Source organism: Kitasatospora sp. NPDC056651 (assembly GCF_042792155.1).
GTDB lineage: Bacteria > Actinomycetota > Actinomycetes > Streptomycetales > Streptomycetaceae > Kitasatospora.
Window position 1 is genome coordinate 1 of sequence record NZ_JBHTWX010000077.1, and the last position, 44,763, is coordinate 44,763.

Consider the following 44,763-nt stretch of genomic DNA (forward strand, 5'->3'; position numbering starts at 1 on the left):
CCCGCGAGGCTGCCCCGGCCCGGTGGAGGTACCGGGACCGGGTGCGGAGCGGCGACGGCGGTCGATCGGTGTCCGAACGGTTCCGCCGGTCGGCTGTCCGCACCGGCCTGAGAACTGTGCCCGACGATCACGTGAATGTTCGAGCACTTCCGGGGGTTGTGAGACACTTCCGTCCGTCTCAGCGCCATGACCTGGGGTTTGGGACGCCAGGCCGACGAGGGTGGAGACGCGCGGACGCCGAACGGCCGGGCCCGGACCCCGCCGTCCACCCGCCCCCCCATCCCCGTTTCGTGAGTTTGGAGCGCCGCAATGGGTTCCGCCTGGAAGCAGCTGCCCGAGGAGCTGTCCGAACCCGCCAGACGCCTGGCGGAGGAGCTGCGGACCATCAAGGACACCGCCGGACTGTCACTGTCCGAGCTGGCCGCCCGGACGCACTACAGCCGGGCCTCCTGGGAACGCTGGCTCAACGGCAAACGGGTCGTCACCGAGCAGGCGCTGGAGGCGCTGACCGGGGCGGTGGACTGCGACGGGGCCGCCCTGCGGGCGCTGTGGCGCCAGGCGGTCGCCGGGCCGGAGGCCGGGGCCGCGGAGCGGCCCGCCGCTGCCGTTGCCGTTGCCGTTACCCTTGCCGACGCCGACGCCGTCGAGGAGGCGGACCTGCGGGAGCCGGCCGGCGGCCGGGCCCTGACGACCGGGCGGGCCCCGGGGCGCGCTCCCGTCCTCTGGTGGCGGCGCCCGGCGGCGCTGCTGTCCGGCGCGGCCGTGCTGGCGCTGCTGCTGGTGCTGACGGGCCTGCGGATCAGCCGGCCCGACGCCCCCGCCGCGACGGTCGGGGTGGCGGCCGTCTCCGCGAGCGCCGACGCGAGCGCCAAGCCCGGCGCGTCCGGACCCGCCTGTCAGGCCGTCGGCTGCGCCCACAAGGACCCGAAGACCACCGGCTGCGGCCAGGACGCCCGCACCCTGCAGACCCAGGTGATCGGCAAGGTCGTCGTCTACCTCCGGTACAGCCAGGCCTGCCGGGCCGCCTGGGCGGCCATCACCGAGGGCGAGCCGAAGGACTACGCGACGATCACCGACAGCACCGGCGACAGCGAGACGGCGCTCATCCACTGGGGCTACGACAACTACTCGCCGATGCTGGCCGCGGCGGACCCGGCCGTCGTCTTCCAGGTCTGCGGCTACCAGCCGGCCGGCCACGACTGCACGGCGACGGTCGCCGACCTGGCCACGGTGGTGGCCTCCACCCCGATCCCGATCGGACGCGCCTCGCCGCCGCCCGGCGCCGGCGCGGGTGCCACCACCACCCCGGCCCCGGCCACCCCGGTCGCCCCCGCGCCCGCCGACCCGCCGGCGCCGACCGACCCGCCTGCCCCGACCGACCCGCCTGCCCCGAGCGACCCGCCGGCAGCGAGCGACCCGCCTGCTCCGAGCGACTCGGAGAGTCCCTCCTGAGCCCTCCGCCCGTCAGTCCAGGTAGCCGCGCAGCTGCTCGGCGTAGGCGTGGTCGCGGAGCTTGACCAGGGTCTTCGACTCGATCTGGCGGATCCGCTCCCGCGTCACGCCGAACAGCGCACCGATCTCCTCCAGCGTGCGCGGACGGCCGTCGTCCAGCCCGTAGCGGAGCTGGACGACCTGGCGCTCCCGCTCCCCCAGGGTGGCCAGGACGGCGTCCAGGTGCCGGCGCAGCAGCAGGAAGGCCGCGGACTCGGCGGGCGAGGCGGCGTCGGCGTCCTCGATCAGGTCCCCGAGCGCGACGTCCTCCTCGCCGACCGGGGTGTGCAGCGAGATCGGCTCCTGGGCCAGCCGCAGCAGCTCGCGCACCCGTTCCTCGGTCAGCTCCAGCACGGCGGCGATCTCGGCGGCCGTGGGCTCCAGGCCGCGCTCCTGGAGCAGCCCGCGCTGCGCCCGGACCACCCGGTTGATCAGCTCGACCACGTGCACCGGCACCCTGATCGTCCGGGCCTGGTCGGCCAGCGCCCGGCTCATCGCCTGCCGGATCCACCAGGTCGCGTACGTGGAGAACTTGAAACCCCGGGCGTAGTCGAACTTCTCCACCGCCCGGATCAGGCCCAGATTACCCTCCTGGACCAGGTCCAGCAGGGTCAGCCCGCGGCCGACGTAGCGCTTGGCCACGGAGACCACCAGGCGCAGGTTCGCCTCGATCAGCCGCCGCTTGGCGATCCGGCCCCGCACCACCAGGGTGTCCAGCTCGCCGGCCAGCGGGTCGGGCGGCGGCGGGTCGAGGTTCAGCCGCTCCTCGGCGAAGATGCCGGCCTCCACCCGGCGGGCCAGCTCGACCTCCTCCTCGGCGGTGAGCAGGTGGATCCGGCCGATCTCGCGCAGGTACTGGCGCAGCAGGTCGGCGGCGGGGCCGGTGTCCTCGGCGGGCGCCCGGCGCCGCCCGACCGGCTCCTCGGCCTCGCCGTCGCCGTCGCCGTCGGGCTCGGGCTCGGACTCGGACTCCAGGCTGTCGGGGTGGCCCTCCGGCCGACCCTGGGCGGGGACCCTGGCACCGCCGGGGGGTGCCGCCCCGGCCCGGCCGTGATGGGTGTCCCGCTCCTCGGCCTTCTGCCGGCCGCCCGGTCCGGCGGGATCCGTTCGCGTGCTGGTGGTGGTCGCTGCGACGAGGCCTTGCTCCACGGGCATCGCATCCCTCGGGGCGGGCGCGACTCTGGCGGACCCGCGCTGAACGGAGGTGGGCGCCATCCAGTGTGCGGTACGCCACACTCCGTGGCCGAGACTCGTGCGCCGACTTTCTGTTGAAGAAGGGGGCGCGGCCGGTGTCGCGGCGCGCGTTACAGCGCCGCCGCGCCCCGGCTGCGCAGCTGCTGCCCGTACTGCTGGAGCTGCCACAGCTCGGTCTGCACGGCGTGCAGCTGCTCGGCCTCGGCCCGCGGCCCGAGCCGCTGGAGGTACCCGCGGACCTCGGTGATCCGCCGGTCCACCGCCAGCATCCGCAGCTTGACCAGGAACTCCCCCGCGTAGACGGCGTCCGCCTTGCGGCGCGAGCGCACCGGCTCGACGGTCAGCTCGGTGACCAGCGAGCGCACCTGGTCGTCCGGGGACGCCTCGCGCACCGCGCTGGTGAAGTCGGGCAGGGCCGCCCCGTACGCGGCGCCGCCGGCCTTGGCGATGGCCTGCCGGACGGCGGCGTACGGCGGGGTCGGGAACTCGTCCTCGCCGTAGTGGTCGAAGGCCGGGCTGACCAGGTCCGGGTGCTGGAGCGCCAGCTTGAGCAGCTCGCGCTCGACGAACTGGGCCGGGTCGCGCGGGTCGAGCCGGAAGGAGGGCCGCTCGGGGCGCTGCGGCTGGAGCGGCTCGGGGCGGCGCTGGGCGGCCCCGCCGCGCGGGTTCTGCTGGCGTTCGCGGTCCCAGCGGGCCAGCTGGGAGATCCGGCGGACGACGAACTGCTCGTCCAGGATGCCGAGCATGCCGGCCAGCCGGACGGCGTACTCGTGCTGGATCGAGCGGTCCTTGATCTTGGCGACGATCGGGGCCGCCTCCTCCAGCGCCGCCGAACGCCCCTCCGGGGTGTCCACCCGGTGCCGGGCCACCGCCGAGGTCAGCGCGAACTCGAACAGCGGGACGGGGTTGTCGATCAGCTGCTTGACCGCCTCGTCACCCTGGGCCAGCCGCAGCTCACACGGGTCCATGCCGCCCGGGCTGATCGCGATGGAGGTCTTGGCGGCGAACTTCTGGTCGTCCTCGAAGGCACGCAGGGCGGCCTTCTGGCCGGCCGCGTCGCCGTCGAAGGTGAAGACGGTCTCGCCCCGGTACTGGGAGGTGTCCATCAGCAGCCGGCGGATGATCTTGATGTGGTCCTCGGCGAAGGCCGTGCCACAGGTGGCCACCGCCGAGGTGACCCCGGCCAGGTGGCAGGCCATCACGTCGGTGTAACCCTCGACCACCACCGCGCGGCCCGACTTGGCGATCTCCTTCTTCGCCAGGTCGATGCCGTACAGCACGTGGGACTTCTTGTAGATCGGCGTCTCGGGGGTGTTCAGGTACTTCGGACCGTTGTCGTCCTCGCGCAGTCGGCGGGCGCCGAAGCCGATCACCTCACCCGCGATGTCCCGGATCGGCCAGACCAGCCGGCCCCGGAAGCGGTCGATCAGGCCGCCGCGCTGGCCCTGCGAGGCCAGGCCGCCCTGGAGGATCTCCTTGTCGGTGAAGCCCTTGCCGCGCAGGTAGCGGACCAGGTGCTCCCACCCCGCGGGGGCGTAGCCGACGCCGAAGGTCTTCGCGGCCTCCTCGTCGAAACCGCGCTCGGCCAGGAAGCGGCGGCCGATCTCCGCCTCCGGCGAGGCCAGCTGCTCCTGGTAGTAGGCGGCCGCCACCTTGTGCGCCTCGACCAGCCGGGTGCGCTCGCCCTGCTGGTGGCGGGGGCTGTAGCCGCCCTCCTCGTAGCGCAGGGTGATGCCGGCCTGGGCGGCCATCCGCTCGACGGCCTCGGCGAAGGTGAAGTGCTCGATCTTCATCAGGAAGGCGATGGTGTCGCCGTTCTCCTGGCAGCCGAAGCAGTGGAAGACGCCCTTGGCGGGGTTCACGTAGAAGGAGGCGGACTTCTCGTCGTGGAAGGGGCAGACGCCCTTGTACTCGCCGCCGCCACCGTTGGTCAGCTGTACGTAGTCGCCGACCACCGCGTCGATCGGCAGTGCGCTGCGCACCGCCTGTACGTCTTCGTCCCTGATCCGCCCGGCCACCCCGGAAGTCTACTGGGGTGGCCGGGGTTTCCGGCCGCGCCGGGGAGGCGGGCCCGGTGGGCCGGGCCCGGCGGGATCCCGCCGGACGGGGCTCACGCCCAGGCGGCGCCGACCAGTCTGGCGTGCAGGGCCAGGGCCGAGGCGTCCGTCAGCGTGGCGATCTGGTCGATGACCGTGCGCAGGGCGGCGCGGTCGTCCTCGGCCTCCCGGTACATCGCGGCGAACACCGGGTCCAGCCCCTCGGGGGCGCGCTGGGTGAGGACGTACGCCAGCTCGGCGATCACGATCCGCTGGCGGGCCCGCAGCTGGGCCTGCTCGTCGCGCTGCATCACGTAGCGGACCGCGACCGCCTTGAGCACCGCGCACTCCAGCCGGACGTCCCGCGGCACCACCAGTTCGGCGGTGTAGCGGGTGAGCCGGCCGGGGCCGTAGCGGGCGCGGGTGGCCTGCTCGGCGGCCAGGCAGAAGCGGCCGATCAGCTGGCTGGTGAGGTCCTTGAGCCCGGCCCGGGCGCGCGCGGTGCCGTCGTAGGAGCGCGGCCACCACTCCTGGGCGAGCAGCCGGTCCAGGGCGTCGGACAGCTCCTGCGGCTCGGCGTCCCGGGCGTAGCGCTCGGCGACCTCGAAGAGCTCGGCGCGCTCGCTCGGGGCTCGTAGGGCGGCCGGGTCGATGTGGCCGGCCTGGAGGCCGTCCTCGACGTCGTGGGTGGAGTAGGCCACGTCGTCGGACCAGTCCATCACGGTGGCCTCGAAGCACTTGCGCCCGGCCGGGGAGCCGGCCCGCAGCCAGCGGAAGACCGGCAGGTCGTCGGCGTAGACGCCGTACTTGGGCGAGGCCGGGTCGGTGGGGTGGGCGCCCTTGGTCCACGGGTACTTGGTGGCGGCGTCGAGCGCGGCCCGGCTCAGGTTGAGGCCGACGCTGCGGCCCGGCCAGGGGGCGAGCCGGGCGGCGGGCTGGTCCTCCTCGGGCGCGAAGCGCTTGGGTTCGAGCCTGGTCAGGATGCGCAGCGACTGGGCGTTGCCCTCGAAGCCGCCGCAGGCCTCGGCGGCGTGGTCGAGGGCCTCCTCGCCGGTGTGGCCGAACGGCGGGTGGCCGATGTCGTGGGCCAGGCAGGCCGTCTCCACCAGGTCCGGGTCGCAGCCCAGGGCCGCACCCAACTCCCGCCCGACCTGAGCGCATTCCAGCGAGTGGGTGAGCCGGGTGCGCGGGAAGTCGCTGCGCATCGGGGCGACCACCTGGGTGGTGCCGGCCAGCCGCCGCAGCGCGGCCGAGTGCAGCACCCGGGCCCGGTCCCGCTGGAAGGCGGTGCGGCCGGGGCGTTTGTCGGGTTCGGGGACCCAGCGGGCCTCGGCGGCGTGGTCGTACGGGATCGGGTCGGCGAGGCGTTGCGTGGTGTCATCCATATGCGCCTCACCGTACGCCGCGCCCCCGACACGCGGGGTGTGCCGCGCACGAAGGGGCGGGGGCCGGGGCGTGAACGGCGCGCGGCGCGCGGGTGCCCGCCGGGCGGGGCCGGGCCGGGCGGCTCCGGCCCGGGGCTCAGCCCTTGACCACCTTGAGGACCACCCCGGCGGCCGCCTCCTGCCCCTGGGCGTTGGGGTGGATCGGCGTCATCCCCCGGCGCGGGAGCGGCGGCTCGACCCAGCGCCGGTCCTCCCCCGCGCACATGTCGTGCCCGGCCGAGGGCCCGGCGAGGTCCACGAACACCGCGCCGGCCGCCTCCGCGCGCCGCTTGAGCATGCCGTTGAGCTGCTGCTCCTTCTCCACCAGGAAGGCCAGGTCGGAGAGGGCCACGGTGTTGCCGAGCACCGGCAGGCAGCCCGCCGGGTCGGCCGGGAGCAGCCCCGGGTACCCGACCACGTAGACCTTGGCCTTCGGGGAGCGCTTCCCGATGTCCTGGAGCACCCGGCCGAGCCGGTCGCCGGCCGCGTCCACCTTGCGCTGGACCTCGTCGGTGCCGTTGCCGGCGGCGTAGTGGTCGCGGCAGGGCGACTTTCCGGACCGGTCGCCGCCGTCGGTGATCACGCCCTTGACGAGGTCCACCAGGTTCTCCTTGGCGCACTCCGTCACGACCTCCATGAAGCCGGCGTCGTTGCCGCCGATCCCCAGGGTGACCAGCCGGGTGTCCGCCGTCAGCGCGTCCAGCTGGGCCGGGTTGGTGCCGTCGGCGACCTTCTGCGGGGCGGTCAGGTCCCCGGTGCGGGCGCTGCTGCAGCTGACGTCCGTGAACTGCCCCGGGGCCAGCGAGAGCCCCTTCGCCACCAGCGAGGGGTAGTTGGCCCCGGAGCGGTAGCAGGCGCCGGGCGCGCCGATCTGCGGCGGGATGTTCATCCCGGCCGTGTACGAGTCGCCGAGCGCGACGTACGGGCCGGTGGGCGGCGGGGCCGGAGTCGGCGACGAGGTCGCGGCGCCCTGCGCGCGGTCGGGCACCGCACCCGCGAAGCCGCTCCCCCCACCGGCCGAGCCGCCTCCGCCACTGCAACCGGCGAGCAGCAGTGCGGCCAGTCCGGCGGTCAGGGCGAGCGTCGGGCGGGCGGTCGTCGGCATGGTCTTCCCCCGGGGATGCGAGTCACGGTCGGCTCCTGGCGGCGGCCCGTCCCCCGGGCACCTCACGGGCAACGAACGTCAAGGGCCCGATGACTCCCGGCCCGTCGCAACCGCCTCCGGACGGACCCGAACCGGCCCCGGGGCCGGCCCCGGGGGCGCCACCGCTCCCCCGCTACTCCGCGTCGCGCTCGTGCTCGGCCAGGAACTGCTCGAAGCGCCGCCCCAGTTCGTCCGCCGAGGGCAGGTCCACCGGCTCGGCCAGCAGGCTCTCCCGGCCCTCCGCGCCCGCCACCGCGTCGTACTGGCCCTCCATGCCGCGGATCGCCGAACGCAGCTCGCCGTCCCCCTGGGCCAGCTGCTCCTCGATGTCGGCGTAGACCTCGGGCACCCGCTCGCGCAGCCCGGTGCCGGGCAGCACCAGCCCGGTGGCGGACTGCGTCGCCTCCAGGACCAGCACGGCCGCGGCCGGGTAGGCGGAACGGGCCACGTAGTGCGGGACGTGCACGGCGAAGCCGAGGACGTCGTGCCCGGCCTCGGCCAGGCGGTACTCCACCAGCGCCTGGGCGCTGCCCGGGACCTGCGCCTGGTCGAACCACTGCGGGTAGCCCGGGGCGAGGTCCAGCCGGTTGCCGTGCGGTGTCAGGCCGACCGGGCGGGTGTGCGGCACGCCCATCGGGATGCCGTGGAAGTCGACCGAGAGCCGGACCTCGAAGCGCTCCACCAACTCGCGGACGGCGCGCGCGAAGCGCTCCCACTCGACGTCCGGCTCGGGGCCGGTGAGCAGCAGGAACGGCGCGCCGGCGGCGTCGTGGACGAGCTGGAGCAGGATCTCCGGCGGGTCGTAGGACGTCCAGCGGTCGTGGTCGAAGACCATCGGCGGGCGGCGGGCCCGGTAGTCCACCAGACGGTCGTGGTCGAAGCGGGCCACCACCTGCGGCGATCCCGTCTCCAGCAGGTGGGCGACCACCTGCCCGCCGGCCTCGCCGGCGTCCATGAAGCCCTCGTAGTGCTGGAGCAGCACCAGGCCGGCGCCGGTGTCGCGCAACTGCGCGTTGGCCGCGGCCACGGCGGCCACGCCCTGCTGATCCAGCTCGTACAGCGCCTGGAAGTCACGCACCGCGCACCCAACCCCGTTCTCTGCTCGTCCCGGTCGACCGGCTTCTCGTCCTGTGCAGCGTGCCGGGCGCCGCCGGAATTCCCGCTCCACCCGCCGTCCTGGCCCCGTCCCGCTCCGGCCCTGGTCGCGCACGGCGGACGGACCGGCGGACGGACCTGCGGGAACCGGCGGAGGACCCGCCCGAGGGCCGCTCGAGGACCGGTCCGGCGGCTCGCCGGAGGGCGTGTCCGACGGCCTCGGCCGACCACCGCGGACCATGATCGCACCCGGGGGCAGAGCCCCTGGTCACAGCCATGGTCACGCCCTCCGGAGGGACCCGTCCGGAGGGCCCGGAAACAGCCCGGGCGGCCATTCGCGTGCCGCGAAGTGACGCACCGCCTTCTGGCGGGTATCGTCCTCTCGCTGCCTCGCATCGTCGCGTCGTCGTCACGTCGTCCGTAACGCCGTCGACCACGTCCCGGTCCGGTGCTCGGCCAGTCACCCACGACGCATCTTGCCTTCACCTGGCCGCCTGCTTCCCTTCGCGCTCTCGTTTCCTCTTCGGCCATTTCGCGGACGCACACTGTCCCCCCGCACGTCCCGCCGGACCGGTCCGAGGACCCGTGTCCGTTCCGGCACCCCGCGCCGCCCGTTCCGGGCCGCCGCCCCCACCCCGTTCGACCGGACCTCCGGCGTGCGCGGGTACCCGGCCGGCGGACCCGGGCCCAGGCGTACCCACCCCAGCGCACCCCGTTCCGCACACCGGCGCGGGAGGCAACCCTCCGACCGATGAAGGACCAAGGTTCCGTGCCCGTACCTGTCATCCTCACCGGCCGCACCGTGCGGCTGGAGCCCCTTGCCGCGCACCATGCCGAGGCCATCGCCGAGGCCGGCGCCGAGGACCGTACGACCTACGCCTTCACGCCCGTCCCGCACGGCCTGGAAGCGGCCCGCGACTACGTCGCACGGGCGCTCGCCGACCAGGCCGCGGGCCGGTCGCTGCCGTTCGCCACCGTGAACCTCGCCGACGGCCGGGTCGTCGGCTCCACCCGGTTCCTGGAACTCGACTACTGGCAGGGCCCGCTGGTGTGGCCGCCCGTGCCCGGGGTCCCGTTCGGCGATCCGGCCACGGCCGTCCCCGACGCGGCCGAGATCGGCAACACCTGGCTCTCGCCGCGCGCCCAGGGCACCGGCATCAACACCGAGGCCAAGCTGCTGATGCTCCGCCACGCCTTCGAGACCTGGGGCGTGCAGCGGATCTCGATGCGCGCGGACGCCCGCAACCTGCGCTCGCGCGCCGCCATCGAGCGGCTCGGCGCGACGTCCGAGGGCGTCCGCCGGGCTCACTCGCGCGGGCTGGACGGGGTGGTGCGCTCCACCGCGTTCTACTCGATCCTCGACGACGAGTGGCCGGCCGTCCGGGACATCATCGAGCTGCGGATCGCCGCCGCCACCTCGCCGAGCGCTCCGGATCCGGCGATCAACCAGGAGTGCCTTAGACAGGGCGGCAGCGGCACCGGGCAGCTGATGATCACGGCCTGAGGCGGGCTCCCGGCCTCAGGGCCGCCGCAGGCCCAGGAGGGCCGGCAGGACCGAGTGGTCGTCCCAGGCCCGGTGGCGGCCGGGGTCCGCCTCGACCAGGGCCTCGGCCGGCCGCCAGCCGCCCCGCACCCGGGTCACCCGGACGCGGTAGATCTCCGCGCCGTCCGCAGCGCGGTGCAGGTGCAGGACGCCCTCGGAGACGACGGCGGTCCAGTGCCCGTCCGTGTCCCGGGCCCGCAGGCCGCGCCTGATCCGCTCCCAGTCGCCGTCCGACCAGCTCAGGGGCGGCACCGGGTGCGGGCGGGGCAGGCTCATCGGCTTCGGGTGCGGTTCGCCGGCCGCGCGGACGCCGCCCGGTTCGGGGAACGCCCAGGCGGGCAGCGGCTCGCAGGCGTCCAGCCAGGCGCGCGGGATGCCCGCGGTGCCGGTGTGCGCGGCGACCACTCCCCCGGTGATGGCGGCGACGGTGTCCATGTCGCCGCCGGCCGCGATCGCCTCCCGGACGGCGGCGCGGTAGTCGGCCTGGTGCCGGGCGGCGCACCACAGCGCGTACGGGACGGTGTCGGCCGCGGACGTCCGGCTGCCGTTGCCGAGCAGCCGCGCGGCGACCCGGAGGTCCGGCTGGCCGAGCAGCCCGCGGGCCTCCAGGAGGCCGTCCTTGACGGCCCCGTTCGGGGTGAGGCCGGCCACCGACTCCAGGAAGCGGTCCGGCGTCATCGGCCGGGTGCGCGACCGCGCGGCGTACGCGGCCGCCACCGCGACCGCGATCGCGCCGTCCACCGCCTGCGGATGGGTGTGGGTGATCAGGGCGGTGTCGGCGGCGGGGCGCACCACGGCCGCCGGGTCCTCGGCGTACGCGGCCCCGAGCGGGGCGACCCGCATCGCGGCGCCGTTGCCGTACGAGCCCTGGCCGTCGAAGAGTCCGGCGGCCAGCGCCTTGGCGTCGCCGCCCTCGCGGATCAGCCGGAGCAGCCGGTTGGCGGCCGGGCCGTAGCCGCGGTCGAAGTCGTGCCGCAGGGCGAAGGCGTAGGTGAGGTCGAAGGTGTCGACGGTGCCGCGCTCGCGCTGGGCGGCGTACACCGAGCAGGCCATCTCGGTGTCATCGGTCCACGGCCAGGGGCCGGGCGGTTCGGTGCGGGCGGCGAGATGGGCCCGGGCGGTCTCCGGGACGAAGAACTGGGCGCCGAGGGCGTCGCCGACGCAGAGGCCGAGGAGCGAGTCCAGCGCGGGGCCGGCATGGCCGGATGGAATGGTCATATGGCCTCCAGCAGAGCGGTTCGACCGGCGGCCCGTCAACACCCGTGGCCTTCGACCCCACCGACGGGGGATGTTTCGCATACCGCCGATCCCGGCGGGCAGGCACCCGGGTATGACCCGCGCGAACCCCCTCGACCCGGTCGCCCTGCTCGGCGCCGACCAGCAGCACATCGCCACCCGGGCGCAGCTGCGCCGGCTCGGCGTGCCCTCCGGCACCATCGCCCACCGGCTGCGGCCGGGCGGCCCCTGGCAGCAGGTGCTGCCCCGGGTGATCTGTCTCCAGAACGGACGGCTGACGTTCCACCAGAAGCTGCGGGCCGCACTGGCGTACGCGACACCGAAGGGGCGCGAGCCGCGGTCCGGTGAGGTGCTGCTGACCGGCTTCGCGGTGCTGGCCGAGGCCGGGCTGCCGAGCGCCGGGCACCCGGCCGACCTGAACGCCGTCGACGTGCTGATCCCCGGCCAACGACGGGTGGGGGACCATGAGTTCGTCCGGGTCCACCGGGCCTCCGGGGCGATGCCGGGCGGCTTCGAACGGGACGACGGGCTGTGGAGCGCCACCGTCGCCCGGGCGCTGGCCGACCTCGCGCCGAGGGCGACCGGACAGCGCAGGTTCCGGGCGCTGTGCGCGGAGGCCGTCCAGCGGCGGCACTGCGAACTCGGGGAACTGCTCGACCAGTTGCTGTCCCGGCCGGGCGCGCTCGGGCTGCCCCAGGTGGCCCTGGTGGTGGAGGACCTGACGGCCGGGGTGCGGTCGGTGGTGGAGGGCGAGGCCCGCGAACTGCTGGCGCACGCCGGCCTGCCGGAGCCGCTGTGGAACCCGGTGCTCTTCCTGGACGGCCGCTTCCTCGCCGTCCCGGACGCCTACTGGCCGCACGCCTGCGTGGCCCTGGAGATCGACTCCCGCGCCTGGCACCTGCGCCCCGCCGAGCACGAACGCGGCCTGGCCCGCGCCAACCGCCTCACCGCGGCCGGCCTCCCGGTGGTCCGCACCACCCCGGCCCAGCTCCGCCGCGACCCGTCCCCGGTGCTCCACGAACTGACCGCGCTGGTCACCACCGGCCCGCACGCCCCCCACCCGCGCATCACCTGGCGCCGGGCGCGGTGAGGCCCGGGTCACGTCGCCGAGCCGTGCCGGGCCCCGGCCTCCTCGGCGGCGGCCACCAGCCGGCGCAGCTCGGCGAGGTGGGCGGTGAGGGCGGCCCGCCCCTGGCCGGTGGCGGTGAGCCAGGTGCGGGGCCGCTTGCCGACGTACCCCTTCTTCACGGCGAGGTACCCGGCCTCTTCGAGGGCGGTCGCGGCCTTGCTGAGGACGGAGTCGGAGACCTCGCAGTGGTCCCGGACGGCGCCGAACTCGGCCTCCTGGCAAGCGCTCAGGAAGGCCAGCACGGTGAGGCGGGTCGGGTGCTGGAGCAGCGGGTCGAGGGCTGACGGCATCAGCCGGCCTCCCCGCCGCGCCGGACCCGGCGGTTCAGCCAGCCGGTCGCCGCCCAGAACGCGAGCCCGGCCGCGACCCCGGCGGTGGCGCTGATCCAGCGCGGGCCGCCCCCGGCCAGCCAGGCGAGCGCCATCCCCGCCACGCCCGCGCCGCACACCCCGAGGACCCCCACCGCGATGGCGCCGCCGATCCCGGAGGGCATGCCGCGCTGGACGATGCCGCCGCTGCGCATCGCCACCCGGGCGGCCATCCCGGACAGGATGCCGAAGGCGCTCCCGAGCACCCCGAGCAGCCAGAACTGCTTCGCCTCGATCGCCTGGCCGACGCCCAGCCCGTAGGCGGAGAAGGCCGCCGCGAAGAACACGCCGTACCAGTCGGGCAGCCGCCCGGGGCGCCGCGCGGCCTCCTGGGCGTGTTCGGCCAGGCGGAGCGCCTCGGCGGCGGGCAGGCCGGCGTGGGTGGAGTCGCTCATGGGATCCCCCTCGAAGTCGATGGTGATTCCACTATGGCATCTAGTTTCCATTCTGGAAAGTACTTTCCAGGGACCGGGCGACCGCGCCCGGAAGGCAGCGCCGGAGAAGGCAACGGCCCCCCGCCCCTGGGGAGGGGCGGGGGGCCGTGGACCGCGCGTCGGGGACCCGGGGGCCGGTTCAGCAGCGGGAGTCGATCTCCTGGAAGGTGGCGTAGTGGTCGGCGGACCAGTACTGCTCGCCGGAGCCCCCGGTGACCACGCGGCGGGTGCCGCGGTCGTTGGAGCCCGGGGTGACCACGGTGAACTCGTGGTAATAGCCGTCGGTCTTCTTGGGCAGGCGGCTCTCGCGGTTCTCGAAGACGATGCCGTCGCGGTTGTAGGGGTACGGCCCGCCCTTGGCGATCAGCGTGAGGGTCTCCACCGCCTGGCTGGGGAGCTTGGTGCGGCAGACGTCGGCCATCGAGGAGTCACTGGGGACCCAGGTGCCGGCCGGGGCGGGGGTGGCGGCGCCGCCGGCGGGCGGGGACGGCTTGGGAGCCGAGGGCTTGGGGGCCGAGGAACCCGTGGTGGCGGCCGCCGTGGCGCTCGCGGCGGCCTTGGGGTGGTCGCTCCCCTTGCCGGTGAGGAGGTATCCGACCCCGGCCACGAGTGCCAGGAGCAGCACGGCCACGACGACGAGCGGGTTCTTGCGGTTGGTCATGCGGTCAAGCTTGGCAGGCCGCCGGTCCCCGCCGGGCCAGCTACACACGTGGCCGCCGCCACACCGGCCGGCCGGGGCCGGGCCCGCCGGGCCGTGCGCAGACGTACGGCCGGGTGCGGGCGTACGGCTGGGCGCAGACGTACGGCCGGGCGGGGACGGACGCCGTTGTCCGTACCCGCCCGGCCGTCTCACGTACGCCGGTTCTCCTGCGCCGAGCTCCGGTGTACGCCCTCCCGACGGGAGGGGGAGCGGTCAGTCGTCCCGCGCTCGGAGGGGATGCCTACCCTCCTCAGCGCGAGTCGCTGCCCGCCGACTCGATGGCGGCGCGGCCTGCCTCCAGGCGCGCCACCGGGATCCGGAAGGGGGAGCAGGAGACGTAGTCCAGCCCCACCTCGTGGAAGAAGTGGACCGAGTCCGGGTCGCCGCCGTGCTCGCCGCAGACGCCGAGCTTGAGGTCGGGGCGGGTGGCCCGGCCGGCCTCGACGGCATGCTTGACCAGCGAGCCGACGCCGTCGCGGTCGATGGTCTCGAACGGGGAGACCCCGAAGATGCCCTTCTCCAGGTAGGCGGTGAAGAACGAGGCCTCCACGTCGTCCCGGGAGAAGCCCCAGACCGTCTGGGTCAGGTCGTTGGTGCCGAAGGAGAAGAACTCGGCGGCCTCGGCGATCTGCCCGGCGGTCACCGCGGCGCGCGGCAGCTCGATCATGGTGCCGAGCTTGATGTCCAGCGCCACACCGGTGGACCGGGCGACCTCGGCGAGCACCCGCTCGCACTCGTCGCGCACCAGCTCCAGCTCCTGGACGGTGCCGACCAGCGGGATCATCACCTCGGGGCGCGGGTCCGCGCCGGCCAGCTTGCGCTCGGCGGCGGCCTCGGCGATGGCCCGGACCTGCATGCCGAACAGGCCGGGGATGACCAGGCCGAGACGGACGCCGCGCAGGCCGAGCATCGGGTTCTGCTCGTGCAGCTTGTGCACCGCCTGGAGCAGCCGCAGGTCGTTCTCGTTCGGGTCCTTGCGGGCCTCGGCGAGGGCGACGCGCACCGACAGCTCGGTGATGTCCGGGAGGAACTCGTGCAGCGGCGGGTCCAGCAGGCGGACGGTGACCGGCAGGCCGTCCATCGCCTGGAAGAGCTCCAGGAAGTCGCCCTTCTGGAGCGGCAGCAGGGTGGAGAGGGCGAGCTCGCGGTCCTTGTCGTTGTCCGCCAGGATCAGGTGCTCGACCTCCTTGCGGCGCTCCTCGCCGAGGAACATGTGCTCGGTGCGGCACAGGCCGATGCCCTGGGCGCCGTAGCGGCGGGCGCGCGAGCCGTCCTCGGCGTTGTCGGCGTTGGCCCGCACGGCCAGCCGGCGGCGGCCGTCGGCGTGCGACATCAGCCGGTGCACGGCCTGGACCAGCCCGCCCTGGACGTCGGCGCCGGCGTGCAGGGTGCCCTCGAAGTACTCGACCACCGGGGACGGCAGGACGGGCACCTCGCCCAGGTAGACCTTGCCGGTGGCGCCGTCGATCGAGACGACGTCGCCCTCGTGGATCACCTGGCCGTCGGCGGTGGTGAAGCGGCGGGCCTTGGTGTCGACCTCCAGCTCCTCGGCGCCGCAGACACAGGTCTTGCCCATGCCGCGGGCGACCACGGCCGCGTGGGAGGTCTTGCCGCCGCGCGAGGTCAGGATGCCCTCGGCGGCGATCATGCCGTCCAGGTCGTCCGGGTTGGTCTCGCGGCGGACCAGGATGACCTTCTCGCCGGAGCGGGACCACTTGACGGCGGTGTACGAGTCGAAGACGACCTTGCCGATCGCGGCGCCCGGCGAGGCGGCCAGGCCCCAGGCGATCTGCTGCGACGCGGTGTTGGGGGCGAAGCGGGGGAACATCAGCTGCGACAGCTGGCCGCCGGTGACCCGCATCAGGGCCTCGTCCAGGTCGATCAGGCCCTGGTCGACCAGCTGGACGGCGATCCGGAAGGCGGCCGCGGCGGTGCGCTTGCCGACGCGGGTCTGGAGCATCCAGAGCTTGCCGCGCTCGATGGTGAACTCGATGTCGCACAGGTCGCGGTAGTGGTTCTCGAGCTTCTGCATGATCGCCATCAGCTCGTCGTACGACTTCTTGTCGAGCTTCTCCAGCTCGGACAGCTGCAGCGTGTTGCGGATGCCGGCGACGACGTCCTCGCCCTGGGCGTTGGACAGGTAGTCGCCGTAGACGCCCTGGGTGCCGGTGGAGGGGTCGCGGGTGAAGGCGACGCCGGTGCCGGAGTCCTCGCCGAGGTTGCCGAAGACCATGGTGCAGACGTTGACCGCGGTGCCCAGGTCGTTCGGGATGCGCTCCTGGCGGCGGTACAGCCGGGCGCGGTCGCCGTTCCAGGAGTGGAAGACGGCGTGGACGGCGAGGTCCATCTGCTCGCGCGGCTCCTGCGGGAAGGCCCGGCCGGTCTCCCGCTCGACGATGCCCTTGAACACCTCGACCAGACCCCGGAGGTCGGAGGCGTCCAGGTCCAGGTCGTTGGTGGTGCCCTTGGCGTGCTTGGCCTCGTCCAGGGCCTCCTCGAACAGCTCGCCGTCGACGCCCAGCACGGTCTTGCCGAACATCTGGACCAGGCGGCGGTAGGAGTCCCAGGCGAAGCGCTCGTTGCCGGACTGCGCGACGAGGCCGACCACCGAGGCGTCGGAGAGGCCGATGTTGAGGACGGTGTCCATCATGCCGGGCATGGAGAACTTCGCGCCGGAGCGCACCGAGACGAGGAGGGGGTTGTCGGCCTGGCCGAGCTTCTTGCCCATCTCCTGCTCGAGCGCGTCCAGGTGGGCGCTGATCTCCTCGTGCAGCGAGGCCGGCTCGGTGCCGGTCTCCAGGAAGACCTTGCAGGCCTCGGTGGTGATGGTGAACCCCGGGGGGACGGGGAGGCCCAGGTTGGTCATCTCGGCCAGGTTCGCGCCCTTGCCGCCAAGAAGATCCTTGAGGTCCTTGTTTCCTTCGGTGAAGGAGTAAACAAACTTCTGCTGGGACGGCACGGGTCGGTCTCCTCGTACGCGGTTGCCCTGACGCCGGAGAACATACCCATTTCGAAGGCTCTTCTCTGCCCTGAATAGGCCACCCGAGACTGGTACCGATCGGTAACCCACTAGATCGAATGCGCATAAAGGCGTTCACCTCTGTTGGTGAAATCGTCCGCCTGACGCTAGCCAGCATTCAACCCTTGAAGACAAGGCAACCCGAAGATCGCACGATCCGGACGCACGGTAGCGACCACGGGCCCACCGCGCCTCCCCGGCTTGATTTCCTGCAACCGGATCGCCCGTCACCGGCCGACCGACTTCGGGAAGCGATCCACAGTCGACCTGTCCACTTCGTCCACTGACCGGCCGCCGGCTCCGATCGCATGTGGCAAGCGTCACGAGGGCGTCTCATCGATCGAACGCGCACCGCCTCCGCCGATCGTCGCACAGCGTCCGGAGTCATGCCCGTCGAGTGACGTTCGAGCGCCAAAAAGGAGCCCTCTTGTCCAGGATGGACAAGAGGGCCCTGACCGAGTGGCCATCGGCCCGGAAGGGCCGTTTTCGCCACTACGTACAGATCATCCGCCGGAGGTGTCCGATTCGGCGTCAGCACCCGGTCGGGCACAGTCGTACGGATCGTCCAACCAGCCCTCCGGCAGGACCACCCGGTTGTTGCCGCTGGTCCGCCCGCGCGGACCGTCCGCACCGGCCGGCCAGGCCTGGGACTGCTCCACCTCGGAGAGGGTTTCGGCCAGTTCGGCCAACGAGGAGGAGCCGGCCAGCCGCACCCGCAGCTCGGAGCCGACCGAGAAGCCCTTGGTGTACCAGGCAACGTGCTTGCGGAAGTCGACCACACCGCGCGTCTCGTCCCCGATCCACTCGCCGAGCAGCTGCGCGTGGCGCACCATCGCCTTCGCCACGTAGCCGAAGTCGGGGCGGGCGTAGTCCACGTCGCCCTCGAAGATCGCGACCAGGTCCCTGAACAGCCACGGGCGGCCCAGGCAGCCGCGGCCCACCACCACGCCGTCGCAGCCGGTCTCCCGCATCATCCGCAGCGCGTCGTCGGCCGACCAGATGTCCCCGTTGCCCAGCACCGGGACGTGCGCCGGGACGGACTCGCGCAGCCGGGCGATCGCCGACCAGTCGGCCGTCCCGCCGTAGTGCTGGGCGGCGGTGCGTCCGTGCAGGGCGATCGCGGCCACGCCCTCCTCGGCGCCGATCCGCCCGGCGTCCAGGAAGGTGAGGTGGTCGTCGTCGATGCCCTTGCGCATCTTCATGGTCACCGGCAGGTCGCCCGCGTTGGCCACGGCCTCGCGCAGGATCTCGCGCAGCAGGTTGCGCTTGTACGGCAGCGCCGAGCCGCCGCCCTTGCGGGTGACCTTGGGGACGGGGCAGCCGAAGTTGAGGTCGATGTGGTCGGCCAGGCCCTCCTCGGAGATCATCCGGGCGGCCTTGCCGACGGTCACCGGGTCCACCCCGTACAGCTGGATCGAGCGCGGCTTCTCGCTCGGGTCGAACCTGATCAGCTGCATGGTCTTGGCATTGCGCTCGACCAGCGCCCGGGTGGTGATCATCTCCGAGACGTACAGGCCCTTGCCGCCGCTCTGCTCCCGGCACAGGGTGCGGAACGGCGCGTTGGTGATGCCGGCCATCGGCGCCAGCACGACGGGCGGCCACACCTGGATCGGGCCGATGTCGAGCGGCGCGAACTCGGTGTCGGACGCGGTGGGTGCGGGCGTGGCTGTCATGCGCGGCTGACCTCGGGTACAGGGGGACGGGACTCTCCATTGTCCCCCACCCGGGTGAGCGGCCGCCGCTGCCGGACCGGACGCTCCCGCTACGGCGCCGACGGCGGCCGCGCCGGCGCCGCGGTCCCGGCCGGCTCCGAAGTCCCGGCCGGCTCCGGGGCCCCGGCCGGCTCCGGCGGCGCGGTCGACGCGGAGGCGCCGATCGAGATCGAACCGGAGACGACCTCGGTGTGCACCCGGTTCGGGCTGGCGGGGTCCTGCAGCAGCGGTTCGATGTGGCCGTTGCCGCTGCCGATCTCACTGGAGAAGGCGTACCGGCTGTCCTTCGGCAGGGTCATCTCCACCGAACCGGAGACGGACGCGGCGTTCACCTCGCCCGGGGGCCTGGCGAAGTTCAGGTTCACCGTGCCCGAGACCATCCGTGCCGTCACCCGCTTGGCGCTCAGGTTGTCGCCCTGCACCAGCCCGGAGGTGGCGCGCACGGTCACGTCCCCGGAGGTGTCGGACAGCAGCAGCTGGCCGGAGGTCAGCTCCAACCGGACCGGACCGCTCAGCCCCTCCACCCGGACGGTGCCGGAGCCCACCGACCCGGTCACCTCGGTCGCGGCCGGCACCTCCAGCTCGATCTCGGCGCCGCAGCCGAAGTCCACGACCGGCAGGATCAGCCGGCAGTGCATGGAGACGTCGAGCACACCGTCGACGACGGTGGCGGACACCACCGGCTTGCGCAGCATCCAATCCAGGCGCTGGTGCACCACCACGTGCCTCTCCCGGCCGGCCCGCACCTTGACCGAGGCGTTGCCGGTCGACAACTGGACCCGGTGGATCTCGATGTCGTACGGATGGCTGCTGGTGGTGCGCTGCCGCACCCCCATCGACCAGGTCTGCAGTCCGGCGCCGATCATGACCAGGACGACCACGACCGTCCCGGTGACCCGCCAGGCCCTCACCCCCCACACGGCTACCCGACCTCCAGGAACCGCAGCACCGCCATCACCCGGCGGTGGTTGTCGTCGGCCGGCGGCAGGTCGAGCTTGGTGAAGATCGAGTTGATGTGCTTGGCCACCGCGCTGTCGCTGACCACCAGCGAGCCCGCGATGGCGCCGTTGGAGCGGCCCTCCGCCATCAGGGCGAGCACGTCGCGCTCGCGCGGGGTCAGCTTCTCCAGCGGGTCCCGGTGGCGGCGCACCAGCAGCTGGGCGACCACCTCCGGGTCCAGCGCGGTGCCGCCCTCGGCGACCCGCTGGAGCGCGTCCACGAAGTCGTCGACATTGGCCACCCGCTGCTTGAGCAGGTAGCCGACGCCACTGGTGTTGGTCGCCAGCAGGTCGGCGGCGTAGCGCTCCTCCACGAACTGGGAGAGCAGCAGGACGGCGGTGTCCGGCCACTGCCGGCGGATCACCATCGCCGCCTTCACCCCCTCGTCACTGAAGCCCGGGGGCATCCGGACGTCGGCGACCACCACCTTCGGGCGGTGCTCCTCGACGGCGGCCAGCAGTTCGGTGGCGTCCCCGACGGCGGCCACGACCTCGAATCCCACCGCCTCCAGGACCTTGACCAGGCCGGCCCTCAGCAGGACCGAGTCCTCGGCGATCACAGCGCGCACGGCAACTCCACGGTGATGGTGGTGGGGCCCCCGAGGGGGCTGAGAACGGACAGCGTGCCGTCGACCGAGGCGGCGCGCTTGCGCAGACCGGTGAGCCCGGTGCCGCGCGCCGGGTCGGCGCCGCCCACGCCGTCGTCGCTGATGACCAGGCGCAGCCGGCCGGCCGCCGTCCGCACCGAGAGGTCGACCCGGTTGGCCTTGGCGTGCTTGGCCACGTTGGTGAGCGCCTCGGAGACGGTGAAGTAGGCGACCGCCTCGACGGTCGGGGCGATCCGCTCGGCGAGGTCGACCGCCAGGCGCACCGGCAGCGGGGCCCGGGCCGCGATCCCGGACAGCGCCGCGTCCAGGCCGCGGTCCTCCAGAACGGCCGGGTGCAGGCCGCGGACCAGGTCGCGCAGCTCGTCGATGGCCGCCTGGGCCTCCTCGTGCGCGTCGACGATCACCCGCATCGCCTCGGGCGACACGTCCTTGAGGGTGCGCCGGGCCAGGCCCAGGTTCATCGCGAGGGAGGTGAGCCGCTGCTGGGCTCCGTCGTGCAGGTCGCGCTCGATCCGGCGGCGCTCCGCGTCCACCGCGTCGACCAGTCCGGCCCGGCTCTCGGCGATCTCCTCGACCCGCCGTTCCAGTGCCTCCGCCCGGTCCGGGCCGAGCAGCCACCGGGCCGCCCACACCTCCAGCCGGGCCAGCTGGGTGCCCGGCACGGACAGCACCGCCAGCAGCAGCACCCCGCCGACGGTGAACAGGACGTCCTGCCCGGCCAGGTCCGCGCGCAGCTCCGTCCCGGCGGGCAGCAGCCAGATCCAGGCGTACACGGTGGCCAGCACCAGGGCGGCGGCCCAGGCGTACAGCACCGCCAGCGCGCCCAGCGCCAACAGCGGGCCGACCGCCAGGTGGTAGAGCGCCTGACGCCAGGTCAGGCCCAGCAGCCAGGCCCGCAGCCCCACCGGCGGCCGCAGCGGCGGCACCTCCACCTCGCGCAGGGCGCGCAGCCGGCCGCGCTGGACGGCGGTCAGCGGGCGGACGCAGACCAGGACGGCGGCGAGCACCGGGAACAGCAGGTTCGGATCGGTGACGGCCAGCCAGACCGGGAGCGCCATGGGTATTCCGGAGGCCGTGAAGCGGACGTCCCGCCAGACCTCGGGCGACCACGGTGGGCGCCGGAGGCTCCTGACGAGCGCTCGGCGCAGCGTGGTGGAGGACATGCCGGACAGCGTAGGGCCCGGTGATCACGGGCCGCCATGAAGGGGGGTTCCGGGTGGGGGTGTATCTAGCTACACCCCCGATTCGGTGTGGGACACCACCGACAGGGAGGGGGGCCGGACGGGAGGCTTGACGGTATGACGAGCACCGCACCGCACTCCGCCACTCCGCCGCACGGGCGGCCCGGCCCCGGAGGTGTTTCCGGGGGGCACGGGGGTCTTCCCGGAACCACCTCCGGGGGTGCGCTCCGCCCCGAGGAGACGCCCGAGGAGACGCCCGAGCAGGAGGGGACGCTGCCGGCCGGGAGCGGCCCCTGGTCGGTCCGCAGTGCCGGGTCCGGCCGCGGCCGGGCCGCACTGGAGCTGTACCAGCACGGCGAGTTGACCGACGTCCTGGTCGCCGCCCGGCTCACCCCGCAGCTGCTGCGCGGGGCGCGGTACTTCCCCTCCGCCGGGCGCCGCCGGCACGTGCTCGCCTGGGGCCGGCTGGCGGCCGACGGCGCCGCGCCGTCCGTGGTCTTCACCGGACGGCGGGCACTGCGCCGGGTGCGGTCGACGGCCGAGGTCGTCCCGGTGGCCGGGCGGTTCTGGTTCGCCTGGGCCGAGGGGCCGTTCGACGCGGTGCGGGTCGAACACCCGGCGGGCGGCGCGGCCGAGCGGCTGCCGCTGGAGCGGGTGCGGGACCAGGGGGCGAAGAAGTGAGCATCACCGCCGTCCTCGCCGCCCGTCCCGCCGCCCGTCCCGCCACTCGCCCCGCCTCCGGGTACGCCCTGCCCGCGCGCTGCGCCAAGCTGCCGGCCATGGCGGCCGTCACCCTGCTGCCCTGGCTCGGGGTCCTCGCCGTCTGCCACGAGACGCCGTGGGTCGTGCTCGACCTCGTCGAGTTCGCCGCCCTGCTCACCCTGGACGCGCTGCTGCGCCGGCGCGACGCCGGGGCGCTGTGGGCGGGCGCGGCGGTGGCCCTGCTGCTCACCGGGGACGCGCTCGCCGACATCGCCTGCGCCGGACCGGGCACCGCGATGCTCGCGGCCCTGGTCATGGCCTGCTGCGTCGAACTGCCGCTCGCCGCGGTGTGCCTGCTGCTCGGGCGGGAAGCCGCTCTGCTCCGCTACTGAGCCCTGGCGGGCAGCCGGTCCATCAGCGCGCGGGTCTCGTCGTCCAGCGGGGTGTACGTGATCATCCGCGTTCCCAGCTGCGGGCTGAGCCAGAAGTTGGTGTACTCGCAGCGCAACAGCCCCACGCCCGGCACCTGGAAGCGCTTGACGCCGTTGCCCGGCCGCATCACGTCGTGCCGCTGCCAGAGCTCCGCGAAGTCCGGCGAGGCCCGGAGCAGACGGGCCACCAGCGCCTTCCGGGCCGGATCCGAGCTGTGGTCCGCCATCGCCGCGCGGAACCGGGCCACCACGTTGAGGCGCTCGGTGCGGTAGTCGACCAGCACCTCCCGGAAGCGCGAGGGCGTGAACGCCATCCACATCAGGTTCCGGTCCCCGGGGGCCAGTTCTTCGAGGTCGCCGACGAAGGCGGTGTACGGGGCGTTGTAGGCCAGCACGTCGTAGCGGGAGTTGAGCACCATGGCCGGGAACGGCGCCAGCCGGTCCACCAGCAGCCGCACGCTCGGCGTCACCGAGGGGCACTCCCTCACCCGTACCGGGTCGTCCGCGCCGGCCAGGGTGAACAGGTGCGAGCGCTCGCTCGGGTCCAGCAGCAGCGCCCGGGCCACCGCGTCCAGCACCTGGGTGGACACCTGGATGTCCCGCCCCTGCTCCAGCCACGTGTACCAGGTCACACCGACCGCGGCGAGCTGCGCGACCTCTTCCCGGCGCAGCCCCGGCGTCCGGCGGCGGCCGGTCATCGGCAGGCCCACCTGCTCGGGCGCGAGGCGCTCGCGGCGGCTGCGCAGGAACGCGGCCAGCTCGTGCCGGCGGGCGTCGGCGGGGGTGGCCGGGCGCTGTCCGGCGGTGTGCGCGGCGTCGGCCGGACGGGCTTGCGCGGCCGGGGTCATCAGGCTCATGCTCCCCAGCATGGGGCACGCCGCAGCCTGTTGCCAGGTACTTCCTATACCTGGATAAGCAGACTCTGGTACCAGGGTAGGAAGCGGCGGATCGTATGACCCGTGACTCGACAACTCGCCGTCGCCCAGGCCCCGGTCCGGACCGCCCCCGCAACCCCTCCCGACACCCCCGCCCCCGGCACCCCCGCCCTCGGCACCCCCGCCCTCGGCACCGCCGGGCTGGTCACCGTGCTGCTCGGCGCCTTCCTGCCGATGCTCGACTTCTTCATCGTCAACGTCGCCCTGCCCACCATCGACCACGACCTGGCCGCCGGGCCCGCCGTCCTCGAACTGGTCGCCGCCGGATACGGCATCGCCTTCGCCGTCCTGCTCGTCCTCGGCGGGCGCCTCGGCGACATCTTCGGCCGCCGCCGGCTCTTCGTCGTCGGCGCCGCCGCCTTCGCCCTCACCTCGCTGGCCTGCGGCCTCGCCCCCGGCGCGTGGTCCCTGGTCGCCGCCCGGGCCGCCCAGGGCGCCTCGGCCGCGCTGCTGATCCCGCAGGTGCTCGGCACCATCACCGCCGCCACCGAGGGCGCCCGGCGCGGGCGCGCGCTCAGCGTCTACGGCGCGGTCGGCGGGATCTCGGTGGTGATCGGCCAGGTGCTCGGCGGAATGCTGGTCGCCGCCGACCTGTTCGGCACCGGCTGGCGCTCGATCTTCCTGCTGAACGTGCCGTTCGCGCTGCTCGCCGTGGTGCTCGCGGTCCGCTACGTCCCGGAGAGCAGGGCCGCCCGGGCCGCCCGGGTCGACGTCCCCGGCACCGTCCTGCTCACCGCCGCGCTGGTCTCCCTGCTCATCCCGCTGATGGAGGGCCGCGCCGCCGGCTGGCCGCTCTGGTCCTGGGTGCTGCTGGCGCTGTTCCCCGCCTTCGCCGCCGCCTTCGCCGTCGTCGAGCGCCGGGCCGAGCGGCGCGGGGACACCCCGCTGGTGCCGCCGTCCCTGCTGCGCATCCCGGAGATGCGGCGCGGACTCGGCATCGCGCTCCCCTACTTCGCGGGCTTCGGCGGCTTCATGTTCGTCATCGCCGTCGCCCTCCAGCAGGGCCTGCGGCTCGGTCCGGTCGCGGCCGGCTGGGCGCTCGTCCCGATGGCGGTCGGCTACTTCTCCGCCTCACTGGCCGGCCCCCGGCTGATCGGCCGCTGGGGCAGCCGGGTGCTCAGCGCCGGCGCCGTCGTCCAGGCGACCGGCCTGGCCGCCCTCGCCGTGACCGTGCTGGCCGACTGGGCGCACTTCTCCCCGCTGCGGATGGCCCCGGGCGTCGCCCTCGCGGGCATCGGACAGGGCCTGATCGGCACCCCGCTGTTCCGGGTCGTCCTCGCCAAGGTGCCCGCCGCCCGGGCCGGCGTCGGCAGCGGCGTCCTCGCCACCGGCCAGCAGTCCAGCCTCGCCCTCGGCGTCGCCACCCTCGGCAGCCTCTACCTCTCGCTCTCCCCCAGCCTCGGCATGGACCGCGCGCTCGCCCTCTGCCTGGGCATCCAGCTCCTCGGCTCCTTCACCATCCTCTACCTGACCACCCGCCTCCCCCGCTCCATCGGCTGACCGCCGGGGGCTTCGGGCCCCGGCGGCGGCGACAGCGGTGAACGGCGAACGGCCTCGCGATCGGAACGTCCGGTCACGGGGCCGTCGGCGTTCCCACGGGGCTTCAGCCTCCGGGCCGGGTCGGGCTTCAGCCTCCGGACCGGTCAAGCCGGTCGAGCCAGTCGCCGACCAGGGCACGGACGGCGTCGGCGGTCTCGACCTGGGGGTTGTGGCCGACCCCGTCGAGGACGGTGGCGGCCATCCGGGGGTAGTGGTCGAGCAGGGCGAGCTGGTCGCGCCAGCCGACCAGGGCGTCCTGCCGGGTGGTGACCAGGAGGTGGGGGCCTCGGTGCCGCGGGGCGCGGTGCTCGGGCCAGTGCGGCAGCAGGAAGTCGGCTTCGAGTTCGGCGGCGGCCGCCTGGTCGTGGGCCTGCCGGCCGGGCCGGATGAACCGCTCGAAGCCCTCCCAACTCGCCTTCGTGTGACGGGCCATGACGTACCGGAAGACCTCGCTGTCGGCGGCCGGGAGGCCGGCGAGGAAGTCCTCGTCGCGCTCGACCACGGTCTCCTCGGGCAGCGCCCGGTCCGCACCCCAGCGCACCACCGGCACCAGCAGCGCCGAGCCCAGCACCTGCTCGCCGTACCGCGCGGTCACCGCCCGGGCCAGCTGGCCGCCGAAGGACTGCCCGACCACGGCGAACGGCCGCCCGCCCACACGGGCGTCGATCCACCCGAAGACGGCCTCGGCCAGCGCGCTCGCGGAGGTCGGGCCCGGCAGCCGGGGGCTGCCGCCGTGACCGGGGAGGTCGAGGTAGAGGCGCTGCCAGCCGGGGCGGTCGGCGAAGACGGGTTCGAGTGGGAGCAGGACGCGGTGGTCGACGGTGTAGCCGTGGATCAGGACGATCGGGGTGCCGTCGCCGAGGGCGGTGTGGTGGATCGCGGCGTCGGTCGTTCCGGTCGCGGTGGTCGCGTCGGCTGTGGCGGTCGCTTCGGTCGCGTCGGTTGTGGTGGTCGCTTCGGTCATGGCACCAGCGTCCGACCGTGACACCGGTGGCAAGGTCAAGTGGCGGAATCGGACAGCCGGGCCGGGCCCGGGCCGGACGGCCGGTCAGGCGAGGCTCTTGACCACGTCCAGGTACTCCCGGATGGCGTCCCGGTTGCGTGTCAGGCACTGGATCCGGCGGGTCATCCGGTCCGTCTCGCACTCCAGGGTGGCGAGCATCTCCGGTGTGGCGTCGGTGAAGTGGATCGTCCGCGGGGCGTCCAGGCAGGGCAGGATCTGCTTGATGATCCTGGTCGGCAGCCCCGCCTCCAGCAGCCCGCGGATCTGCAGGACCCGGTCCACGAGACGGTCGTCGTACGTGCGGTAGCCGTTCGCCTCGCGGCTCGCCGTGATCAGTCCCTGCTGCTCGTAGTAGCGCAGCAGGCGCGGGGTGGTGTCCGTCAGCCGGGAGAGTTCGCCGATGCGCATGTGTGACCACCCTCACTCCGGGTCGGTGCCGCCCCGACTGGACCCTGACACGGATGTCAACGATAGACCATCGCCTCCATGTCCACTTCCGAACTCCGCACTTCAGAAGGGTCGGTGGCCCCTGCGCCCCGGCCGCCCCGACTCCCCTGGCCCGCCCTGCTGGCCATGAGCACCGGCGGGTTCGTCACCGTCATGACCGAGGCCCTGCCCGCCGGAGTACTGCCCGCGATGAGCGCCGATCTCGGCGTCGGCCAGTCCGCCGCCGGGCAGTCCGTCACGCTCTACGCGGTCGGCTCCATCGCGGCCGCCATCCCGCTGACCGCCGTGACCGGACACCTGCCCCGCAAACCCCTGCTGGTGGTCGCCGTGGCCGGCTTCGCCGTGGCCAACGCGATCACCGCCGTCTCACCGAGCTATCCGCTCACCATGGCCGCCCGGTTCGCGGCGGGCCTGGTCGCCGGACTGCTCTGGGCACTGCTGGCCGGATACGCCCGGACCATCGTCGCGCCCGAGCAGCGCGGCCGGGCGATGGCCGTCGCCATGACCGGCTCGACGGTCGCCCTGTCGGTGGGCGTGCCCGCCGGCACCCTGCTCTCCGGCCTGGTCGGCTGGCGGTTCACCTTCGGGTTGATGAGCGTGGTCGCGGTGGCGCTGACCGGCTGGATGCTGCTCGTGCTGCCGCGACTGCCCGGACGGACCGACCGGGCCGGCACCCCCGTGCGGCAGGTGCTGCGGATGCCGGGCGTGGCCGTCGTCCTGGGCGTCACGGCGACCTTCGTGCTCGCCCACAACATCCTCTACACGTACGTCGCCGCACTGCTGGAGCCGCTGGGGCTCGACGGCCGCACGGACACCGTCCTGCTGGTCATCGGGCTGTCCTCGTTGGTGAGCATCTTCGGCACCGGCGTCCTGATCGACCGGTACCTGCGCCCCCTGACCATCGCCTCCTGCGTCCTCGTCGCGGTCGCGACCGTGCTCCTCGCCGCCGCCCTGCTCGGCTCGACCGGCTGGTTCGCCTACGCCGCCGCCGCGATCTGGGGCCTCGGCTTCGGCGGCGCCGCCACCCTCCTGCAGACCGCCGTCGCCGACGCGGGCGGCCCGGCCGGGGACATCGCCCAGTCGCTGCTGGTCACCTGCTGGAACCTCGGCATCGCGGCCGCCGGGCTGGCGGGCGGCCTGCTCCTGGACCACGCCGGACCGACCGCGCTGCCCTGGTCCGCCCTCGTCCTGCTGGCCGCCGCCCTGGCCATCACTCTCGGCGGGCGCCGGCACGGGTTCCCCGGGCGGCGGTGACCGCTCTTCCGGGTGGGGTCGGGGCCGATGCCGGAAAGCCCCCGCCGCACCGGTCAGCTCCGACAAGGCACGTGCGACTTCCGAACTCCCGTGAGATAAAGGTGGGACGCACTCGAACCGGGGGAAGGTGACGGCATGGGTCTCGTCATGGTGTTCCTGTTCGTACTCGTCGGCACGGTCGTCGGCGCCACGGCCTTCCTGGCGTTCCGGGAACGCGCCCGGCGGAGCCGGTTCGACGGCACCGAGGGGCTGCTGATCGAACAGCAGCGGACCGCCCAGGCCGCGCGCATGCGGGCGACGTACTCCAGCGTGTCCGTCCACCACGGGAACGGTGTGCTGGGCGACGAGGGGAACCACTACCGCTCCTGACCGCTCCTCACCGCTCGGCCCGTCCGGGCGGCCGGCTGCCCGGCCACCCGGTCCGCCCGGCTCGGCTACCCGGTCAGCGGCACAGGGCCGCGTCCACGACGTCCTCGACGTGCCGGGTGCCGCCCTCGCCGGCCGGGATGGTGGTCACCGCGATGTTCACGGCACGCCCGTCGTCGGTGGCCCCGCCCCGGGTCTCGTAGCCCGGGATGTCGCCGCCGTGCCCCCAGTAGACCCCGCCGCAGGACAGCGGCCGGCTGAAGATGCCCAGCCCGGAGGCCATCCCGGTGTCCCCGACCGGCACGGTGGTGCGCATCTGGGCGAGCTGGGCCGCGGGCAGCAGCCGGCCGCCCAGCAGGGCGGTGAAGAAGCGGTTGAGGTCCGAGTTGGTGGAGATCATCTGCCCGGCCGCCCAGCCCGCCGAGGGGTCCAGCTCCGTGAAGTCGGCCGGCTTCCCGGTGGCGGGGTCCACGTGGTAGCCGTGGGGGTGGGCCTCCCGGATCGTCCGGTCGCCCACGGCCGGGAAGTAGGTGTGCCGTAGCCCGAGGCTCCGGACGATCCGCCGGTCGATCTCCTCGGCGAGCGGCCGGCCGGTCACCCGCTGGACGATCAGGCCGGCCAGCACGTAATTGGTGCTGCTGTAGGCGAACTTCGTCCCGGGCGCGAACTCGGGCCGCCGGCCGAGGGCCATGTCCAGCAGCTCCCTGGGCTCGAAGTACCTTTCACGGATGGCGGCTTCGTCCACCTGCCCCTCGTAGTCGGGCAGGCCGCTGGTGTGCTGGAGGAGCTGGCGGACGGTGATGCCGCGCCCGTCGATGCCCGCGCCGCGGACCAGCCCGGGGAGGTAGGTGTCGACCGAGGCGTCGAGATCGATCTTCCCCTCCCCGACCAGCTGGAGCACGACGACGGCGGTGAAGGTCTTGGTGTTGCTGCCGATCCGCACCTGTCCGTCGACGGGGACCTTGGCGCCGGTGGCCAGGTCGCCGACTCCGGCCGTGTAGTCACGGGTCCGCCCCTGCCCGTCCCGGACGGCGGCGAGCGCGGCCGGCGCCCCGTCCTTCCGCACCAGCGCGTTCAGCCCCTGCTGCACGGCGTCCGGCGCGGAGGCGGACGCGGACGCCGGCCCGGCTGCGGACGCCACGGCCGACGGTGCCGACACCCCGGCGGCCGCGGCGGCCACGGCGGTCGAGAGCGTGAGGGCGAGTGCCATGTGGCGGATGCGCGAACGACGCACGAGTCAACTCCGGTGGAATCGTGGGGGGCAGGAAACCCCCTGGTCACGATCGCCAGTCTGGTCGGGCGAGGGGCGGCCGGCCTCCCCCGATCGAGGGAGCGTCCTCCCCTCCGGTGTCAGGGCCGTCCCGGGCCGCGCAGCGGCAGCGTCCGGCTGTAGACGACGCTCGTGGTGGTGCTGCCGAAGCCGGCCAGCTCGTCCACGAGGGTCTCCAGGTGTTCCATGGAGGTCGCCGCCACCTTCAGGGTGTAGCAGTCGTCGCCGGTGGTGCGCAGGCACTCCAGGATCTCCCGCCGCTCGGCGAGCAGCCGGCGCAGCGGCTCGTGCCGGTTGCCGGGATACTTCAGCCGGACGACGGCGAGCACCGGATAGCCGACCTTCGCCAGGTCCACCACCGCGCGGTAGCCGGTGATGACGCCCAGCGACTCCAGGTTCCGCACCCGTTCCGTGGTCGCCGACGGGCTGAGGTTCACCCGCCTCCCCAGTTCGCTGAGGGAGACCCGGGCCTCCCGCTGCAACTGCTCGATGATCGCCCAGTCGGTGTCGTCAAGATTCACGGCCATGGCGCGAATCTACCGGGAGATCCACGGCGGTGGGCCGTGAGGAACGGGAAGACTCCGTTCCGTCCGCCATGATCACGGGGATAGCCTCGGCACCATGCGACTTGGCGTCAACGTACCGAACTTCGGGCCGGGAACCGGTCCCGGCGTGCTGCGCGCACGGGCCCGGACCGCGCGGCGGGCCTGGCAGGACCTCACCACCGCGGCCGACCGGCGGAAGGAGGCAGCGGCGTGATCACCGAAGCCGACGAGGCCCTGCTGCGCCGCGCCATCGCCCTCGCCACCCGAGCGATCGCCCTGGGCGACGCCCCGTACGGTTCCCTGCTGGCCGGCCCCGACGGCGAGATCCTCGCCGAGGCCCACAACACCGTGCACCGCGACAACGACATCACGGCCCACCCCGAGCTGAAGCTCGCCCGCTGGGCCGCCCGCGAACTCGACCCGGACACGGCCGCCCGCACCACCCTCTACACCAGCTGCCAGCCGTGCGGCATGTGCGGCGGAGCCATCGTCCGATCCGGCATCGGCCGGGTCGTCCACGCGCTGTCGACGGAGCAACTCATCGAGCTCAACCCCGAGTCGGGCGCCTGGCCGACGGTTCCCGAGGAGGGGCCGGCCCTGCCCGGGGAAGCCCGCGCCCCGATCACGGCCTACTACCGGCGGAGCTGAACGCCGCCCCGGGAAAAACAGTTGGTCCGGCTCCACCGCGAGTCCGACAATCACGGGATGACCGACGACCGGAACGAATTCCACCGGCGCCGCGCGGCCCGGATGTCCTGCGAGCGCTTCCTCTCCGCCGACCGCATCCTCAGCGTCCGCGAACGCCTCGCCCAACTCGCCGCCCTGGACGGCCTGGACGTCTGCCCCGACTTCTACGGCAGCGACGGGCCGGTGCGACAGCTGGAGGAGCGGACCGCCGCCCTGCTCGGCAAGGAGGACGCGGTCTTCTTCCCCACCGGGACGATGGCCCAGCAGGTCGCCCTGCGCCACCACGCCGAGCGGACCGGCAACACGGCCGTCGCCCTGCACCCGCTCAGCCACCTCGAACGCCACGAGCGCCACGCGTACACCCAGCTCACCGGCCTGCGCGGACTCTGGCCCACCACCGGGCGGCGCCAGCCGACGCCCGAGGAACTCGGCGCGCTCGGCGAGCCGTTCGGCACCCTGACGGTCGAACTCCCGCTGCGCGACCCGGGCTATCTGCTCCCCACCTGGGACGAGCTGACGGCCCTCGTCGCCGCCGCCCGCGAGGCCGGTGCCCGGGTGCACTTCGACGGCGCCCGGCTCTGGAACACCACGGTCCACTTCGGCCGGCCGCTCGACGAGATCGCCGCCCTCGCCGACAGCGTCTACGTCTCCTACTACAAGGACCTCGGCGGCATCAACGGAGCCGCCCTCGCCGGCGACGCCGCCCTCGTCGCGAACGCCCGCACCTGGCGCCACCGCTACGGCGGCCGGCTCTTCCAGCAGTGGCCCGCCGCCCTCGCCGCCCTCCACGGCCTGGACACCGTCCTGCCCCGCCTGCCCGCGTACACCCGCCACGCCACGGCCACCCTCGCCCCCGCCCTGGCCGCCCTCCCCGGCGCCCGCCTGTACCCGGCCGCGCCACCCACCCACGAGTTCCAGCTCTGGCTGCCGCACCCGGCCGAGGCGCTGAACGCCGCCCACCTGGCCCTCGCGGAGGAGGAAGGCGTCTGGTTCGTCTCCCACTGGGAGGACGCCGCCCCCGGCCTCGCCGTGGCCGAGGTCAGCCTCACCGAGCCGGCCCAGGCGTGGACGGCGGCGGAGGTGCGCGAGGTCGGCCTGCGGTTCCTGGAGCTGGCCGCCAAGGGCTGATCCCGCGCGGCACCCCGGCCAGGGCTGCGCGGACCAGGTCGGCGACGTCGGGGACGTCGAGCCCGAGTCGTCATGGAAGTTGTCGATGACGCCCGCCTGGATCGAGTTTCCGCCGACCGTACTGCCGCTCAACTCGTCGCGGAAGCCGCTCCGTTCCATCCCCGCCCTCCCGAAGTACCGATCCGCGTGCGGAAATCCCAGGAGCCGGGTCACCGACACGAGGGCGATATGCCGCGAACGGTTAGCGGAGACGAGACCCTTCATGTCAGACTGACGATATGAGCGAGATGCACGTGGGGGAGCCGGCCGCCGTCCGCAGTCGCGAGGAGCTGGCCGCGATGATGGCCGACGGGGTGCGGCCGAAGTGGGTGATGTTCTGGGGGCACACCGAACGCAAGGGCGGCGGGACCAGGCAGGAGTGCCTGAGCCAGTGGTGGCCCGGCGGGTTCACCGTCGACGGGGTCACCTACCCGACCGCCGAGCACTGGATGATGGCCGGCAAGGCCCGGATGTTCGGCGACGAGGAGATCGTGCGGCAGGTGCTGGCCGCCCGGACGCCCGCCGAGGCGAAGAAACTGGGCCGGCTGGTCAAGGACTTCGACGGCGACACCTGGGAGGCCGGCCGCTTCGAGCTGGTGGTGGCGGGCAACGTCGCGAAGTTCGGCCAGGACGAGACGCTGCGCTCCTACCTGCTGGGCACCGGCGAGCGGGTGCTGGTCGAGGCCAGCCCACTGGACCGGATCTGGGGCATCGGGCTCGCCGCCGACGACATCCGCTCCCAACAGCCCACCGAGTGGCGCGGGTTGAACCTGCTCGGCTTCGCCCTGATGGAAGCGCGGGCGCGACTGGGCGCATGACCACGATCGCTCCGCTGCCGGACGGGCCGGCGGTGGACTCGGCCGCGGCCGCACGAGGCGACCCCCTCCGGAGCGCGACCGGCGCACTTCTCGCAACGGCCGCCGTCTGCGCGCTCCTTGACATCACCCGGACACGGTTGGTCGTGCACTCTTAACTCTCACGCCACATACTGACGCGAGGATGTCACGCAGTCAGGGTCCGGATGGACAGGTTGGGGTGATCATGCGCATGCGGCCGACGGCACAACCCTCAGGCCAGCAGCCGGAAGGCGAGCAGCAGGCCGCCGAACTCCGCGCGGAACTGGACGAGTTACTCCGCGCGAGCCGCTACGCGAGCCAACGTGAACGGCGCCTGGACGAAGCGATCCGGGCCACCCCGGGCCGCCAGCGCCCGGACGGGGATCTGCTGCGCCAGCTCGCCCAGGCCCGCACCCTCCGCGAGGGACTGGGCGCCCGCTGCCTCCAACTCAGCGACCAGCTGGAGGCGTTGGAGAGCGCCATCAGGAACGGGCAGCAGCCGCCACCACTCCCGCGGCAGGAAGCACCCCCGCAGCAGCGGCAAGCGCCCCCACAGCCACGGCAGGCACGGCAGCAGCACACCCCACCCCCGCCCGTCCGCCCCGACATCGGCGCCCTGACCGAACGGATCACCGCCCTCCACCGGGCCGGCGCCCTCGCCGAGGCCACCGGGATGATCGACACGGCCGCCGCCCGCCTCGCCCCCGCCGACGCCGCGCTGCTGGTCGGCATGCTGGCCAGGTACGGGCCGGCCGGCGCCTCCCTCCACCTGGCCCGCCGCGTCGCCCGGTCGGTGCCCGACCACTCCGTCGTCGTGCTCGCCGAACTGCGCGAACTGGGCCTGGTGGAGGAGGCGGCCGAGGTGTTCCACGCCTTCTGGGGCTACCCGGCCTCCGCCGTCCCGGGTCTGCTCTCCGCCCTGGAGCGGGCCGGGCTGACCGCCGACAGCGCGACCCTGCTCTGGGAGTGGGGCTCGGCGCCGATGCCCGAGCTGACCTCGCTCGCCGCCTGCCTCCAGCAGCACGGCCGCGCCGAGGACGTCCGGACCCTGCTGCGCCAGGCCGCCGGCCGTTCCACCGACGACATCGCCGCTCTCGCGGCCGGCCTGCCGCCCGCCCTCGCCACCCTCCTGCTGGGCGAGCTGGCGGTGCTGCGCCCGCCGGTCGAGGTCGTCCGGCTGGCCACCGCCCTGGACGGCGCCGGCAGCACCGAGCTGTACGGGCGGCTGCTGGCCGCGATGCTCGCCGACGAGGCGCGCCACCGCACCACCCTCGCCACCCTTCGCACCGCGGGACTCCCGACCCGCCCGCCCGCCGCCCCGCGCTCCCGCTGGGGCCGGAGGTAGCGCCCCCGCCCCAGCCCCGTAACCCCGTAACCCCGGAGCCCCGTAACCCCGGAGCCCCGGAGACGGCGAAGAGCCCCCGCCCGCCCCAGCGGGGCGGACGAGGGCTCTCCCCCGGGCGGGAACCCGCCCGGACAGACCTCAGGCAGCCGATCAGCAGCCGATCAGGCGCGCACCCAGGTACGCCTTGACCTGGTCCAGCGAGACGCGCTCCTGCGACATGGTGTCGCGGTCGCGAACGGTCACCGCGTTGTCCTCAAGGGTGTCGAAGTCGACCGTGACGCAGAACGGCGTGCCGATCTCGTCCTGGCGGCGGTAGCGCTTGCCGATCGCACCGGCGTCGTCGAACTCGACGTTCCACGCGGTGCGCAGGTCGGCGGCCAGGCCGCGGGCCTTCGGGGACAGGTCGGCGTTGCGCGACAGCGGCAGGACGGCGACCTTGACCGGGGCCAGGCGCGGGTCGAGCCGCATGCCGACGCGCTTCTCCATGACGCCCTTGGCGTTCGGCGCCTCGTCCTCGAAGTAGGCGTCGATCAGGAAGGCCAGCATGGCGCGGTTGAGGCCCGCCGCCGGCTCGATGACGTACGGGAAGTACCGCTCGCCGGACTCCTGGTCGAAGTACTTCAGGTCCTGGCCGGAGGCCTCGCTGTGCACCCGCAGGTCGTAGTCCGTGCGGTTGGCGACGCCCTCCAGCTCGGAGAACTCGGAGCCGCCGAAGTTGAAGCGGTACTCGATGTCCACGGTGCGCTTGGCGTAGTGGGAGAGCTTCTCCTTCGGGTGCTCGAAGAAGCGCATGTTCTCGGTGCGCAGGCCGAGGCCGACGTACCAGTCCCAGCGCTGCTGGAGCCAGTACTCGTGCCACTGCTCGTCCTCGCCCGGCTTGACGAAGAACTCCATCTCCATCTGCTCGAACTCGCGGGTCCGGAAGATGAAGTTGCCGGGGGTGATCTCGTTGCGGAAGCTCTTGCCGGTCTGGGCGATGCCGAACGGCGGCTTCTTGCGCGAAGTGGTCTGGACGGCCTTGAAGTTGGTGAAGATGCCCTGGGCGGTCTCCGGGCGCAGGAACGCCAGGCCGCTCGCCTCCTCGGTGACACCGAGGTGGGTCTTCAGCATGCCCGAGAAGTCCTTGGGCTCGGTGAACTGGCCCTTGGTGCCGCAGTCGGGGCAGTTCACGTCCTTGAGGCCGTTCGGCGGCGGGAAGCCGTGCTTGGCCTCGTACTTCTCCTCCAGGTGGTCGGCCCGGTGGCGCTTGTGGCAGGAGAGGCACTCGGTCAGCGGGTCGTTGAAGGTGGCGACGTGGCCGGAGGCCTCCCACACCTCGCGCGCGAGGATGACCGACGAGTCGAGTCCGACGACGTCCTCACGGGCCTGGACCATCGCGCGCCACCACTGGCGCTTGATGTTCTCCTTGAGCTCGACGCCCAGCGGCCCGTAGTCCCAGGCGGCACGCGTACCACCGTAGATCTCGCTGCAGGGGTAGACGAAGCCACGGCGCTTGCTCAGGCTGACGATCGTGTCGATCTTGTCGGCGGCCACAGTGCTCTCTTCAGTACGTACGGCACGGTCAGGGCACGGCTGGTTACGCGTACCCGAATACCTCAGGTTACCGGCCAGACGGGTACGTGATTCAAATCGGTATCGCCCGGCCGCCCCCACTCTCCGCCACCTGCCGTTCACCCATTCGAGTGAGTTGACAATCATTTCCATCTGAGATGAGAATGATTGTCATGATGATCGGACTGCCTCGACTCGGACTCACCCGCCGGACCCGTACCTCCATAGCCCTCGGCACCACCGCCCTCGCCGCCTCCCTCGTGCTCACGGCCTGCGGAGGCAGCAGCAGCGCCGACAGCGGCAGCGGCAAGCTGAAGGTCGTCGCGTCCTTCTACCCGATGGAGTTCCTGGCCCAGCAGATCGGCAAGGAGCACGTCGCGGTCACCGACCTCACGGCGGCCGGCGTCGAGCCGCACGACCTGGAACTCACCGCCAAGCAGGTCGGCACGATCCAGAAGGCCGACGCGATCATCTACCTCAAGGGCCTCCAGCCCACCGTCGACCAGGCCGTCGCCCAGTCGTCCAGCAAGCACAAGATCGACGCCACCGCCGCCGGCCCGCTGGTCGACCACCACCTCGACGAAGGCACCGACGACGCCGGAGCCGACGGACACAAGCACGAGGACCCGGCCGGCGACCCGCACATCTGGCTCGACCCGACCCGCTACGCGGCGATCGCCAACAGCGTCGGCGACGAGTTCTCCAAGGCCGACCCGGCCCACGCCGAGGACTACCGGAAGAACACCGACGAGCTGGTCACCAGGCTCACCGCGCTCGACCAGGAGTTCCGCACCGGGCTGAAGGACACCAGGACCAAGACCTTCGTCACCAGCCACGCCGCCTTCGGCTACCTCGCCGACCACTACGGCCTCACCCAGGTCGCCATCAACGGCGTCGACCCGGAGTCCGAGCCCACCCCGGCCCGCCTCGCCGCCGTGCAGAAGGCCGCCAAGGACAACGGCGTCACCACGGTCTTCTTCGAGACCCTGGTCAGCCCCAAGCTCGCCGACACCGTCGCCAAGGACCTCGGCCTCAAGACCGCCGTCCTGGACCCGCTGGAGGGCGTCAAGGACCCCGCCAAGGACGACTACCTGACCGTCATGCGGCAGAACCTGGCCAACCTCCGGGCCGCCCTCGGCGCCCCCGCCGCGGCCACCCCCGCCACGGCCGAAGCCACCACCGGCGCCGCGACCGACGCCGCCACCCCCGCCCCCGCGAACTGACGGGAACCCGCACCATGACCGACCCGATACCCCCGGCCGTCCGCCTCCGTGACGCCGTCGCCTCGCGCGGCGGCCGGCCGGTGCTGCGCGGCGTCGACCTCACCGTCCGTCCCGGCGAAGTGGTCGCCCTGCTGGGAGCCAACGGCTCCGGCAAGTCGACCACCGTCAAGGCCGTGATCGGCTCCGTCCCGCTGGAGCGGGGCACCCTGGAGCTGTTCGGCACCCCCTACGGCTCCTTCCGCGCCTGGCACCGCATCGGGTACGTCCCCCAGCGCACCACCGCCGCCTCCGGCGTCCCCGCCACGGTGCGCGAGGTGGTCTCCACCGGACGGCTGCCGCAGCACCGGCTGCTGCCCTTCCGCCGCAAGGACCGCGACGCGGTGGACCGCGCGCTGGCCGCCGTCGGCATGCTGGAACGGGCCGCGGACGGCGTGGCCGACCTCTCCGGCGGCCAGCAGCAGCGGGTGCTGATCGCCCGCGCGCTGGTCGGCTCCCCCGACCTGCTGATCATGGACGAGCCGATGGCCGGCGTGGACGCCACCAGCCAGCAGGTGCTCGCCGACACCCTGCGCGCCGAGGTCGCCCGCGGCGCCTCCGTCCTCCTCGTCCTGCACGAACTCGGACCGCTGGAACCGCTGATCGACCGCGCCGTGGTGCTGCGGGACGGCTGCGTCGCCCACGACGGCCCGCCCGTGCCCAACACCGGCCTGCACGCGCTGCCCGGCCACGACCACGTCCACCCGCACGCCGATCTGACCCCGCCGAGGCTGCTCGCATGACCGAGATGCTGTCCTACGACTTCATGCAGCGCGCCCTGCTCGCCGCCGTCCTGGTCGGGATCACCGCTCCGGCCGTCGGCATCTACCTGGTGCAGCGCCGCCAGGCCCTGATGGGCGACGGCATGGGCCACGTCGCGATGACCGGCGTCGGCCTCGGCTTCATCTTCCAGACCAGCCCGGTCTGGATGGCCGTCCTGGTCTGCGTGCTCGGCGCCGTCACCATGGAGCTGGTCCGCTCGCGCGGCAACCAGCGCGGCGACATCGCCCTCGCGATGCTCTTCTACGGCGGCATGGCCTGCGGCAAGCTGCTGGTCTCGATGTCCGCCCAGGCCGGGGCCGGCTCGCTGGAGAGCTACCTGTGGGGCTCGATCCTCACCGTCGCCCCCGCCGACCTGGTCACCATCGCGGTGCTCGGCGCCGTGGTCATCGCGGTCACGATCGGCCTGCGCCGCCAGCTCTTCGCGATCTGCCAGGACGAGGACTTCGCCCGGGTCACCGGCATTCCGGTGCGCACCCTCAACCTGCTGCTCGCGGTGATGGCCGCGGTCACCGTCACGGTCGCCATGCGGGTGGTCGGGCTGCTGCTGGTCAGCGCCCTGATGGTGGTCCCGGTGGTCGCCGCCCAGCAGCTCACCCGGTCCTTCGCCGCCACCCAGGCCGCCTCGATCGCCCTCGGCGTGATCGTCGCGCTGGCCGGGGTCACCGGCTCCTACCAGCTCGACGTGCCCTCCGGCCCGGCCATCGTGCTGCTCGCCATCGCGGTCTTCGCGGTGTTCAGCCTGCTCGCCGCACCGCTCGCCCGACGGCGCCACCGCGGCGCGGCCGAGCACGGCCCCAAGGTCTGCGACGTCGAACTGCCGGAACGGGCGGTCTCCGAACCGTCCGACACGACCACCCCTGAGCGGCGGGCCGGGCTGGCACAATGATGTGCGAGACGCCCACGACCCCAGGAGGACCCACGGTGACCACCGCAGGCCCGTCGCCGCGCGCCCGCTCGACCCGGCAGCGTGCCGCCGTCTCGGCGGCCCTGGACGAGATCGCGGACTTCCGCAGCGCACAGGAGCTCCACGACCTGCTCAAGCACCGCGGGGACTCCGTGGGTCTGACCACGGTCTACCGCACGCTCCAGTCGCTCGCGGACGCCGGTGAGGTGGACGTGCTGCGCACCGCCGACGGCGAGGCGGTCTACCGCCGGTGCAGCAGCGGGCACCACCACCACCTGGTGTGCCGGCACTGCGGCGCCACCGTCGAGGTGGAGGGCCCCGCGGTGGAGCGCTGGGCCAACTCGGTCGCCGCCGAGCACGGGTTCAGCGACATCGCGCACACCCTGGAGATCTTCGGGACCTGCGCGGAGTGCGCCAAGAAGATCTGAGTCCGACGACGAGGAGGACCCACCGGACGTTTCCCGGTGGGTCCTCCTCGTGGCGCCGTGCGCCGGTGCGGTCCTCGGCGGTACGGCCTCAGCGCGGCGACGGCAGCGGCGCGCCGGACGCGCCGACCTCGTTCGGGATCGCCCCGCCGAAGCGCCGGTCGCGCATCGCGTACTGCTCGCAGGCACGCCACAGGTCACGGCGGTCGAAGTCCGGCCAGAGCACGTCCTGGAACACGAACTCGGCGTAAGCGGACTGCCAGAGCAGGAAGTTGGAGGTGCGCTGCTCGCCGCTGGGGCGCAGGAACAGGTCCACGTCCGGCATGTCCGGGTGGTACATGTACTTGGCGAGGGTCTTCTCGGTGACCTTCTTCGGGTCCAGCTTCCCGAGCGCGACGTCCTGGGCGAGCGCCTGCGCCGCGTCGGCGAGTTCGGCCCGGCCGCCGTAGTTGACGCACATGTAGAGCGTGACGGCGTCGTTGTCCCTGGTCTGCTCCTCGGCGACCTGGAGCTCCTGGACGACGCTCTTCCACAGCTTGGGCATCCGGCCCGCCCAGCGGATGCGCACGCCCATCGCGTCCATCTCGTCGCGGCGGCGGCGGATGACGTCCCGGTTGAAGTTCATCAGGAACTTCACCTCGTCGGGCGAGCGCTTCCAGTTCTCGGTGGAGAACGCGTACAGCGAGATGTTCTTGACCCCGAGCTCGATGGCGCCCTTGAGGACGTCCAGCACCACGGACTCGCCGACCTTGTGGCCCTCGGTGCGGGGCAGGCCGCGTTCCTTGGCCCAACGGCCGTTGCCGTCCATCACGATGGCGACGTGCTCGGGCACCAGCTCACCGGGGATCTTCGGGGGCTCGGCGCCGCTGGGGTGCGGGGTGGGGGGGACGTACGTCCTCTGCTTGCCGCCGCCGAAGAGCCGTCGCGCTGCCATGTGCTCACTTCTCCACGTATCTCATCGAGCGGATGCCCCGCTCCAGGTGCCACTGCAGGTAGGCCGCGACCAGGCCGCTGCCCTCCCGCCAGTACCGCGGCTCGCAGGCGTCGGCCGTCTGCCAGTCCCCTGACAGCAGCGCCCCGAGCAGTACCAGTGTCTCAGGGGAGGGTACGGCACATCCGGGCACTCGGCAGTCGCCGCAGAGCACCCCGCCCGCGGGGAGGGAGAAGAAACGGTTCGGCCCGTCCAGACCGCATTTGGCGCAGTCGGTGAAGCTCGCGCCGTACCCGTTCACCGCGAGTGAGCGCAGCAGGAAGGCGTCCAGCACCAGGTGCGACTCGTGCAGCCCGGCCGCCAGCGTGCGCAGCGCGCCCACCAGCAGCAGGTACTGCTGGACGGCCGGCTCGCCCTCGTTCTCGGCGAACCGCTCGGCGGTCTCCAGCATCGCGGTACCGGCGGTGTACCGGCCGTAGTCGGTGACGATCGGGCCGCCGTACGGCGCGATGGTCTCCACCTGGGTGCAGAGCGGCAACCCGCGGCCGACCAGCTCACTCCCCCGGCTGAAGAACTGCACGTCCACGTGCGAGAACGGCTCCAGGCGGGCGCCGAACTTGGACTTGGTCTTCCGCACCCCGCGCGCGACCGCCCGCACCTTGCCGTGCTGGCGGGTCAACAGGGTGATGATCCGATCGGCCTCGCCGAGCTTCTGCGCCCGCAGCACGACGCCGTCGTCCCGGAAAAGACTCATGGGGACCATTCTCCCCCACCCTCCCGCCGGACAGCCGTGTTGCCCGCACCGGGGCCGTGGGGGGGGGACCACTGCGGTGCGGGTCACGGCGGGTCCGGGTGGGGAGGCCGGACCCGTTGTGGGGGAATCGGAGGTGGTCTGCGGATCTTCGGACGTACGGAACCGAGCGGGTGGGCCACTCGTCGGGCGGACCTACTTGTACGGCGTCCTGGTCGCCGCCTCCAGCAGCGCGCCGACCCGGGCCTGCGGCAGGTCCAGGCAGCACCCGACCGCGGCCAGCGCCTCGCGCTCCTGCGGCAGGTAGCGGCCGTCGGCCAGGGCGATCGCCGCGCCCTGCAGCAGCAGGCGCTCGCGGCCGGCGTGGGCCAGGTGCGGGGTGAGCGGTTCGAGCACCGCGTGCAGTTCCACGGCCAGGCCGCCGGACATCCCGTGGGCGTCGTAGAGCTCGCCGCCGAGCCCGGAGAGCGCGGCGAGCGCGGCCAGCACCTGGGCCTCGCCGCAGTCCTCGAACCCGGCCTCGCGCACCGTGGTGCAGGCCGCCTCGCGGGCCGCCCGGTGCGCGGTGCCGCCGGCCGCGAGCAGGGCCAGCGCGATGGTGTACTGGGCGTCCCGGAGCATCGAGCCGAGGCGCACGCTGGTGGGCTGCTCCAGGCTCTCCACGCCGTACCGGCCGTGGCAGCTGGTGCACTGGACGCTGCCGATCACCGGGCCGAGCGGGAGCACCGGGGTGCCCAGCAACCGCAGCCACCGCCGGCCGTGCTGCCGGCGGTAGTTGCGGTCCCCGCCACAGCCCGGGCAGAAGAAGTCACCGAGAACGTCAGTCCGCCATCTCGGGCGAACACCCCACAACCTGGTCACGGCGCCACTCCCCAGACATGGCAGGCGGCCTGCTCGACAATGGGCAGGTCACGCGACCGGACACCGAGCCGTCCCACCGACCCGGTTCTCCGGTGGGTCGATGTTGCCACGGTTACCGGCACGTGTCAGTACCTCGAACGGCTTCCGATTCGAAAAAATGTGGCGCAGGCCACAATCCCCCGCTGACGCGGCGAAGGGCCGCCCCGCGGGACGGCCCTTCGCATACCACCCGTTCGAATTAGCCGCGCTGTGAGCGGTTGACGGCGCTGATCATCGCCTTCAGCGAGGCCAGCACGGTGTTGCCGTCGATGCCGACGCCCCACAGCACCTTGCCGTCCACCGCGCACTCCACGTACGCGGCGGCCTGGGCGTCGCCGCCCTCGCTCAGCGCGTGCTCCGCGTAGTCCAGGACGCGTACGTCCACGCCGATCCGGGCCAGCGCGTCGGCGAAGGCCGAGACCGGGCCGTTGCCGGTACCGGCCAGGGTCATCGACGCGCCGTCGACCAGGGCCTCGGCGGTCAGCGCGTCCCGGCCGTCCTCGGTGGTCAGGGTGCGCGAACCGCTCAGCGAGATCCGGCCCCACGGGTTGTCGGTGGTCGGCAGGTACTCGTCCTCGAAGACCCGCCAGATCTCGGCCGGGCTGACCTCGCCGCCCTCGGCGTCGGTCTTGGCCTGGATGATCCGGGAGAACTCGATCTGCATCCGGCGCGGCAGGTCCAGCTTGTGGTCGTTCTTCAGCACGTACGCCACGCCGCCCTTGCCGGACTGGCTGTTGACCCGGATGACCGCCTCGTAGGTGCGGCCGACGTCCTTCGGGTCGATCGGCAGGTACGGCACGCCCCAGGTGTGCTCCGCCACCGGCACGCCCGCGGCCGCGGCGTCCGCCTCCAGGACGTCGAAGCCCTTCTTGATGGCGTCCTGGTGCGAGCCGGAGAAGGAGGTGTACACCAGGTCGCCGGCGTACGGGTGGCGCGGGTGCACCTCCATCTGGTTGCAGTACTCGGCGGTGCGGCGCACCTCGTCGATGTCGGAGAAGTCGATCTGCGGGTCGATGCCCTGCGAGAACAGGTTCATCCCCAGCGTCACCAGGTCGACGTTGCCGGTCCGCTCGCCCTGCCCGAACAGGCAGCCCTCGATCCGGTCCGCGCCCGCCATGTAGGACAGCTCGGCGGAGGCGACGGCGGTGCCCCGGTCGTTGTGCGGGTGCACCGACAGGCAGACGAACTCCCGGCGGGACAGGTTGCGCGACATCCACTCGAACTGGTCGGCCTGGACGTTCGGGGTGGCCCGCTCGACCGTGGCCGGCAGGTTCAGGATGATCTCGCGGCCCTCGCCCGGCTGCCAGACGTCCATGACCGCCTCGCAGACCTCCAGCGCGAAGTCCAGCTCGGTGTCGACGAAGATCTCCGGCGAGTACTGGTACCCGAAGACGGTGTCGTCGCCCAGCAGCTTGTCCGCGTACTCCATCACCAGCCGGGTGCCCTCGGTGGCGATCGCCTTGGTGGCCGCCCGGTCGTTGCGGAACACCACCCGGCGGAACAGCGGCGCGGTCGCGTTGTACAGGTGGACGGTCGCCCGCGGGGCGCCGACCAGCGACTCCACGGTCTTCTCGATCAGCTCCTCGCGGGCCTGGGTCAGCACCGAGATGGTGACGTCCTCGGGGATCGCCCCCTCCTCGATCAGCGACCGCACGAAGGCGTGGTCGGTGGCGCCGGAGGAGGGGAAGCCGACCTCGATCTCCTTGTAGCCCATCTTCACCAGCAGGTCGAACATCATCCGCTTGCGGGCCGGGGACATCGGGTCGATCAGCGCCTGGTTGCCGTCCCGCAGGTCGGTGGAGAGCCAGCGCGGCGCCTTGGTGATCACGTTGCCCGGCCAGGTGCGGTCCGGCAGGTCGACCGTGCCGAACGGCAGGTAGCGCCCGTACCGCATGCCGGAGGGCCGCTGGCGCACCGAGGCGGCGGTGATCGGGGTGGGGCGGTCGACGAACGGGCGGCCGGCGGGGGCGGACACGGCGGAGATCTGCTCGGTCATGGAGGTGACTCGGCTTCCTGTGATGCGTGGTGCGGGCGGGTCGGGGGTGGTCAACACCTGGTCAACACCGACTGGCCGGCCTCGGCTGCCACTCGCGATACACCGTCGGATCGTCGATCGCGCGCACAGCTCGTTCCCCGCGGCGAGGGTGCCGGCCCCAGTGGACTACAGGCCCTCGACGCGGCAGCTAAGAAGAAGCAGCCCGTTGCGCATGATGGCCCCAGCGTAACCCAGCCCCGCGCGCCCCCGAAGTGATCCGGGCTTCCGTTCCACTCCTTGAGACGACGGCCGGTCACGTCAAAGGTGGTGACAACCGGTCATCGAGGCCTCACCCTGGGCCACATGACTGCAGCCGTAGCGATCTGCACGATCGTCCCGCCGTACGTCCTGGACCGCCTCGCCGAGGCCGGTCACGAACCCGCCGTCCACTCCCTGGCCCTGGACGCCGCGCACCGCGCGGCCCGCCTCGCCCCGCCCCCGCCCGTCGCCGGCGCCCCCGGCCTCAACCGGGTGGTCTACGACAGCGGCCACGGCCAGCGACTGCCCGGCCGCACCGTGCGCACCGAGGGACAGCGCGCCTCCTCCGACGCCTCCGTCAACCACGCCTACGACGGCCTCGGCGCCACCTTCGCGCTCTACGCCGACGTCTTCGGCCGGCACTCGATCGACGACCGGAACCTGCGGCTGGACGCCAGCGTCCACTACGGCCGCAACTACGACAACGCCTTCTGGAACGGCCACCAGATGGTGTTCGGCGACGGCGACAACGTGGTGTTCGGCGACTTCACCGCCTGCGTCGACGTCATCGGCCACGAACTCACCCACGGCGTCACCCAGTTCACCGCCGGCCTGGACTACCAGGACCAGCCCGGCGCGCTCAACGAGTCGGTCTCCGACGTCTTCGGCTCGCTGGTCAAGCAGTACGCGCTGCACCAGGGCGCCGCCGACGCCGACTGGCTGATCGGCGCCGGACTGCTCGCCCCGCGCGTCCAGGGCGTGGCGCTGCGCTCGATGAAGGCGCCGGGCACCGCCTACGACGACCCGCAGCTGGGCAAGGACCCGCAGCCCGCGCACATGCGGGACTACGTGGACACCTCCCAGGACAACGGCGGGGTGCACATCAACTCCGGCATCCCCAACCACGCGTTCTACCTGCTGGCCACCGCGCTCGGCGGCTCGGCCTGGGAGCGCGCGGGGCGGATCTGGTACGACGCGCTGACCGGGGGCGCGCTGGCCGCCGACGCCGACTTCACCGCCTTCGCCCGGGCCACCGTGGCCGCCGCGAAGGCCCGCTTCCCCGACGACCGGTCGGTCGCGGACACCGTCACGGCCTCCTGGGCGCAGGTCGGGGTCAGCCCGGGGTGACGGGCCTCCCGACCGGCCTCCCGACCGGCTCCCGGGAGCTCCCGGGGCCCGGTCGGGAG

At 73.3% G+C, this 44,763-nt stretch carries 42 protein-coding genes; 18 read left to right on the top strand and 24 right to left on the bottom strand.

The window, feature by feature from the left end; genetic code table 11:
- The first annotated feature begins 309 nt into the window (after positions 1–309).
- Positions 310–1,452, top strand: a complete 1,143-nt coding sequence (locus ACFRAR_RS26315; protein WP_380700660.1) for a DUF2690 domain-containing protein — start codon at positions 310–312, stop codon at positions 1,450–1,452.
- Between the two features lie 12 nt (positions 1,453–1,464).
- Here the strand turns inward: ACFRAR_RS26315 and ACFRAR_RS26320 are convergent, their stop codons facing one another.
- From ACFRAR_RS26320 to ACFRAR_RS26340, 5 genes are all read right to left on the bottom strand, one after another.
- Complete coding sequence (locus ACFRAR_RS26320; protein WP_380700661.1) at positions 1,465–2,646, bottom strand: RNA polymerase sigma factor; 1,182 nt, start codon at positions 2,644–2,646, stop codon at positions 1,465–1,467.
- 149 nt (positions 2,647–2,795) lie between these two features.
- Complete coding sequence (dnaG, locus tag ACFRAR_RS26325; protein WP_380700662.1) at positions 2,796–4,703, bottom strand: DNA primase; 1,908 nt, start codon at positions 4,701–4,703, stop codon at positions 2,796–2,798.
- A gap of 92 nt (positions 4,704–4,795) precedes the next feature.
- On the bottom strand, positions 4,796–6,106 hold the full coding sequence (locus tag ACFRAR_RS26330; RefSeq protein ID WP_380700663.1) for a deoxyguanosinetriphosphate triphosphohydrolase: 1,311 nt from the start codon (positions 6,104–6,106) through the stop codon (positions 4,796–4,798).
- A 136-nt stretch (positions 6,107–6,242) separates the two neighbouring features.
- On the bottom strand, positions 6,243–7,250 hold the full coding sequence (locus ACFRAR_RS26335) for an SGNH/GDSL hydrolase family protein (RefSeq protein WP_380700664.1): 1,008 nt from the start codon (positions 7,248–7,250) through the stop codon (positions 6,243–6,245).
- A gap of 172 nt (positions 7,251–7,422) precedes the next feature.
- Positions 7,423–8,367 (bottom strand): PAC2 family protein, encoded by a 945-nt coding sequence (locus tag ACFRAR_RS26340; RefSeq protein ID WP_380700665.1) that lies wholly within the window; start codon positions 8,365–8,367, stop codon positions 7,423–7,425.
- 786 nt (positions 8,368–9,153) lie between these two features.
- Here ACFRAR_RS26340 and ACFRAR_RS26345 point away from each other — a divergent pair.
- The gene (locus ACFRAR_RS26345) at positions 9,154–9,888 is read left to right on the top strand and encodes a GNAT family N-acetyltransferase (RefSeq protein WP_380700666.1); all 735 of its coding nucleotides are present in this window, start codon (positions 9,154–9,156) and stop codon (positions 9,886–9,888) included.
- Positions 9,889–9,903: 15 nt separating this feature from the next.
- Here ACFRAR_RS26345 and ACFRAR_RS26350 read toward each other — a convergent pair whose 3' ends face one another.
- Positions 9,904–11,145 (bottom strand): ADP-ribosylglycohydrolase family protein, encoded by a 1,242-nt coding sequence (locus tag ACFRAR_RS26350; protein WP_380700667.1) that lies wholly within the window; start codon positions 11,143–11,145, stop codon positions 9,904–9,906.
- Positions 11,146–11,257: 112 nt separating this feature from the next.
- Between ACFRAR_RS26350 and ACFRAR_RS26355 the strand changes: the two genes are divergently transcribed.
- The gene (locus ACFRAR_RS26355; protein WP_380700668.1) at positions 11,258–12,253 is read left to right on the top strand and encodes a hypothetical protein; all 996 of its coding nucleotides are present in this window, start codon (positions 11,258–11,260) and stop codon (positions 12,251–12,253) included.
- Between the two features lie 8 nt (positions 12,254–12,261).
- Here ACFRAR_RS26355 and ACFRAR_RS26360 read toward each other — a convergent pair whose 3' ends face one another.
- The 8 genes from ACFRAR_RS26360 to ACFRAR_RS26395 all read right to left on the bottom strand — a co-directional run bounded on the left by ACFRAR_RS26360 (position 12,262) and on the right by ACFRAR_RS26395 (position 21,294).
- Entirely contained in the window at positions 12,262–12,582 is a 321-nt protein-coding gene (locus tag ACFRAR_RS26360) for a transcriptional regulator (RefSeq protein ID WP_380700669.1), read from the bottom strand.
- Positions 12,582–13,055: a hypothetical protein gene (locus tag ACFRAR_RS26365; protein ID WP_380700670.1), complete on the bottom strand. Its 474-nt coding sequence runs from the start codon at positions 13,053–13,055 to the stop codon at positions 12,582–12,584. Before ACFRAR_RS26365 ends, ACFRAR_RS26360 begins: the two co-directional genes overlap by 1 nt.
- 178 nt (positions 13,056–13,233) lie before the next feature.
- The gene (locus ACFRAR_RS26370; protein ID WP_380700671.1) at positions 13,234–13,755 is read right to left on the bottom strand and encodes a ribonuclease; all 522 of its coding nucleotides are present in this window, start codon (positions 13,753–13,755) and stop codon (positions 13,234–13,236) included.
- A 289-nt stretch (positions 13,756–14,044) separates the two neighbouring features.
- Positions 14,045–16,753, bottom strand: coding sequence for a pyruvate, phosphate dikinase (gene ppdK, locus ACFRAR_RS26375; protein ID WP_380700672.1), 2,709 nt, complete (start codon positions 16,751–16,753; stop codon positions 14,045–14,047).
- Positions 16,754–17,316: 563 nt separating this feature from the next.
- Positions 17,317–18,486, bottom strand: a complete 1,170-nt coding sequence (gene dusB, locus ACFRAR_RS26380; RefSeq protein WP_380700673.1) for a tRNA dihydrouridine synthase DusB — start codon at positions 18,484–18,486, stop codon at positions 17,317–17,319.
- 89 nt (positions 18,487–18,575) lie between these two features.
- The gene (locus ACFRAR_RS26385) at positions 18,576–19,445 is read right to left on the bottom strand and encodes a DUF4097 family beta strand repeat-containing protein (RefSeq protein WP_380700674.1); all 870 of its coding nucleotides are present in this window, start codon (positions 19,443–19,445) and stop codon (positions 18,576–18,578) included.
- 2 nt (positions 19,446–19,447) lie between these two features.
- Entirely contained in the window at positions 19,448–20,092 is a 645-nt protein-coding gene (locus ACFRAR_RS26390) for a response regulator (protein WP_380700675.1), read from the bottom strand.
- Positions 20,080–21,294, bottom strand: coding sequence for a histidine kinase (locus tag ACFRAR_RS26395; RefSeq protein ID WP_380700676.1), 1,215 nt, complete (start codon positions 21,292–21,294; stop codon positions 20,080–20,082). Before ACFRAR_RS26395 ends, ACFRAR_RS26390 begins: the two co-directional genes overlap by 13 nt.
- 135 nt (positions 21,295–21,429) lie before the next feature.
- Here ACFRAR_RS26395 and ACFRAR_RS26400 point away from each other — a divergent pair, with 135 nt between their 5' ends.
- Both ACFRAR_RS26400 and ACFRAR_RS26405 read left to right on the top strand, forming a co-directional pair.
- Positions 21,430–21,993: a hypothetical protein gene (locus tag ACFRAR_RS26400; protein WP_380700677.1), complete on the top strand. Its 564-nt coding sequence runs from the start codon at positions 21,430–21,432 to the stop codon at positions 21,991–21,993.
- On the top strand, positions 21,990–22,406 hold the full coding sequence (locus ACFRAR_RS26405) for a hypothetical protein (protein ID WP_380700678.1): 417 nt from the start codon (positions 21,990–21,992) through the stop codon (positions 22,404–22,406). Before ACFRAR_RS26400 ends, ACFRAR_RS26405 begins: the two co-directional genes overlap by 4 nt.
- On the opposite strand, the gene ACFRAR_RS26410 is transcribed toward ACFRAR_RS26405, so the two are convergent.
- Entirely contained in the window at positions 22,400–23,302 is a 903-nt protein-coding gene (locus ACFRAR_RS26410) for a helix-turn-helix transcriptional regulator (protein ID WP_380700679.1), read from the bottom strand. The genes ACFRAR_RS26405 and ACFRAR_RS26410 overlap by 7 nt on opposite strands.
- Before the next feature lie 102 nt (positions 23,303–23,404).
- Here ACFRAR_RS26410 and ACFRAR_RS26415 point away from each other — a divergent pair, with 102 nt between their 5' ends.
- On the top strand, positions 23,405–24,880 hold the full coding sequence (locus ACFRAR_RS26415) for an MFS transporter (RefSeq protein ID WP_380700680.1): 1,476 nt from the start codon (positions 23,405–23,407) through the stop codon (positions 24,878–24,880).
- Between the two features lie 127 nt (positions 24,881–25,007).
- Here the strand turns inward: ACFRAR_RS26415 and ACFRAR_RS26420 are convergent, their stop codons facing one another.
- Both ACFRAR_RS26420 and ACFRAR_RS26425 read right to left on the bottom strand, forming a co-directional pair.
- A complete protein-coding gene (locus ACFRAR_RS26420; protein WP_380700681.1) occupies positions 25,008–25,883 on the bottom strand; it encodes an alpha/beta fold hydrolase in 876 nt (291 codons plus the stop codon).
- Between the two features lie 84 nt (positions 25,884–25,967).
- Positions 25,968–26,330: a MerR family transcriptional regulator gene (locus ACFRAR_RS26425; RefSeq protein ID WP_380700682.1), complete on the bottom strand. Its 363-nt coding sequence runs from the start codon at positions 26,328–26,330 to the stop codon at positions 25,968–25,970.
- A 165-nt stretch (positions 26,331–26,495) separates the two neighbouring features.
- Between ACFRAR_RS26425 and ACFRAR_RS26430 the strand changes: the two genes are divergently transcribed.
- Both ACFRAR_RS26430 and ACFRAR_RS26435 read left to right on the top strand, forming a co-directional pair.
- Positions 26,496–27,623 carry an MFS transporter gene (locus ACFRAR_RS26430; protein ID WP_380700683.1) on the top strand — a complete coding sequence of 376 codons (1,128 nt, stop codon included), beginning with the start codon at positions 26,496–26,498 and terminating at the stop codon, positions 27,621–27,623.
- A 135-nt stretch (positions 27,624–27,758) separates the two neighbouring features.
- On the top strand, positions 27,759–27,992 hold the full coding sequence (locus ACFRAR_RS26435; protein WP_380700684.1) for a hypothetical protein: 234 nt from the start codon (positions 27,759–27,761) through the stop codon (positions 27,990–27,992).
- Between the two features lie 73 nt (positions 27,993–28,065).
- Here ACFRAR_RS26435 and ACFRAR_RS26440 read toward each other — a convergent pair whose 3' ends face one another.
- Together ACFRAR_RS26440 and ACFRAR_RS26445 are read right to left on the bottom strand one after the other, a co-directional pair.
- Positions 28,066–29,199 carry a serine hydrolase domain-containing protein gene (locus tag ACFRAR_RS26440; RefSeq protein WP_380700685.1) on the bottom strand — a complete coding sequence of 378 codons (1,134 nt, stop codon included), beginning with the start codon at positions 29,197–29,199 and terminating at the stop codon, positions 28,066–28,068.
- A 140-nt stretch (positions 29,200–29,339) separates the two neighbouring features.
- Positions 29,340–29,786, bottom strand: coding sequence for an Lrp/AsnC family transcriptional regulator (locus tag ACFRAR_RS26445; protein WP_380700686.1), 447 nt, complete (start codon positions 29,784–29,786; stop codon positions 29,340–29,342).
- 94 nt (positions 29,787–29,880) lie between these two features.
- Here ACFRAR_RS26445 and ACFRAR_RS26450 point away from each other — a divergent pair, with 94 nt between their 5' ends.
- From ACFRAR_RS26450 to ACFRAR_RS26470, 5 genes are all read left to right on the top strand, one after another.
- Positions 29,881–30,018 (top strand): hypothetical protein, encoded by a 138-nt coding sequence (locus ACFRAR_RS26450; RefSeq protein ID WP_380700687.1) that lies wholly within the window; start codon positions 29,881–29,883, stop codon positions 30,016–30,018.
- Positions 30,015–30,452: a nucleoside deaminase gene (locus ACFRAR_RS26455; protein WP_380700688.1), complete on the top strand. Its 438-nt coding sequence runs from the start codon at positions 30,015–30,017 to the stop codon at positions 30,450–30,452. The genes ACFRAR_RS26450 and ACFRAR_RS26455 overlap by 4 nt, the downstream gene beginning before the upstream one ends.
- 57 nt (positions 30,453–30,509) lie before the next feature.
- Entirely contained in the window at positions 30,510–31,619 is a 1,110-nt protein-coding gene (locus ACFRAR_RS26460) for a threonine aldolase family protein (protein WP_380700689.1), read from the top strand.
- 278 nt (positions 31,620–31,897) lie between these two features.
- On the top strand, positions 31,898–32,476 hold the full coding sequence (locus tag ACFRAR_RS26465) for an NADAR family protein (protein WP_380700690.1): 579 nt from the start codon (positions 31,898–31,900) through the stop codon (positions 32,474–32,476).
- A 223-nt stretch (positions 32,477–32,699) separates the two neighbouring features.
- Positions 32,700–33,839 (top strand): hypothetical protein, encoded by a 1,140-nt coding sequence (locus ACFRAR_RS26470; protein WP_380700691.1) that lies wholly within the window; start codon positions 32,700–32,702, stop codon positions 33,837–33,839.
- A 150-nt stretch (positions 33,840–33,989) separates the two neighbouring features.
- Here the strand turns inward: ACFRAR_RS26470 and ACFRAR_RS26475 are convergent, their stop codons facing one another.
- The gene (locus ACFRAR_RS26475; RefSeq protein ID WP_030233601.1) at positions 33,990–35,372 is read right to left on the bottom strand and encodes a glycine--tRNA ligase; all 1,383 of its coding nucleotides are present in this window, start codon (positions 35,370–35,372) and stop codon (positions 33,990–33,992) included.
- 191 nt (positions 35,373–35,563) lie between these two features.
- Between ACFRAR_RS26475 and ACFRAR_RS26480 the strand changes: the two genes are divergently transcribed.
- The 4 genes from ACFRAR_RS26480 to ACFRAR_RS26495 are packed head-to-tail and all read left to right on the top strand — an operon-like array spanning position 35,564 to position 38,764.
- A complete protein-coding gene (locus ACFRAR_RS26480; protein ID WP_380700692.1) occupies positions 35,564–36,613 on the top strand; it encodes a metal ABC transporter substrate-binding protein in 1,050 nt (349 codons plus the stop codon).
- A gap of 14 nt (positions 36,614–36,627) precedes the next feature.
- Positions 36,628–37,392: a metal ABC transporter ATP-binding protein gene (locus tag ACFRAR_RS26485; protein WP_380700693.1), complete on the top strand. Its 765-nt coding sequence runs from the start codon at positions 36,628–36,630 to the stop codon at positions 37,390–37,392.
- Positions 37,389–38,318: a metal ABC transporter permease gene (locus tag ACFRAR_RS26490; RefSeq protein WP_380700694.1), complete on the top strand. Its 930-nt coding sequence runs from the start codon at positions 37,389–37,391 to the stop codon at positions 38,316–38,318. Before ACFRAR_RS26485 ends, ACFRAR_RS26490 begins: the two co-directional genes overlap by 4 nt.
- A gap of 35 nt (positions 38,319–38,353) precedes the next feature.
- A complete protein-coding gene (locus ACFRAR_RS26495) occupies positions 38,354–38,764 on the top strand; it encodes a Fur family transcriptional regulator (RefSeq protein ID WP_380700695.1) in 411 nt (136 codons plus the stop codon).
- Positions 38,765–38,852: 88 nt separating this feature from the next.
- Here the strand turns inward: ACFRAR_RS26495 and ACFRAR_RS26500 are convergent, their stop codons facing one another.
- The 4 genes from ACFRAR_RS26500 to leuA form a co-directional block, all read right to left on the bottom strand.
- Positions 38,853–39,695 carry an isoprenyl transferase gene (locus ACFRAR_RS26500; protein ID WP_380700696.1) on the bottom strand — a complete coding sequence of 281 codons (843 nt, stop codon included), beginning with the start codon at positions 39,693–39,695 and terminating at the stop codon, positions 38,853–38,855.
- Positions 39,696–39,699: 4 nt separating this feature from the next.
- Complete coding sequence (recO, locus tag ACFRAR_RS26505; RefSeq protein ID WP_380700697.1) at positions 39,700–40,446, bottom strand: DNA repair protein RecO; 747 nt, start codon at positions 40,444–40,446, stop codon at positions 39,700–39,702.
- Between the two features lie 192 nt (positions 40,447–40,638).
- The gene (locus tag ACFRAR_RS26510; RefSeq protein WP_380700698.1) at positions 40,639–41,184 is read right to left on the bottom strand and encodes a TerB family tellurite resistance protein; all 546 of its coding nucleotides are present in this window, start codon (positions 41,182–41,184) and stop codon (positions 40,639–40,641) included.
- A 358-nt stretch (positions 41,185–41,542) separates the two neighbouring features.
- Positions 41,543–43,339 carry a 2-isopropylmalate synthase gene (gene leuA / locus ACFRAR_RS26515; RefSeq protein ID WP_380700699.1) on the bottom strand — a complete coding sequence of 599 codons (1,797 nt, stop codon included), beginning with the start codon at positions 43,337–43,339 and terminating at the stop codon, positions 41,543–41,545.
- 342 nt (positions 43,340–43,681) lie between these two features.
- On the opposite strand from leuA, the gene ACFRAR_RS26520 reads away from it, so the two are divergent.
- Positions 43,682–44,704: a M4 family metallopeptidase gene (locus ACFRAR_RS26520; RefSeq protein ID WP_380700700.1), complete on the top strand. Its 1,023-nt coding sequence runs from the start codon at positions 43,682–43,684 to the stop codon at positions 44,702–44,704.
- Positions 44,705–44,763: the final 59 nt, after the last annotated feature.

What these genes read in the sequence shown, in the direction of transcription:
- ACFRAR_RS26315 (WP_380700660.1), top strand. Translation starts at nt 310, where the DNA reads ATGGGTTCCGCCTGGAAGCAGCTGCCCGAGGAGCTGTCCGAACCCGCC.
- ACFRAR_RS26320 (WP_380700661.1), bottom strand. Translation starts at nt 2,646, where the DNA reads ATGCCCGTGGAGCAAGGCCTCGTCGCAGCGACCACCACCAGCACGCGA.
- ACFRAR_RS26330 (WP_380700663.1), bottom strand. Translation starts at nt 6,106, where the DNA reads ATGGATGACACCACGCAACGCCTCGCCGACCCGATCCCGTACGACCAC.
- ACFRAR_RS26335 (WP_380700664.1), bottom strand. Translation starts at nt 7,250, where the DNA reads ATGCCGACGACCGCCCGCCCGACGCTCGCCCTGACCGCCGGACTGGCC.
- ACFRAR_RS26350 (WP_380700667.1), bottom strand. Translation starts at nt 11,145, where the DNA reads ATGACCATTCCATCCGGCCATGCCGGCCCCGCGCTGGACTCGCTCCTC.
- ACFRAR_RS26355 (WP_380700668.1), top strand. Translation starts at nt 11,258, where the DNA reads ATGACCCGCGCGAACCCCCTCGACCCGGTCGCCCTGCTCGGCGCCGAC.
- ACFRAR_RS26360 (WP_380700669.1), bottom strand. Translation starts at nt 12,582, where the DNA reads ATGCCGTCAGCCCTCGACCCGCTGCTCCAGCACCCGACCCGCCTCACC.
- ACFRAR_RS26365 (WP_380700670.1), bottom strand. Translation starts at nt 13,055, where the DNA reads ATGAGCGACTCCACCCACGCCGGCCTGCCCGCCGCCGAGGCGCTCCGC.
- ACFRAR_RS26370 (WP_380700671.1), bottom strand. Translation starts at nt 13,755, where the DNA reads ATGACCAACCGCAAGAACCCGCTCGTCGTCGTGGCCGTGCTGCTCCTG.
- dusB (WP_380700673.1), bottom strand. Translation starts at nt 18,486, where the DNA reads ATGACAGCCACGCCCGCACCCACCGCGTCCGACACCGAGTTCGCGCCG.
- ACFRAR_RS26395 (WP_380700676.1), bottom strand. Translation starts at nt 21,294, where the DNA reads ATGTCCTCCACCACGCTGCGCCGAGCGCTCGTCAGGAGCCTCCGGCGC.
- ACFRAR_RS26400 (WP_380700677.1), top strand. Translation starts at nt 21,430, where the DNA reads ATGACGAGCACCGCACCGCACTCCGCCACTCCGCCGCACGGGCGGCCC.
- ACFRAR_RS26410 (WP_380700679.1), bottom strand. Translation starts at nt 23,302, where the DNA reads ATGAGCCTGATGACCCCGGCCGCGCAAGCCCGTCCGGCCGACGCCGCG.
- ACFRAR_RS26420 (WP_380700681.1), bottom strand. Translation starts at nt 25,883, where the DNA reads ATGACCGAAGCGACCACCACAACCGACGCGACCGAAGCGACCGCCACA.
- ACFRAR_RS26425 (WP_380700682.1), bottom strand. Translation starts at nt 26,330, where the DNA reads ATGCGCATCGGCGAACTCTCCCGGCTGACGGACACCACCCCGCGCCTG.
- ACFRAR_RS26430 (WP_380700683.1), top strand. Translation starts at nt 26,496, where the DNA reads ATGAGCACCGGCGGGTTCGTCACCGTCATGACCGAGGCCCTGCCCGCC.
- ACFRAR_RS26435 (WP_380700684.1), top strand. Translation starts at nt 27,759, where the DNA reads ATGGGTCTCGTCATGGTGTTCCTGTTCGTACTCGTCGGCACGGTCGTC.
- ACFRAR_RS26440 (WP_380700685.1), bottom strand. Translation starts at nt 29,199, where the DNA reads ATGGCACTCGCCCTCACGCTCTCGACCGCCGTGGCCGCCGCGGCCGCC.
- ACFRAR_RS26445 (WP_380700686.1), bottom strand. Translation starts at nt 29,786, where the DNA reads ATGGCCGTGAATCTTGACGACACCGACTGGGCGATCATCGAGCAGTTG.
- ACFRAR_RS26450 (WP_380700687.1), top strand. Translation starts at nt 29,881, where the DNA reads ATGCGACTTGGCGTCAACGTACCGAACTTCGGGCCGGGAACCGGTCCC.
- ACFRAR_RS26460 (WP_380700689.1), top strand. Translation starts at nt 30,510, where the DNA reads ATGACCGACGACCGGAACGAATTCCACCGGCGCCGCGCGGCCCGGATG.
- ACFRAR_RS26465 (WP_380700690.1), top strand. Translation starts at nt 31,898, where the DNA reads ATGAGCGAGATGCACGTGGGGGAGCCGGCCGCCGTCCGCAGTCGCGAG.
- ACFRAR_RS26470 (WP_380700691.1), top strand. Translation starts at nt 32,700, where the DNA reads ATGCGCATGCGGCCGACGGCACAACCCTCAGGCCAGCAGCCGGAAGGC.
- ACFRAR_RS26480 (WP_380700692.1), top strand. Translation starts at nt 35,564, where the DNA reads ATGATGATCGGACTGCCTCGACTCGGACTCACCCGCCGGACCCGTACC.
- ACFRAR_RS26485 (WP_380700693.1), top strand. Translation starts at nt 36,628, where the DNA reads ATGACCGACCCGATACCCCCGGCCGTCCGCCTCCGTGACGCCGTCGCC.
- ACFRAR_RS26490 (WP_380700694.1), top strand. Translation starts at nt 37,389, where the DNA reads ATGACCGAGATGCTGTCCTACGACTTCATGCAGCGCGCCCTGCTCGCC.
- ACFRAR_RS26500 (WP_380700696.1), bottom strand. Translation starts at nt 39,695, where the DNA reads ATGGCAGCGCGACGGCTCTTCGGCGGCGGCAAGCAGAGGACGTACGTC.
- recO (WP_380700697.1), bottom strand. Translation starts at nt 40,446, where the DNA reads ATGAGTCTTTTCCGGGACGACGGCGTCGTGCTGCGGGCGCAGAAGCTC.
- leuA (WP_380700699.1), bottom strand. Translation starts at nt 43,339, where the DNA reads ATGACCGAGCAGATCTCCGCCGTGTCCGCCCCCGCCGGCCGCCCGTTC.
- ACFRAR_RS26520 (WP_380700700.1), top strand. Translation starts at nt 43,682, where the DNA reads ATGACTGCAGCCGTAGCGATCTGCACGATCGTCCCGCCGTACGTCCTG.